Raw genomic sequence first — 57671 nt, 5'->3', positions numbered from 1 at the left:
CCTGTTTTTTATCCGGTAAACTTTTACGCAATTGCGCAAAAGCTGGTTGTCATTTTTGCCCCTGTTTTTTCTAAATTTTATTAAATGTGATTATTTGGTTTTAGCATCAAGTAACGAAGCCAGTTTTTCTTTTAAAGCCTCCCCCCTGAGTCCTTTGGCAACAATTTTTCCGTTTGGATCAATCAGGAAATTTGCCGGAATGGAACGGATACCATATTGTTTGGCTACGGCATTATCCCAGAATTTTAAATCAGAAACGTGTGTCCAGGCTAACTGATCGTCGGCAATGGCTTTTAACCAGGCTTCTTTTTTACCAGGCTGATCCAGAGAAACCCCTAAAACAGTAAAACCTTTGTCTTTATATTGGTTATAGGCAGCCACTACATTAGGGTTTTCCTGTCTGCACGGACCACACCACGATGCCCAGAAATCGACCAGAACATATTTACCTTTAAAATCAGATAATTTTACAGGTTTGTCATTCACATCATTTTGTGTAAAATCTATCGCCCGAAGGCCTATTTTGGTATTTTTTACGGCGTTGAAATAGGTTGAAATATCTCTGCCCGATTTGCTGTCTTTAAGGTCCTGGCTTAAAGCTGCGTAAGCCTTTTCTGCTTCAGGCTGGGCAGATTCGCTGGTTGCGATCTGGGAGATGGCTGATAAGCTGACGTAAGATTGCGGGTTTGAACGGGCAAAACCGATATAAATGGGCTCCAGTTCTTTACTGGCAGTCTCATAGCGTTTATAAATGGCTTCAGTTAAGGCTTTGTCTTTCCGTTGTTCGGCGGTTAATTTACCAAATTCGCTATTAATTGCAGCCAGTTTATCCTGAACCGGCTTGGTTAAAGCCTTAAGTTTTTCATTATCGGCATTTACTTTCGACCCGCTGATGGAAGCATTTTTTAATGAATCGGCCGATACCAGCTGAATATTGGCAGGTTCCAGGTAAATGGACAAGAAATCGCGTTTCCCATTCTTCTCTGCCGGCTTTTTATAAACCGAGGCCCTTAACGGATCACCTATTTCGCCTTTAAAAGCAAAAGTGCCGTTTTTTAATTCAGTGGAGTCTAAAAACGTTTTACCTTCTTTCGAATAGCTGAGGTAAATTTTCTCATTGCCTTTATCATTTTTTAGGGTTCCGTTTAACGAGAATGGCTTTTGTGCCAGTGCAGCCAGTGGCAGTACAGCAACTGCAGCGAGTAGTGTTTTTTTCATTTCAGATTGATTTTATTGATGTATGATTAGGAATTATTTTTAAGCATAACGCAGTTTCGGCTGTTCCCGGCGATTGCGGTAAAGGTTGTTCAATTGCGCAACCACTTCATCTATTTCTGCCCCGGTATTATACCGGCTGAAAGAGAACCTGATGGTTTCTTCATTTTTACCGTTTCTCAAAGCTTCAATCACGTGCGAGGAATGATTGGAAGAACAGGCACTTCCGCCAGAAACAAATATGCCGGCCCTGTCTAAAGTCTGCAGCAGATTGGTGCCATCGGGTAGCGTAGGTATGGAAACACTCAATACGGTGGGTAAACTTCTGTCAGGATGATCTGAATAGCCATTAAAGCTTACTCCTGCAAGGTTTGTAAGCCCGTTGAGCAGTCTTTTTTTGAGCGATTGGATATGTGTTTCGTAAAGTTTTTGGTTATTACAGGCATGCTGAAGTGCGGCTGCCATCCCCACAATACCCGCTACGTTTTCGGTACCTGCCCGCTTTCCCGATTCCTGAGCCCCTCCCTTAATAAAAGCATGCAAATTAGCCGGTTCTTTTGCGTATAAAAAGCCAACACCTTTCGGCCCGTGAAATTTATGTGCCGAGCCCACCAGAAAATCGGGTGCCAGCTGCCGCGTATTAATATCGATATGGCCAATGGTTTGCACCGTATCTGAATGGAAGATGGCTCCATGATGCTCAGCAAGATCGGCAATTTCCAAAATAGGATTTAAATTTCCGATTTCGTTGTTACCATGCATTAAGGATATGAGAGCTGGTTCTCCGTTTTCGAGCAAAGTATCCAGCTCGGTGAGCGATAATTTCCCCTTGCTATCGTTTTCCAGATAGACCAGCCTGATCAGCCCTCTTTCAGCTAAGGATTTGAGTGGATTCAAAACGGCATAATGCTCTAACCTTGACGTAATGACCAGGCGGATATTATGATGATAAATAGCCGAAAGTATGGCGGTATTATCACCTTCGGTTCCGCCGGAAGTAAAGAAAATATTTCCAGGTCCTGTATGTAAAGCATCTGCAATCACTTTTCTCGATCGCTCAACGGCTTCTCTGGCGTACCTGCCTAAAGCGTGTGCCGAAGACGGGTTAGCAAATGATTCAAAAATAAAGGGTTTCATGGCTGTAAAAACCTCATTGGCAAGCGGGGTGGTAGCTGCATTATCTAAATAAATATTCATCTTTCAATTTTAAATCACCACTGCTTATTCAGATTTCCGGAGAAAGTTATTCTTATCTTTCCCTTACGGGAAGGATTTAGCACCTTATTTGGCAACAGGTTGCTAAGACATCATAGGGCCTTTCCCTCCGTCTTTCTGGATAAGTCAAAAAATATTAATGGCACAAATGTATATAATTTCTATAGATTTTATAGTTTTTATTTAAAAATATTTTATTTCGCCTTATTAAGCGTATAGTTCAATAACATAAGCTGTGTATTTCAATGCAATGGATCAGCCCGTTTCGGGCCAAACCGGATGCAGATTTGATTGACAAATTGCACCGGAATACCTGTTCGTTAATGATTATTATAAACCAGTACCACCAGCAAAAGTTATTCTCCACTATGCTATCTCAATCAGTAAAAGCCATTTTTATTTGCGTTGAAAAATGTAAATTGCAAAAATGTCTTGCCAACGCTGTTGGTAGATTCAACATTTGCCCCTTTATTTTCGAAGAACAGGCGGGTCATTTTGGCGAACATTTTTTCTAAACTATACTGAAAAGCATTTTGGAAGATGACCATTTCAAACAAAAATGATTGGGCAAATTACGAAATCACGGAACTTCAGCCCGCAAAATACATTATCGCGTTTGACCGTTTATTTTAAATGAAAATAGAATTTTATACTCCGGAAAATGAAGTCTTAAAGAAGTATATAAAAGGTTATTATTTTATGACCCCGGGTAAATATTCAAAGCCATTGCGGTACTTTACTTTTCCTAATAATTTTTTTATTGTTTCAGTCAATCAAAACATCAAAATCCGGCAGGAACAGAATTCTATCATCGTAAGCCAATCAAAAAAAGAGAACATAAGTGCCAATTTTGTAGCCCGCTATACTGCTCCCATTGAAATTGTTTATGAAAATTCGGTGCTGGAAATTACCCTTTATTTCAAACCATTAGGAATCAATTTTTTTGTGGATGATGCACAGCCTTTTTTTCAGAAGAAAAGTGACGTAGACTTTAACCCGTTTCCGGATTTTATTTCTGCTATGAAAACCATAATGGAAACAGAAGACCGGTCGTTACAAATAGAACTTTTGGAAAGGTATTGGGTTTCTAAAATTAAGAACAGGAATTTAGAGTTGATGAACAGCATTCTATCCGATTTAGAGTCTGATATAAAAATAGCCGACCTTGCCTCAAAATATAATTTTTCCAGACAGCATCTCAATCAACTCTTTATTAAGAACCTCGGCAAGCCCGCAGCAGAGTACCGGAAAATCCTGCGTTTCCGCTCAGCAATTATGAAGCAGAACAAGGCAAAAAATCTGACACATTTAACCTACGACAGCCTTTTCTATGACCAGTCGCATATGATTAAAGATTTTAAAGACCTTACCAAAATAAGCCCCAATTCTTTTTTTAAAAATGTAGATACCGCTAAGGAAAACATCTGGCTTTTTGTATAGACTTTACATTTTTACAATTTTGCCGAAGGCGCTGTCGGTAGGTTTGTAAAAAACAGATGAAATGAGCCTTAAGAGTTCCACACAAGCAGAACAATCATTATTGGCGAATTCCATCTGAGTCTAAAAAACAATTTAAAAAAACAGATGAAACACCTTTTTTTCTTTCTTTCGGCTTTTTTTCCGCTTTCGCTTTTGGCACAGGATAATACTTGCAGCTGTAGCCAGGTAATGGAAAAATTAATAACTAAAATTGAAACCGAATACCCCGGCTTTGCACATAAAACCATCGATTACTCCAGCTATAAAACACTGAAAAACAACCTACTGAACCAATCACACGCTGCAAATAATGAGGCTTGCCGGCGAATTTTAAAACAATACACCGATTTTTTTAAAGACCCCCATCTTTGGGTAGGTACCAATGGTACTCCTTTTTCAGCACCTGGCAATACCGAAATCCAATCTTTAGAAATTGATTTGCCTGATTTCAAAAACAAGATCAATCAAACCAAAGATGAGTACGAAGGCATTTGGACGAATGAAAATTACGTTTTCGGCGTTAAAAAAACCGGAAGTATAGAACACACCGGTTTCATTATCGATTCCAAATACCCCCAATGGAAAAGCAAAAATATCAAGTTTAAGCTATTACCCAACGGCACTTTTGAATATGCCTTGCTGGATGGTACCATAAAAAGAGGCGATTACCGTTTACTGGATAAGAGTATTCTTTACCTGGAAGATGTAAGCGTTACGCTGGTAAAGCAAACACCAAAACCGGTTCTGAACAAATTACAGATCGAAGAAAAAATAAGAGCATTAAACGGATTTTATTTTAAATCTGTAACTCCTAAAACAGCTCTTCTAAAATTGCCGAGCATGGAGCAAAAATACCTTGCTACTATCGACAGCCTGATTGAAAATAATAAATCACTCCTCGAAAACAGCGAAAATCTGATTATCGACCTGAGAGGAAATCCGGGTGGAACTACCGATTCTTATCAAAAATTGCTTCCATATATTTCGGGAAAAATCATCCGCAATACAGGAGCAGAATTTTTGGCTACACAAACCTATATTGACCAACTGGAGAAATACAAAAAAACGCTTGATCAAAACACGGATACCAAAGGACTGGATGCCAAAATAAAAGTACTGAAAGAGCATCTCGGGAATTTTGTCAATTTCAATAAAGACGGCGATCTTCCTTACTATGACGAAAAAGTAGAGGTAGCATCAAAAAGTCCGAAGCATATTATCATTCTTGCCAATAAAATGACTGGCAGTTCGGCTGAATATTTTTTATTTATTGCAAAACAAAGTAAAAAAGTGAAAATTTTCGGTAAGCCCAGCTACGGTGCTTTAGATTACGGCAATGCCTTCCTTACTGATTTGGATTGCGGTTACCAGGTTTTCCTGCCCACTTACAGGGCATTGCGCCTGCCAGATTATCCTATTGACAACATCGGCATACAACCCGACATTTACCTGGAAAATACCGTGAAAGACTGGGTAACATTTGCAGTGGATTATTTGGAAAATTGATTTTAAGAAGAGCGCAATTCAAAAATCCGGTTACTCTTTTTGATTTAATTTAATACTTCAATAATTGCTGTAAACCAATTATTAAGGCATCACATTTTTTCAAATTTCATCCTGCAAAGACTATGGGAATCCGGGAAGAAAATCGGGCACAACATCCGGATGACCGAAACCTATTGACTATCAAATTTTACACAAAAAAACGGAACACTGCTTTTGCAATGTTCCGTTAAGTGGAGAATACCGGATTCGAAATTTCATCAATTGCATTACCCAAGCGCTGTTTTGGTACTTTAAGCCAGTTTTGGAATAATCTACACCCTACTTTCCTGGATCACTAGGGCTTGCACAGCGTAGTCTTTCGGTTACTTTAAATATATTTTTAGTTTCAGGAAGCTTCGAATAATCGTAACGGTAAAGTTTCTCAACAATGCAATTACATTTATCTTTTACCAATGAAACACTGATTATTTTTGATTCACCTGACCAATTTAAATATCTAATATTCTGAATTGTAAAACCTTTCGATTTTAGTTTTTCCACAATTTCAATTCCTTTTTTTTGATCTTCTTCATATGATACCAAACTATTATAGATATCTTCAAATGCCGTAGGTTCGTATCCGCAAAAATCCTTTCTATCAAAGTCAAAGGTTTTAATGCTTGTTTTTTTAAAATCATCTTCGTTAACAATACCAAATTCATAACTGTAGCTTTTGTCTTTACCTTGAAAAGGACTTGTGATTTTAAAAGTTTCTACATCTGCTCCATATAGAATTTGATTGTTATTAATGATGTGTTTTTTTGTCTTTCCCCAATTATCGTCAATAGGTACAAATTCATTTAAATCGTCAATTTTAATAGCGTCTGTCCCATGAATTAAAAAACTATCAGCCTTTGCCCAGGGATATTTAATCAATTTTATTTTGTCGGGATTAATACCTTTAATTACACAATCGTTTATGTCGTTATAAAAACCAAAAAAATAAGCGGAGTCTTTATCACGAAAAATATAATTTCCAATAAATTCAAAAGTGTTAGGATCGATATTTTGTATAAGTGTTCCGTCTATAAACAGGTGATTTTTATCCCTGCCAAACTCAAAATTACAATCGCAGTCAAAAGTTAATTCTTTAAAAGTATTTGCATCAGCTTGTTTAATTATTCGCTTATTCTTGCCGCTTCCCTCATTCCAAGATTCATAATAAACTTTGTCTCCTTCAATCTTATAGCCACGCTTGCAACTTGTTAAAATTGAAATTGTTAAAACTAAAATTATTACTCGTCTTATTGTCATTGAAGTATATCTATTATGATCGCCACCAACTTACTTCAACACTGTCGTAGTAGGTGAATGGGAGCCATATAATGGCTAATTTTGATTACGAATATATTATTTCCTACCCCATCAAACGAACTTTACCTTTTGAATATTTTGGCACTCACAGGAATTTTAATCCGGGGAAATTTATTTTATTATTATGACTACCATCTCTTCTTTTTGAGACTTAATCATTTTTTCAACTTCTTGAACAACCTACAATTTAAAGGCAAGCATTTAACTGTACTTAATGATCTTTTGTCCATTTTTTGACAATAAGCCATCTACAGTATCAACTTATTTTAATATCGGTCACAAAAAAAGCCTTTCAACTTTCGTTAAAAGGCTTTCGTTGTGGAGAATACCGGATTCGAACCGGTCACCTCTTGCCTGCCAGGCAAGCGCTCTAGCCAAATGAGCTAATCCCCCGAGTTTTGATTATTCCATAACCCGAACCGGTTATGAAAGCAAGATTTCCGGCTTGCGCTGCAAAAATAGCAAATACTTTGTCGATTGCAAATGATAATTGATCTTTTTGATCAATCTTTGGGTTTAAAGGCAAACATGCCCATAAAAAAGATTACCGTAACCGCCGATTGGAAAGGATAATTGATGAACAGGAACAGTATAAATGTAGCTATCAACAGCATCACCAAAAACATTATTGCTTTGTATACCGTATCCATATAACACATGGTTACCATGGCCAGCAGATAGAAAGGAATAATTACGGCAGCTATAAACATTACCGAAAATAAAATCCCTATGTTAACCTCGTATTAAGTTTTTTTTAGGTTTAATTTATTTGAGTGCCGGACTAAAGCTGGGATTTAAACTCTTTTTGCTTAATAAATCCTGATAGGTCTCTACAAACTCACCAACATGATAGCCATCCATTAGCGCATGGTTCACATGGATGGAAAGCGGCATTATTTTTCTTCCTTTCTCTTCGCGCACTTTACCAAAAGATATTTTCGGGCAGCTGTCATGATGAGCATAATTGCGGGCGTGCGACAAAGAAGTGAAATTTAACCAGGGCAATGCAGAATAATGGATTACATTTTCACCTGATGAGGATGGGATTAAACCGGTTGTAGCCTGTACTTTTTCAATTTCCTTACCGGCTTCGGTTTTGAAATCTTCAAAATCTTCGTAAAAATCCAGGTAACCAAACCCAAAAGTACCGTTTGGCCTGTTGATGGTAGCGGCTGCATTTACGGTATCATATTTCCAGACTTCTCCATTTATAATCCGGTAACTAAACGGTTCTACCCGGTTTACGGCGAGCAACGATTTGTGCAGGTAAAGCAAAAAGAACGAAAGGTTGTTTTCTTTTGCCTCCTGGTAGGTAGCGGTGCAATCTACCTCTACCGTAACACCAAAGAAGGGTTCTTCAAAAGTGCTAAAAAAATTAAAATGATCTTTTCTGATCCAGTTGTTGATATCTATTTTTTCTTTCATGCTATTAATTGCGGTAAAACCCCGGACAGACTTTCCACCTCATAAAAATTGGGGTGTTCGATGGTATGATCGATGCTTTCGTGTATCCAGGTGGTGTGATAAGGGATGTGTACGGCATGGCCACCGATGTTGAGTACCGGCAAAATATCCGATTTTAAGGAATTGCCCAACATCATAAACTCCTCTGGTTTACAATCCAGGTGCCTGATCAGTTTTTGATAGTCTTTTTCCTGTTTATCACTCATGATTTCAATATGATGAAAATAATGATCAAGCCCCGATTTGGTGAGTTTTCGCTGCTGATCGAGCAGATCGCCTTTGGTAGCCACCACCAACCTGTATTTTCCATGTAAAGCTTTCAGTACTTCCTCTACCCCATCCAACAATTCTATCGGTTTATTAAGCATCTCTTTCCCCAGTTCGAGAACTTTTTCAACAATGATGGGATCGATTTTCCCCATGGTAATCTGCATGGCTGTTTCGATCATGCTCAGCATAAAACCTTTAATGCCATAACCATAAAGGGATAAATTGGCCACTTCAGTTTTATATAACGCTGCCATAATGCTGTGGCGTGGCATAAAATCTTCTAAGAGATCGGCAAAGCGTTCTTCGGTTTCACGGAAATAAGGTTCGTTTACCCAAAGGGTATCATCGGCATCAAAAGCAATTATGGTAATCTTATTTTTCATGGTTATGTTTACTTTTGTGGCACAAAAATAACGCGGTGCATCCCTTTAAAAAAGGACATTTGTCCCGACCGATAGCATATGTTACGTACCAATCTTACTTTCTTATCCTTTATCGAACGTTTCTACGAGGAAAATACTGAAGCCAAAATTACCCTCAAAAGCTTTAGCGCCGGATACCGTTTTATTGAACAGGGCGAAAGAATCAGCAATATTTACGTGATTAAAGACGGGATAAGCAAATGTTTCATTTCTGAAGAGAACGGCAAGGATTTTATCATCGAATTTTTAAGCAAAGGGGAAGTTGTGGGCGAGCTTGAAGCCTTAAAAAAGATAGATTGCTTATGCAATGTGGCTGCCATTAGCGATGTTACGGCCTATGTAATCCCTGATCATCTTTTTCATTCGTTGATTGATAAAAGTAGTGAATTTACTACAATCTTACTCCAGGAACTGTCTACCCGGATTATACAAACCAGCACAAGGGCCGCCTTCCAGCAGCTGTATACGCTGGAGTATGCACTTTTAAAATTGTTAAAACTGCAGGCCGACGAGCACATCTCCATCTCCAAAGAAGACATGGCTGCCTACTTAGGCATATCTGTAAGAAGCTTTAACAGAAGCTTAAAGCTTTTAATAAACAAAGGTGGTTTCGATACCTCCGAATTCGAAAACATTTTACAGTTAGGCCACATGAAAAAACTGCTGCAACGGTTGAAATCGTAAAATAGTATTATGGTATAATTATTGCTTAAAAAATTTGCAGTTAACTGTAACGCTTTGGCACTTTCGCCCGTTTAGGTATAAAATTACTTTGCAACACCAAATAAGACACACACAAATACCACATATACAAATGAAAAACCACAACCATCAATTCCTATTAAGATCTCCAAGTTAATCGATGTGAAGAGCGCTATCTGGAAAACAGAGGGTTCTTCAACGCAATGATATCCTTAATTATCATTTAAACAGGGCGCATGGCCAAAAGCTTATCCGCCATTTACATTGACTTTAGTTAATCTTAACCTAACATGAGTGCTTATATTAACATCTACACCAATACTTTAACTGACGACCTTATTCCAACCATTTTAAAACGGTTGAATGAACATGAACATGTTCTTGACCTTAACTCTTCATTTTCATTCAGAAATGCAAACGGCAACCTGCCTATCGTTTTTAAATGGGATAAACCAAGCCTTGAAATTTTTAACGAAAACAACTTAAAACTTAATTTTAACGTATCGCTAAAATCTTTCGACCTTAAAGCGTACAAGAAAAAACTTTTTAAAGAGAAAATCATCAAACAGAGCTTTATCCAAAAATTATTGGGGCTTTTTAAAAAGAAAAAAAGAAAAGTTGCCAAACCGGTAAAACTTAGCGCTGAAGTAGAAGCACAACTTCAAAATTACAGTAAGGTTTTTTCTATAAAATACCATCCTGGTGATGTTTTTGAAAACCATTTTGCCACATTAATCGGTGCAATTATTACCGAACTGAGCAAAGGCCTTTGCCACTTTACAAAAGAAAATACCTGGTACGATTCAAAAAATGTATTAAGGGAATCGTTGGTTAACCTGTATACCCTTGAAGAACTTCCAAACCACATTAATAAAAATGCGGTGGCAGTAGCCAGCTAAAAAAAATCTACCCACTTCCGAAGGTTGGATCTGCCAGGCTTCGGAAGTATCTCTTCCCATTAAGTGAATAATTCTTATTGCCAGTTTTGAAGCCTGCCAATGGCTACTCCATCAATTCCGGCCCCTTATCTTCACTTAACCCTCTGCATGCCTGGGTAAAGATATTTATTGCCAACATCTTCTGTTTCGCTAAACATTTGCAGCCTTCATTTGTTATCAGAATCTGGAAATCTTTTATAGTTTTATGCCCGTATATACACTATGTTTTTCCGCTTAACAACAATATATTTTATCCAAGTTAATTATGAATGTAGAAGAAGTTTTTAAGAACAACGAAAAATGGATTGCTGAAAAACTATCCATCAATCCGGACTATTTTACCGATCTGGCTAAAGGCCAGAGCCCTGAATTTTTATATATCGGATGTTCGGATAGTCGTGTTACGGCAGAAGATTTAATGGGAATCCAGCCCGGCCAGGCATTTGTACACCGTAACATTGCCAACCTGGTAAATAACGTAGATTTAAGCGTAATGACGGTTTTAAATTACGCCGTACGACATTTAAAGGTAAATCACATTGTAGTTTGCGGCCACTATAATTGCGGGGGTGTAAAAGCAGCTATGCAGCCTGCGGATTTGGGTATTTTAAACCCCTGGTTAAGAAATATCCGCGATGTTTACCGTTTACACAAAGATGAATTGAATGTGATTGCCGATGAGGATGCACGATACAACCGCCTTGTTGAACTGAATGTACAGGAACAGTGTGTTAACCTGCTTAAAACGGCAGCAGTACAGGAAGCCATCGTTCACCGTGGCTTAACCGTTCAGGGCTGGGTTTTCGACATCAGAACCGGCCGGTTAATTGATCTGAAAATCGACTTCGAAAAAATATTGAAAGATATTACAGAGATTTATAAGCTGTACTAGCCGGTGATTCAGAAACCGGAGCGTAAGCATCAACACCCTCTCTATTTCGGAATGAGCAAAAAAGAAGTCAAGTTTAAAAAAACTTGACTTCTTTAACGTAACCTTCACAGGTTTTTAAAATCTGCAAGGTTTGAATAATGACTAAGACGTTCCCAGGACTAAAGACTACCGACTAAGAACTAGCCTACCGTCCCATCCAACCGCCATCAACGGTTAATATTGTTCCGTGAACATAATCACTTGCCGGCGAGGCAAGGAATAAAGTTGGCCCTTTAAAATCTTCTGGTGTGCCCCACCTTCCTGCCGGAATACGCGATAAAATTGACGTACTTCTTTCCTGGTCATCGCGTAAAGCAGTAGTATTATCAGTAGCAATATAGCCCGGCGCGATGGCATTTACATTTACGCCTTTGGCTGCCCACTCATTAGCAAATGCTTTGGTTAAGGAAGCAATTGCCCCTTTACTTGCTGCATAACCCGGTACGGTAATACCTCCCTGGAACGACAGTAATGACGCGGTAAAAATAATTTTTCCGCTACCTCTGGCCACCATATCGCGGCCTACCTCGCGGGTTAAGATAAACGGAGCAGTTTGGTTTACGGCAATTACCTCATCCCAATACTCATCAGGGTGTTCGGCGATGGGCTTTCGCAAAATGGTTCCGGCGTTGTTTACCAGGATATCAATTACCGGGTGATCGGCTTTTACCCGGGCCGCAAAGGCCAGGGTGTTTTCGCGTTTACCGAAATCGCACTGATAAGCAAAAAATTTACGGCCAAGGGCCAAAACTTCTTTTTCAATGGAGCTGCCTTGTAACTCAAGGCTGGCAGAAACACCGATAACATCGGCTCCTGCTTCGGCCAAAGCTAAAGCCATGGCTTTACCAATGCCCCTTTTACAACCGGTAACCAAGGCAGTTTTACCTGCTAAATTAAATTGGTTCGACATGATCTGTTATTAATTCTTTTTGATGATGGTAATTTATTTCAATTCGGTAATAGCGCAGTGGTCCATGTCGCCATAATCCAGGTTTTCGCCAGCCATGCCCCAGATAAAGGTATAGTTACTGGTACCAGCACCTGAATGAATTGACCAGTTTGGCGAAATTACCGCCTGATCGCCCTGCATCCAGATGTGGCGTGTTTCCTGTGGCTGCCCCATAAAGTGGCAAACGCTTTGCCCCTGAGGAACCTCAAAATAGAAATAAGCTTCCATCCGCCTGTCGTGTGTATGTGCCGGCATGGTATTCCAAACGCTGCCCGATTTTAACTCGGTCATGCCCATCTGCAGCTGGCAAGTTGGTAATACGCTATTCACCAATAGTTTATTAATAACCCTGTGGTTAGCCGTTTCGGGCGAGCCCAGCTCAACAATCTCCGCTTCTGCCTTGCTCACCTTTTTAGTAGGGTAAGTATGGTGTGCAGGTGCCGAATTAAGGTATAACTTGGTGGCTACACCTTTATCTGCCGATTCGAAGAACACTTCTTTAGTGCCTTTGCCAATATATAAAGCTTCCTTGTAATCCAATTCGTAGCTTTCGTCATCAGCCGTAACGATTGCTTTTCCGCCTACGTTGATAATGCCCAACTCTCTGCGTTCTAAAAAGTAAGCCGCTTTTAAATCATCGGGATTTGGCAGGGCTATTTTCTGGTCGGTTGGCATGGCGCCACCAACAATATACCTGTCAAAATGAGATAGGGTAAGGTTTACCTGGTTGGCTTCAAATACGTTTTCGATTAAGAAATTTTCCCGCAGCGCTGCGGTATCCATTTGTTTAACTTCTTTAGGGCTTTGAGCGTAACGGCTTTCGAATTTGTTCATTGATTAAAAATTGAGTTGTGAGGTAAGAACTGAACAGATCAGATCTTACACGCAAATATATTTATACGATACCTATTATTGATATTAATACTCAACTTTATAATCCTTTTTTATCGTTTCTCCATTCCAGGCTTTTAAACTGGTCCAGGGAGCAGGTGCATCGGTCCAGAATTTATGACCGGCAGGCAGGCCTAAGGTTAAAAAACCAAGGCTGGCTATGTACAAACTCCCGGTAGAGGTATAGGTATCGGCTACTTCGGGCTGATGGCCGTTAAAACCCAGCACCAGCCAGCCTTTATCGTCGAAATTCTGGTTTCCATCGTAAAGATTGTGCATCACCTTGGTTAACGCGCCACGTACCTGCGCAGGCTTTATGTATTCGGGTAGTTTTTCCATCAAAGCCGTTTGCGCCAATGCCTGAAAGGCCGCAGTGCGGTAGGTAATGGAGCGGCCATAAGCAGGATATGTACCTTCAGGCGAGATGATCCTTTCCAGATATTCCGAATAGCGTACCATCCGTTTTAAAGCCAGGTCGTAATCGGCCTGCTGTGCCCTCTTTTTGTCAACCAGCACTTTTAAAAGATCAACCAGCATGGGGTGGATCACATAAGAATTGTAATAATCCATGCTGAATTTTTCGCCATCACTGTACCAGCTGTCGCCAACATACCATTCTTTCATTTTATTGATTGAAAACTGCACACGGGCCGGATCGTACTGTTCGCCAATGCTTAATAAAAAGCCTTCGGTTAAGCCCGCAAACAATAACCAGTTATTGTAAGCACCTGTACGGGTTCTGAGCGATTTAAACTCTTCTACAAACCTTTTTTTAGTGGTTTCGTCAAGCGGTTCCCACAAAGCTTTTGGTGCACGCAAAAAAGCATGGGCAACATAAGCGGCATCAACAATTGGCTGACTTTCGGAACGGTAACTGATGTAATCAGGACTCTCCGGGTTAACAGAATTGGTTAGGGCCTTTAAAAGTTCAGTACGCATGTTTTTTCGCAATTTACCTTCAGCAGTTTCATCATCAGGCAAAGCCAGCCATGGCGCCACACCGGCAACCGTACGCCCTAATGCTTCGAGATAGGTAACTCTGGCCGCATTTAAGCCATAACCAGGAGCTTTTTCTACCGGCATATTCTTTTTCAGCGTTTCGTTGGCCAGGTTGTGGATTACGGGGTAGGCAATACGGTTTAACGTTTTTACCCAAAATGCACGGTCTTCGGCACCGGTTGCTGGTTTCTTTTGTGCATAAGTGAACTGCGTACAGATGAGCAGGAGAGAAAAAATAAGTTTGTGTTTCATTTCTTTAGTATGCGGTTTTACATTAAAATCAGGTTCTGTTAAAAGAGCTTGGAGAGCGGCTACGTGCAATTATCAAGGTTTCTTCGCGCTTTCCGTTTTACTCACCCGATGACATATCGGGCTCGTGTTCAATCAATCGGCCTAAGTGTCCCGGCTAGCATTACTATTAAAGGGTAAACCGGCCGGTAAACAGTAGCTTTTGGCAGTTTTGCACCGTCCCTTGTTCATAAACCCGGTAGCAGCGGCAGCTCCCGACTTCAGGCCGGGACTATAGCGGATAAGGGGACTGCTGTTGCCGAAGAAAAACGGAGCCTTCATTTCCTGATAAAAACAATCAGTTTTACTTAAATTTAAGTTAATCTGGCATATAGCATCCAAAACCCGGGTTCAATAAATTGTTATAGATACCATTTTTTATACCTCGCCAAAGCTTCCAGGTAATAGTAATCGGCATAAACCAGGGGTACGTCTATTTCACTGTTTAAAGGGTAAGCACCTGTACTGTGCATCAACAAAAAGCCTCCGTTTTCGCCCAGTTTGGCATGGTATGCATTGCTGGAAAGCGAATAGATCATGGTTTCGGCTGCAGATTTGAATTCTGCTTTCTCATGATCTGTAGTATATTGTGCAAGTTCCAATAAGGCTGAAGCCATCAGTGCACCTGCAGAGGCATCGCGTTTGGCAAACGGAATACCCTGTGCATCGAAATCCCAAAAAGGAATTTTATCTGCTGGTAAATTCGGATGATTTAAAATAAAGTGGGCAATTCCTTTGGCCTGTTTTAAATACGTTTCATCTTTGGTAAAACGGTACATCATGGTATAGCCATATAATGCCCAACCCTGCCCGCGCGACCATGCCGAACAGTTTGCGGCTCCCTGCCAGGTGGCTTTCCTGATTACATCGCCCGTCTGGGGATTATAATCCACCACGTGGTAAGAACTAAAATCAGGGCGGAAATGGTTTTTGATGGTGGTATTGGCGTGGGTAATGGCAATTTCTTTATACTTTGAATTGCCACCATTATCGCTTGCCCAGTTTAACATTTCCAGGTTCATCATATTATCGATAATTACAGGGCACTCCCATAATTTGCTCTTGTTCCATGACTGAATTGATTTTACAACCGGACGATAGCGGGTAGCTAATGATTCGGCAGACCGCTGGATGATCGCTTTATATTCGGGTTTGCCGGTTATGCGGTAAGCGTTACCAAAACTGCAGTACATCATAAAACCCAGATCATGGTTACCGGTATAGGTTTGGTTGGGTTCTATTGTTTTTAAGGCTGCTTCGGCTTCCTGTTTTATACCGGCATCTTTGGTCTGTTCATAGATGTACCACAAACTGCCCGAATAAAAACCACTGCACCACCATTTAATATCGTAATTAATAGATTTGCCTTTATCAAAACTCTGCGGTGTTTTACCTGCAGGGATATTTTTGGCCAATACCTGATATTGATTGGCAGCGAATTTAAATTCGTCGTTAATTAATTGAGCCATTGGCTTCTTTGGGCTTTGGGCATACGAAACACTCCCGATTAAAAGGAGCAATGTAGCGGCTAAGTTGATTTTTTTCATCATATCATTTTTGTGCTTCTGTAACAAGATTATCCGTTCTACCTGTACAACGGTAAGCCTGATGGTTTCATAGTTTAGCTGTGTTATTCTGTTATTTTAAAACTTGCCGTGGCGCCAGCAAAGGCACCGACAGGCAGATTACAGGTTATGTTTTTAGGCTTTGATGATCCGGCAGGCTTAAACTGTACCTGAACGGAAGCATTTTCCTGGGCCGGATCGGCAATATAAAGCACCGGAACGGCTGTATTTAAATTTTTGATGTATATGGTACAAGGCTTATCAACGGTAAGCATAGCGCCATCACAGGTCAATGTTCCAGCAGTGTAAAATACGGCCTGCAGCATATTTAAGCCCTTATGTTTTACCGCCTGCAGTTCGGCTGTATTCTTTAAAATCTGTACCATACTGCGATCGTATTTTTTTAGGCCCGCGGCAGTAATTCCCGGAACAACGATATATTGATAACTGGCATGACCGGGTTTTATGCCGTGGTTTATCCAGATTTTAAATACCGGGTGCTTCAGTTCGGTTTTGGACTGAAACTGATTGATGCGGTACCAGCTGCCATTTTGCAGGGCATTACTGATTTCGGGATGGCTGCCCTCCGGAAAAATATAAGCAATACTATCGTGCAATGCCCAAAATCCTTTTTCGCCCTTTGCAATTGGTGAGCGACCTATTTCGCCCCTTAACCAGGCCTGATTAATGGTGGTGGTAATGGGCTCGGGGCTATCGCTCTTAATTCCAGCCCCTAAACAAACCACTTCCTTATCGAAAAAGAACCAGGCCTTTTTGGCCTGAACACTGTCGTAATTTAAATCGTAGCACGATACACCGTAAATACCATCGGTTACTCCACCTGAAAACCTGGTGGTACCGGGTACTCCCCAATCTTTACGTATGGTTGCCCCCTCATCGTCGGGATAATCCCTGCTGGTGGTTCCGGGTATTTTATCCCATTCCCATACAGGCATTAAATTAGCATATTCCGATCCGCTGCGCTGAATATTGGTTGCACCATCTGGTAAAAATCTCCCCAGGATGTTTTCGTTATTCCCGCGTTCGGTGCGTAAAGTACGGTCAGATGCGGTTTGCACACTGAAGGTATAAGCGGGCCGCACATGCAGCGTGTAATTGCTTTTCCAAAATTGGGCATGGCCAGCTACAATACCATAATCGGCAGGCTTTTTATTGGATGTTCTCTGGGCCGAAGCCTCCCAGTAGCGGGCATTTTCGGGGTCAAATAACTTAATTTTCTCGATCATCCCTCCCATGCCGCTGCTTAACGAATCTTTGCGGCTAATGCCCCTGCCACGTACATTAAAATCATAGAACGAACCGCGTATGGTTCGCAGAAAAGTATTTTTAAGGTAGTTTACCAGGATAATCAGTTGAGCTTTAGGTAAGGCATAACCGGTTTCCCTTAAGTAAAATGCAGCATTTACAGAGTTACCGGCAAAAACACGCCCATAACTGGCAATGGCCTGTTGTTTGCCATGCTGGTAATAACTGCCATCTACCTGCACACCTTCTTTCCCATCGGCAATAGCAATCGGTTCGAATAAATACTTTGCGGCTGAATCTAAGGTGGCTTTATTCCTGGTTAAACAGGCCCGGTAAAGGCAATGTAAAGCTTCATCTGACGTGTTGGCACCATCGCCGGTCCTGAAACGGCGAATGACCATTCGCTGAATCAGTGCCTGCTCAAGATTGGCCGGCAGCTGTACCTTCGCATTCCGCATTAAAATGAGCGTTTGCCCGATGGCTTGCGGGTAGAAAATATCGTTATACCACCAATTCTTATTCTTTGGATTTTTATCGAACCAGTTTTGCAGGGCCTTTACAATTGAAGCATGGATTGTGGCATCATTGTACCATTTGTTACCCGGGCGGATATAAGCTGTGGCCATATCCTTAATTCTTTTCAGCGGGACATACTGCACATCGGCATAATTGATATCGGCCCAGCTTCCGTCGGGATTTAAATTTTTCAGGTTAGCCTCCACTTCCCTGGCCAGGTCTTGATCCTTCACAAAAGTCTGCAAATCGGCACTGATGCGTTGCAAAATGGTTTGATAAGGCTCCTGCTGTGCCCTGGCCGTGCTGAACAGCAGGCAGAGCAGCATCATTTTCAGCACTCCTGATCTGATGATTCCGGAAGCGGACAGGGGAAAAACCTTTATTGTATTGTTAGCGAACATCTGTTATTTTTTATTGAGCCCCCAAAACCAGTCCTGATATTTACTGTAAGGAAAACCAGGTGCCTGTTTTTTTTCAAAGCTGGCCGAAACAAATTGTATCGTTTCTCCGATGATGGTTTTTGCAACTTCGACGATGGTTTTTCCGGCAGTTTTTTGAATTCGAAAATCAACCTTTGTACGTTTGTTAGAGTGGATAGTAAACTCAGGCATATCGGTTACCAGGGTAAGACCGCCTCCTTTTAAGCTGGTTATTTGTATCTGTTGTGTACTGCCTTTCTGCCTGTCGGCACTCACTAAAAATGCCCCTTCAGCAAGGAGTTGTTTAAACGATGTGTTTTGCCAGCTTGTTGGAATTGCCGGGAAAACCCTGATTTTTCCGCCCCAGCTCTGCAACAGCATTTCCTGGATAGAAGTGGCCGCAGCCAAAGGCGTTTCGATAACCGGACCCGATTCGCGGTAAAGGGTATTTACCTGTATAAACCGATCCAGCAACTCGTTTAACCACTGGTAAGCCATATCGCCGTTCCCGGTGCCGGCATAAATGGAGGCTGCTCCCGTAAACGAAAAACCGGCCAACGCGTTTTTGTAGGATAGCCAGTTTTGTAACGATCGGCTGATCAGCGCCCTGTTTTCGGGCTGGTCCCAGTTAACCAGGTTATAAGGGTAAATCATCAACAGGTGCGAATAATGCCTGTGCGAACTATTCAGGGGCACATCTTTACCGATTAAAAATCCACTTTCGCCAACCGGAAAAGGCGTAAGATTTTTCAAAATCGTTTTCCATTTACCGGCATCTGCATCGTTTAACTGCTGTTCATCATTTACCTTGATCAGCGTTTGCAGGGCCCAGCTTAAACTGGCCAAAGTATAATTGGCATCCTCGGCATTTTTATATTCGGGCGAATGCGACATGGGGAAATGATAAATTCCCTGGTCGTCTGGCTTAAGCTGGTAAATCAAAAAATTTGCTGATCGCTTTAACAAAGGATATATTTTAGTTTTAAGCGTTTGCTCGTCGCGGCTGTAAGCATAATACTGGTAGTAATAATAAAGCAGCCAGGTAAGATTGGCGGGTTCAAAAGTACCTTTGCTGATTTCGGCCTCGCTGATGGGGCTTACCAGGCCATAAGCAGAACTTCTGCCTATCGCAGCAGCATCGTTACGCCATTGTTCGGGTACATTGTTAATCAGGTTTTGCCGGTTGCGGTTTAATGAGCTGAACAGTGATTCGCCCAGTTCGAGATGGTTGGCTGTAAAAATCGGCGAATAAGTAAGCTGCGCGTTCAAATTCCACCAGATGGCCGGCCATGGTGTGGCGGCGGTCCAGGGTCCCATTAAATCGGCAACAGGTTTATCGGCGCGGGTTACCGATGCCAGCTTATACAGCTGTATCCAATAGAAGTTTTCCATCCGCTTATCGGGCAAGGCAATGAAGCTTTTCTGGTAATACTGGTGCCACCAATTGCGGTGCGAAATCAAACTTTGCTTATCATTTTCAAACCTCCGCAGGTTATTCTCCGCTTCTTTATTTTCGTCGGCTGTCCCTTCCCCATCGTAGCCTACGCTCACTATTAATTGTTGTGCCCCGCTGTTGTTTAATATTTTATATGCGGTGGTGTAACCGCCGTTATTGAGCAATGGTTGATTGCAAAAAGTGTAACCCTTTGCCGTACTCCATTTTACCGGCGGGTTTTCAGGATAATTTACAGGTTTATCGGTAGGGTATCTTTGAAAATACCGCGGACTAATGCTCTTCCCCGGATTCCATTTCCAGCCTCTTGCCTGCTCTCTCGCCGTCGCTTTTAGGTCAATGCTGATCACATTTTGCGTTGCGGCAACAAAAGCAGTAAAACTGAGTGTACCCTGCGTGGTAAAAACCGTTCCGCTGGCTGTGGCATTGTAAATATCCAGTTCCATTTTGGCACCGGTTATTTTGCCAGCAGTTTTAAGGGTAAAATAACCAAGGGGTAAACGTGCCTGCGTATACAATTTGCCTGCATTGGGCAAAAGTTTTTCGCGGTGATCGACAACATCAGTACGCCCGATATCGAAACGGATTGAGCTATCGTTTTCCTGGTAAATATTGGTACCCAGCAAACCATTCCCCAGAATCATACCACTATAATAATCTTTTCCGGGCTGGTCCCATTTTAAATTTTGCCGGGCCATAAATACCGGCCAGTTTACTTCGCGGGCAGGCACCTGCGCCGCACCCCAAAAAGGTACTCCTAAAAACAGGAGCAACAGGCTGTAATTAACGATTATTCTGCAATGTTGTAACAAGGTGTGATGCTTCATGTGTTCAACTATTTAATTGGATGAGGATGCTGAAAAAAGCCACCAAGCCCGGGCAAGGTGGCCCAACCAACTCAAACTAACTAAATTTGACCGGACAAAGCCGATTTTTTTTATTTTTTTACCAACCTGCATTTTGTATCAAGGCTATATTTTTGGCAATTGTAAATTTCAAATCCGGACAGCGTGTAACACCTGGGAGATGTCGTCCATCTATATATCAACACTTTAAAACAACCTCTCCACTCTGTATAGAAATTTAAGTAAAAAGCCGCCACCTTTGTGACGGCGAAAAAATACTTTTTATAATTCTAATTTATCCAACCCGGATTTTGAGTCAGGTTAGGGTTTCTTTCAATCTCTACTGCCGGAACTGGCCAATTGTAAAGGTAATCACCTTTAAAAGAGTAGGCATATACCACTTTACCCCACACTTGCTTTACACCGTTACCGGCATAAAAAACTTTGTCTTTCCAGCTTTTCCACCTCATTTCATCAAAGAAATTTATACCCTCATTAGGGAATTCTACCCTTCTTTCGTTGCGGATCCTTTCTCTTAGATCTGTTTGTCCGGTTACGAATGTTGGCAAAGCAGCATTTGTATTTTGAAGTAGCGCAACTCCTGCACGGGTTCTTACTTCATTTACTTTAGCAATTGCTTCGGCAGTTAAACCTTGTTCATTTAGTGCTTCTGCCCACATTAAAAGTACATCCGCATATCTGATTAAAACCATATCTGTTGGACCATAATCTCTTGCTGGCGTTTCTGCAGTGCCTTCATAAACATATTTCCTATATAAGTAATAGAATAAACTTTGAGTATCTGTACGTAAATCTCCGTTGGTTGCTGCTTCCGCGCGATATGGCCACCTTGAGGTTACCACTGCGTTTGCACCGCCGAATACCCCAACGTAAGTAGAATACGGCGTAATTACATTCGCTGCTAATCTTGGATCGCGATTGGTATAAGCTTTAAGCAAACGGGCTTCATTACCGGTTGGCAAATACAAATTCATTTTTGCTCCCCTTGTTGTTGCTGCAGCAATTTCAGCTGCTGTTAAATTGTTCCTTAAAAAGTAAACCTCACGTTCAGCAACACTTAAAGCATTGTACCCTGGAATAGCAGCTTCCCAATCAAACTTAGAGCCATCTATGTTCTCATACAAATCAACTAAATTTGGAGATACGTGGTACGTATTCCAGCAAGAGCCGAAAGAAGAACGGGTACCGCAATAAAACTGGGTATCTGAACCAAAACCACTAACGCCTACATTTTGAATAGAAAAGATCATTTCAGTCGATTGCTCGTTTGCCGTTTTAAATAAGGTTGAATAATTGGAAAATAAGGCATAACCAGCATCTTTAACTTTTTGAAAATCTACGGCAGCTAAATCCCATTTTTGCGTGTACATATAAGCTTTTCCACGCAAAGCATAAGCGGCGCCTTTAGTAATATGCCCGTAATTCGCATTACCACTTGCATATCTATCAGGCAGGTTTGGCTCTGCAATTGCGGCGGTTAAATCACTGATCACCTGAGCCCAAACCTCTGTTTCTGTAGAACGGGCTTTTGTGGCATCAGCAGCAGTAAACGGTTCTAAATAAATAGGCACCCCTTTATAAAGCTGATTTAACCTTAAATAAAAATATGCCCGTAAGAATTTACATTCTGCAATATACCTTGCTTTTTTTTCAGGAGAGGATGGAGATTTCAAAGCAATATTTTTTATGGCATCATTAGCTCTTTGAATCCCTTCGTAAAGGTTTTGCCAGTGCGAACTGAAGTATCCGTTTGATGGTGTAATTGTTCCTGAGAGTAATGATTCGGCTCCAGATGTTTGTCCGGTAAAACCTAAAGCATCCATTTGATAAAGTTCCAGTCCTGATGCTCCCCCTGATTGAATGCCATATCGAAGTAAAGCATAAACACCCGTTACCCCCTGATCAGTTAAGTTATCGGTACTCCACATGGTTTCAGATGCAACCTGAGAGTAAGGGGCTGTTTCTAATAAATCTTTTTTACAACCTGTAAGTACAGCAATTGTAAGTATTATGGTTAAAATCTTTTTCATTTTCTTCTTTCTAAATCGTTAAAAAGTAACATTTAATCCTACAGAGTACTGACGCATCGTTGGATAACCAATACCAGCACCTATTTCTGGATCTAAACCTGGGTAATTGGTTATCGTCCAAAGGTTTTCTCCCGATACATAAATTCTCGCCCTGCTGATTAAAGCTTTTTTAGAAATTTTTTCAGGAATGGTATAACCAATCTGTAAATTCTTCAGCTTCAGATAAGATGCATTGTACAAATAAAAGTCACTGGCTACAGCTGCATTCTGTGCATCCGTAGTATTTTTTAAACGGGGGTAATGAGCCGAAATATTATTTGCCGGATCAGACGGATTGGCATCGTTATAATAATAATGGTCGCCTGCAATTAAGGTACTTACTGCATTACCCAAAGATACAATGGAGTTATTGTAACCGGTTGAATTCCAATAATACCACATGCCTGCACTACCCGACCATAGCATAGACATATCTATATTTTTATAAGAAAAGTTTACATTGAAACCATAGTTATATCTTGGTGTTGATGATTTGTTAAGAAACTGTGCGTCAAAAGAGTTGCCGTATAAACCGTCACCATTATTATCCGCATAAATTAAGTCGCCGTAATAAATTTTAGTTTTACTCACCCCACCTGCTGGCTGGAAAGTATAACCAGCTGCAATCATCGCATTCAACCAGTTCATATCATCGGTTGTACGAATCATACCATCTTTTGGTCCACCGTTTATATTAACCTTACCATCGGTAAAATAATCGCCTGTTCCTTTATAAACTGTTTGAAGATAATATTCATTAATCTCATGCTTTTCTAAAATTCTGTTTGTACTGCCGCTCGAAACATTTCCTAAGTTTGAAGTATACACTCTATTGCCCAATGCATCGGTCGTATAACCAGCGTTAAACAAACCTTTATATTTAGAAACCCTGTTAAAATTATAGGCAAAATTTCCTGATACACCATATTTGAAATCGCCAACTTTTCCATTATAACCAAGTGTCAGCTCCACCCCTTTGTTAGAAACTTCGGCAATGTTTTGAGTAGCCGCGGTTGCAGTACCAGTTGTTAATGGAATAGTTGGGGTAAACAGAATTCCATCGGTGTATTTTTTATACAAGTCAATTTCGAAAGTTAATGCTCCCTTAAATAAGTTACCATCTAAACCAATGTTAGTTGTTGTGGTGGTTTCCCATTTTAAATCATTGTTAGCAAACTTAGTTGAAACAAGACCTGTTGACTGTAACCCATTGAAAGAATAATTGGTGGCACCATATACTGCCTGATAATCGTAATTGCCAGAAGCATTGTTACCTGTTTTACCCCAAGATGCTCTTAATTTAAGGTTACCAACATATTTATTCAAACCTTTCATAAAAGGTTCTTCAGAAATACGCCATCCGGCAGATACTGCAGGAAAGAATCCCCATCTGTTATCGGCCGAAAATCTTGACGAACCATCATATCTGAAAACACCTTCTACCAGATACCTGTTTTTGAATGCATAGTTTAAACGGCCAAAATAAGAACGTAATGCGTAATCGTACTCATCACCTGATGCGGAAGTCAAAGTCGTTGCAGAACCAAGGGTAGTAATAGTTTCATCGATCAAACCTTTCTTGCTTGCACCAAAATTATAATAGTTGTAATAATACTGATTATAACCTGCCAACACCCCAATATCATGCACTTTAGCAATAGTGGTTTTATAGTTTAAAATATTATCAATTGTATACGAATAGTTTTTATTAAACCCATAGTTTGTACTCAACTGATCAGGAGTTGTCGCCGCAGTTTTCAAAGTGTTTGTTGCAAAGTTCCAACGTTCATTTGTTATAGAATGCGTATTAAATTCTTCCTGACGAGCCTGATAATTAAATCTGGTTTCAAAGTTTAAGCCTTTTAATATATCGAACCTGGCAAAAACTGTTGTGTTAATGCGAGTTTCATTATCATTTCCTCCGGTGCTGTATAAATACGAAGAAATGTTATTTGCAGTTGATGATTCTTCGGCAGCTGCCGGGAAACCATATTTACCATTGTAAACAGGATAAACCCCCGGTGTAGTTTGACGCAAAAAATTAAATGCATTATCAGTGCTTGCCAAACCAAAAGTTTGGTTTGATGCAAAGGTTTGAGTTCCTACTGTTAAGAAACTGGCAACTTTCGATTGCAGATTGATCCTCAGATTATACTTATCAGATCCCGTATTCGCCATCGTACCCGGGTTGTTAATATAAAATGCAGACAATAGGTACTGTGTGTTTTCACTTCCACCATTTAATGAAATATTATGTTGTTGGGCAAAATTATTTTCAAAAATTGTTTTACCCCAGTCTGTATTTGGATAAGCTACATAATTTGGAATTCCCTGTGAGGTTAAACCATCTGGATTAGCATTTGCAGCTGTCCACAAGGCTATGGTAGCATCGGTATAAATTGGTGTTTGCCCCAAATTTTTATAGCCTTCGTTAACCAATTGCATGTGCGTAACATAATCAGTTACGAAAGTTGGTAGGTTAGCAGGTTTAGCCACTGAGCCAAGTCCGCTGTAAGTTACCGTAGTTTTTCCTTGTTTACCTTTTTTTGTGGTGATTAAAATTACCCCATTGGCCGCTAGCGAGCCATAAATAGATGCGGCGGCAGCATCTTTTAAAATCGAAACTGTTTCCACATCATTCGGGTTTACAGCATCCATACTACCTACAATACCATCAACAATAATTAAAGCATTGTTACTATTCAAGGTTCCTGTTCCACGGATCCGAATAGTTGCTCCATCTGCACCCGGTTTACCTGATGATTGTCTGACCGAAACACCTGAACTTAAGCCACCTAAAGAAGATGAAAGGTTGGTAACAGGACGGTTTTCAATGGCTTTCGCATCAATTGTCGCTACCGAGCCTATAACATTTACTTTCTTTTGCACACCGTAACCAACAACTACTACATCATTTAAACTATTATTCTGGTCCTCTAGCGTTACCTGTAAATTGGTCGAATTACCTACAACTACCTCTTTAGCATCATAACCGATATAGGAAAAAATCAGTACACTCTGCGTTGATGGGATGGTTAAAGAAAACTTACCGTCGCTGGCTGTTAAGGTAACTGTAGATGTTCCTTTTATTTTTACACTTACTCCGGGTAATACCCCGCCTTGCGTATCTTTTACCGTTCCTGTAATTTTTACGGTTTGAGCAAAGGCAGATAATGCCATAACACTCAAAATCATAATCAGTGAGCATAATTTTGCCCACCAGTTAAAATTGCCTGGTTTTGGCCCTGCAATTTTGGGATGTTTGTAAAGTTTTTCCATTGTTTGTTTAGTTGACTAACATTTTTTCTAATCGCAAAAAATTATGGGCATAACCTGTAACTGCAAACAGCCGGAACGTGAGCTCCCGCTATCAGAAAAAAGATATCGGCTTAAAGGGTTTGGTTTTGCTCTAATATTTGGTTATCCAAAATTGTTGCTTTTGGAGAGAAAGAGAGGGGTAAAATCCTAAACAAATGGGCCTAAAATTCTAAAAAACATGGAAATTTGGCATGATAATAAGGCTTTAAGCAGATAATGTGTTAAAATTGCCAACAGTAGTCTGATTTGATTTTAATAATAAAAATAGAGTTGTACATTTAATACCATTAAGCTAACCACCCTGTATTTTGTGAACATGAAAGCCCTGCTCCTCTTTATATTTACACTCTTCGCTATAGCAGGCAAAGCGCAGGACCAATACACTTTTAAACACCTGAATGTAGAGAACGGACTTTCACAAAGTTCGGTACTGTCAATTGCCCAGGATGCCAGGGGATTTCTCTGGTTCGGAACCCGTTTTGGACTCAACAAATACGATTCCCAAACTTTTAAAATCTACAATAACGAAAAAGGCAATAAAAAAAGCATAAGCACATCTGCCTATCTCTCTTCCATCGTATCGCTTAAAAACGGGGCTTTATTAATTGGCACTCAAAACGGGTTGAATAAATACAATGAAAAAGATGATAATTTTGACCGTTATCAGCACCATGACAGCCTTCCCAACAGCCTGAGCAACTCCGCCGTCAACTGCATTTACCAGGATAAAAAAAACAGGCTTTGGGTAGGCACATCAAATGGACTTAATTTACTAACCGACACCATTCACTATCATTTTAAACGTTTTTTATACCAGAAAAAACAGGGTTTACAAATTTATGCCATTACTGAAGACCACAATGGCACTTTGTGGCTAAGTACCAGCAATGGTTTAATGAATATGCGCTTCAGTGGGAACAGGGTTATCTATAAACATTTTAAGGCCTATAGCGATGAGCTGGCTAAAGCCATTGATAACCACATCACCACCATGGTAGAAGATCGGGAAAAAAACCTTTGGCTTGGCACTAAACAAACCGGCGTAAGTAAACTCAACTTAAGTACCGAAAGCATTACCAACTATAAATACTCGAGCCTTAACCCCCGGGGTATCAGTAGTAATAATGTACGTAAAATCATGCTCGACCAGGAAGGCAAGCTGTGGATCGGTACCCTGCATGGCATTAGCATCTATAACCCGGTCGCCAAAAATTTCAGCACGCTGCAAAATGAGCCCGGAAACCCCACCAGTTTAAGCCAAAATTCGGTTTACGATATTTTTCAGGACCGTCAGGGCATTATCTGGGTGGGTACTTATTATGGCGCCATCAACATGGTTTATCCCAATTACACGCCTTTTAAGGTTTATCGCAGTACGGCTACCCCAAATGGCCTGAGCAGCAATGTAGTGAGTTCAATAATGGAAGATCAGTACCGGAACCTATGGATTGCCACCGAAGGTGAAGGTATTAATTATTACGACAGGAAAAACAATACGTTCACCCGCTACAAAAATAACCCTAATAACCCTTCAAGCCTAAGCGCTAATCTGGTAAAATCGGTTATCCGCGATAAAAACAATAAAGTATGGATTGGTACGCATTATGGCGGACTAAACCTTTTTAACCCCGATACTAAAAGTTTTGTTAGGTATACCAGCCGAAAAAACGATACTTCTTCACTAAGCAACGATGAACTTACGGTTGTTTTTGAAGACAGTTTCGGCAGGTTTTGGGTAGGTACCAATGGGGGCTTAAACAGCTTTAATACACAAACGGGTAAATTTAGCCGAAACCGGATAAATGGCCTTACCGATGCGGTCCTTTACATTTTTGAAGACAGCAAACGAACCTTGTGGGTGGCTACCAACTCGGGGCTTTACCAATTAAAAAACGGGGCAACCAAATTTGTAAACCGGGTGGCTGTCAATCCTGAAATTTTAAAGTACAACGAAATCAGTTGCATTACCGAAGATAAGGCCGGTTACCTGTTAATTGGCACCATCAGAAACGGATTGTTTAAACTCCATCCCGAAAAACACCGGGTTACACGGCTAACCTCTCTTGACGGCCTGCCTAGCAACTCCATTATGGGTATTTTGGAGGATGATTTTCAAAACCTGTGGATCACGACCGACAAAGGGCTATGTAAATACAATCCGGCTTCGCGTATCTTTAAGGTATATAACATTAAAGATGGCCTGCCCGGCAACGAGTTCAATTACAGATCGTTTTTAAAAGACAGTCAGGGCCAATTTTTCTTCGGTAGCCTGAGCGGTATGATCAGTTTCTATCCCAACCAGATCAGGGAAAACAAAAACACTTCGCCGGTAATTTTTACCGGCCTTAAGCTCTTTAACAAACCTGTGGTAATAAACGGCGAAGATGGTTTACTGAAACAGAACATCAGTACCTTAAAGGCCATTACTTTTGAATCTGATCAGAATGTTTTTTCAGTTGATTTTACCGTCCTCAATTTCATTAAATCGAACAAAAGCCATTATGCGTATAAGCTCAGTGGTTTCGAAAAAAACTGGAACTATGTAGATAACCCTTCTGCCACCTATACCAACCTTTCGCCCGGCCATTATACCCTCATGGTAAAAGGTACCAATAACGATGGTTTGTGGACCCCAAAAATAAGTACCCTTAACATTACTGTTTTGCCGCCTTTTTACCGTACCTGGTGGGCGTATCTGTTTTATTTGGTTGCCTTTATTGCCATATCGTTTGTGTTTATCCGCTATTTGCTGATTAAAGCCGTACTTAAAAAGGAAAAAGAAATTAATGAGCATAAGCTCGAGTTTTTCACTAACATTTCCCACGAAATCCGCACACCTTTAACACTGATTGTAGGCCCGCTCGATAAACTGATTGAAAATGCTAAAGACAATCCCGCTTTAAACCGCGAACTGCAACCCATTAAAAACAATGCTTACCGCCTGATGAACCTGGTAACCGAATTACTCGATTTCAGAAAAGCAGAAAGTGGGAAAATGACCCTGCACATCAGCCCCGGAGACATTGTAAAATTCTGCCGTGAAATATTTCTGGCTTTCCAGAATATTGCTATTGCCAAAAACATCGATTACAGCTTCGAAACCGAGCACCCGGCTATTGAGCTTTATTTTGATAAAGTGCAACTGGAGAAAGTGCTGTTTAACCTCCTCTCCAATGCATTTAAATTTACCGCCCCACAGGGTAAAATCAGTTTAAAAATCAGCCAGGGAAGTCACCGTGTACAGGTGAAGGTAAGCGATAATGGAAAAGGAATTTCGCCAGCCGATCAGGCCGGCCTGTTCACCAATTTTTACCAGGCTAACCCAACAACCAGCATTGGTACAGGCTTAGGTTTATCGTTATCTAAAAGCATAGTAGAACTGCATCATGGCGAAATTACCTTTCAAAGTACGCCACAAACTGAAAAATCATTTGGTTCAACCTCTTTTACGGTTAGTTTAAAAACAGGAAAATCACATTTTAAGCCAGCCGATTTTTTAAAGGATTACGTATATTATGATGACGCTTCCAACTACGAACAGCCGGTTAATCGTGCCGAACTTCAGGCTAAGAGAGAGGAAGGTCTTGTGTCTCCTGGCACTAAAAAATATAGTATTTTACTGGTAGAAGATAATGAAGATGTCAGGGCATTTATTAAAAATGCACTGAATGCCATTTACACCATTTACGAAAGCGAAAATGGGGCTTTGGGTTTGGAAATGGCCCTGGAAATTATTCCCGATCTCATTATCAGCGATGTGATGATGCCGGTTATGGACGGGCTCGAATTATGCCGCAAGCTTAAAACCGACGAAAGAACCAGTCATATCCCGGTGGTACTCCTCACCGCCCGCTCAGCCTATATACACCAGGTAAATGGTTTCGAAAATGGTGCCGATGCCTACATTATGAAACCATTTAACCTGAAAATAGTAGCGTTGAATATTCAGAACCTCTTAAATGCACGCGAAACCATTAAACAGAAATTCGCACAGGTGGTTAGGCTGGAGCCTAAAAACCTGGTGATTAACACCACCGAACAAAACTTTTTAAATAAAATTATTCAGATTATCGAAGACCGGATTGCCGATACAGCTTTTGATGTACCCACCCTGGCTGCTGAAATTGGCATGAGCCAGCCGGTGCTATACAAAAAAATAAGAGCACTGACCGATCTTTCGGTTAACGATTTTATTAAATCGATACGCATAAAACGTGCTGCGCAGCTATTGAAACAAGGTGCCGGTAATATTTCAGAAATTGCCTACTCGGTCGGTTTTAACGATCGTAAATACTTTAGTTCAGAGTTTAAGAAACATTTTGGTAAAACACCGAGCGAGTTTATGAGCAATGATTAGCGCACATCTATTCCGCCCACCTGTTGATCGAAATGCCTGTTCATCACCCCCTGGTAAACCTGTTCTGCAAACACATACAATAAATCTGCCTTCTCAAACAGGCGTACGACCTCTGGTTCAGTAATCTTGTAATTATTTTCGTAGCGGACGGCCAGGTAAGCCTCATCCAGCAAATGCAACAGGCCAGCTTCTTCTTCACTGCAATTAAACAGCCCGGAAAGCGGCTTTACATAAGGTTTAATATACAATTGATGGATTTTAATGCGGTGTGTTCTTTTATCCTTTCCCATAACCAGCATTTCAATGGCCCGGTACATCAGATCGAAAACCTGATGCAGCATAAAAGCACAATATTCGAAATTCTGCCGTTTAAAATAGAAGGTTGCGCCCGACAAAAACTTATTGGCCTTATCAATGCCATTCTGGTACATAGCGCTAACCTGGCCTGCAATAAGCTTAGGTGCGCCGCTGTTTAAAAAAATTCCTGATTTACTGAACAGGCAATTTTGGGCGGCAGTGGCATAGTAAAAAAACAAACTCCCCTCCAGCAAGGCCTGCTCCACCTCGTGTACATGGAAAACACGGTAGCCCAATTCCATTTGCCCGCTAAATATAATATTTAATATCGGCGTAAGTTCGTTTAAAATACGCACATGTTTAAACGAAACTAAAATCAGTATTTCCCGTGCTGCCTTACCGGCCAAAAAGTTGTAATGGAGATAAATATACTGAACGGGTACTGCAGCTGTAATGCCCTTTAACAAACGCATCATCCGCTCTTCTTTTAGCGCTTCGTGGCCCAGATTTAAAGATTTACTCCGCATAATAATCACTTTCATCACTTTCACTTAATGTAGGATCACTGATCATCACGAAAAAAGCTTCCATCATCATCATCATGGCTTCGTACTGCTCAAACAGGAACTCCTTATCCATCAGTTTAATGCTGCTCCTGGTACTGAACGCAGCATATAACCACTCTAAAAGCCCTAAACGCAGCTGTTTAATTTTTTCGGGGATAAACAAAGACGCTACAAACAGGTAAGGATTTGCGATATGTTCTGCCGCCAGTGTATTCACTTCGCAGCGTTCTTTGGAGGAGGTACCGCCATTTATGGAATGAGCTGCAGCAGGAGGTAAACCTTCGGGAGGAGCGCCCTGGTAAATCAGTTTTTTAGCCGTGATCAAATACCCCGCATTAAGCAGTTTTGTAAACTGGTTATAGAGAAAAAAATAATCGGCGACATTACTTAAACACTGCTCTTCTGCCAGGGCAGCTTTATACCAGTTTTTCAGATAAGCTTTATGCCCGGTAAGATTATCCAAACTGAAGAAAAACTCAATTGCCTTAAACGGATCCTGAAGTAATTCCGGCTCAAAAGCTAAAGGCGATGTACTTTCGAATATGGCCATATGATAGTAATGGTCGATACTTTTAAAACTATTTTTGGTAATTATCCTTTCGTGGATGAGCCAGCAGGCCTCCAGCATTTTTTTTGTATTTTCGTAAAACATAAAAATATACTCGTCCCAATCCAGATCGAGGTTATTTTCCAATGCCGCCAATAACCATTCTTTATACATCACTTTATAGGTATCTGATTGAAGAAATAAGAAAATATCAAAAAAGGTAAGATTTGGATTTTGCATCTCTCCAATGCTCAGCAACTTCGGACAATAATCAAGCAATACCGTTTCGCGTTCTACCCCACATTCATCAGCGCCAATAGCTTTCACAAATGCAGTATCGGATTCAATGCGGTTAAAAATTAAATCCGAATAATCGAAAAGCGGCACCAGTTTTTCGTAAAAAACCAACAGCTTTGCCGGATGCTTTTGTGGCGAAAAATCGAATTCGTTCTGCGGTGGGTTTAACCAGTTCTTTAAAAAATTCAGGTGGTAGCTTACACCATTTAATGAAAAAAAGCTTTTAATCGCATCAATAAATGCCATCGTTTCTTTTTTAAAATTCGGGTTCCCATTCATAGCGTATATTTTTTAAATGATTATATTAGCTAACGAATTTAGCAAACATAAATAAGTTTAACTATAATTTTTAAGTATAACTTATCAACATCATCACCATGAATGAAAATCTACGCTTAAAAAAATTAATGGATTTGTTGGATTTCCGAACCCAAAAGGATTTTGCTGCTGCATTGAATATCAAACAGGGCTCTTTATCAGATATTTTAAGAGAAAGGATCAATGTATCTAACGCCATTAAAGATAAGCTGGAGATGAAATTCGATGTCAATTTAACATGGCTTGAAAACGGAACGGGTGAGCCGTTTTTTAAAAAGAAGCCCGCAGTTGGCGAAAGCAAAGAGGGCGTTCCTTACTTTGACATGAGCCTCTCGGATGCAAAAGATTTTATTGTAGAAGAACAGCGGGCAGAATACCTGGTAAACTACCTTCCTTTTAACGATTGCACGGCCTATTTACCGGTTTATGGCGATAGCATGTATCCTAAATATGCCGCAGGCGAAATTATAGCCATAAAAGAAATTACCAATTACGAAGTTCTCCAGTGGGGAGAGGCTTATGTGGTCATGACAGATGAAGACAGTAACAGTTTACGCACCATCAAATTAATTTTCCAGCACGCCGATGATAACAAATTAATCCTCCGCTCTTCAAATCCAAATTTTAAAGGCGATACGGTAATCAGTAAAAAGAATATCCTGTCACTTTATATCATTAAAGGGAAAATTACGAGGAATGTGATTTAGGCAAAGCAGCTCACGGTCTTGAGTTCGAGTTGGGATTAAAAAATTGACATCCTAATGGTTCAGTTTTTCAGAAAAACATTGTGGGGAAGAGGAAAGGCAGCGAGATATCGTCATTCCTAACTTGATTGGGAACCACGGGGTGCTCATGAATACCGTTGAATAAACGAAAACTTATGAATAACCGTAATGCCTTAGCAGTTTTTTTATGTTGCATTAAGATTCCCGCATGCGCAGGAAAGATGCTGAAATAAATTCAGCATGACGATCGACCTAGGTAACTACGCTAAAAACAAATGTAAATTAACAGAGATATACCCACACGATAAGCATGCGAGGGTATGACGCCCCTTCTTGAGAATCTGTCATGGTCGCTTCTCGAGAAAACCGGGAAAAATTTAATCAAATCGCACAGCTTATTGAATAGACTTAAAGATAAAACACACGCTCAAAACTCCAAAAAAAAAAAGCGGTCCGATCGATGATCAGCCCGCTTTCCTCATACATTACAACCATTTAATAACCAGGGTTTTGATACATTTTAACCGGATCTAATTTTACCTCATCAAAAGGAATAGGATAATACCTGTCTTTTGTGGTTACATTGGCCAGTTTGGCTATACCGAAAGCAGATTGTGGTTTAGCTTTTAAATAGGTAACCAGTTCGGCAGCGGTAAAATTCCTGATCAGATCGAACCATCTTTGGTGCTCAAAAGCAAATTCTACCCTGCGTTCATGCAGAATAGCCAATTTTAAATTCGGGAATTTAGCTGCATAGGCCGGATCGTTTTTGGCTATGGCGTAAAGCTGCATTCCGGCCCTTGCCCTAACCATATCCAGGTATTGAATGGCCAGGGCATCGTTACCCTGCAGCATATTTACTTCGGCCAACATTAAGATCACATCAGCGTAACGCATTAAAATCCAGTCGTTACCACCATAACCATTATTGGTGGCCAAGGCACTGGCATCACGGAATTTAGTAATAAACCAATCCTTTACCGTTGCATCGTTAGCATATTTCACTGAGAAATCTTTTCTTGGGTCGGCAGTTTCGTACTCGTTGATCAGATCCAGCGTTACATTCCCCCCAACACCTGTAGAAACTTTTAAGGAGTTGATTGTTTCGCCTTTTGCCTGGTTGTTTGCAGCAATGCTCGAGCTGTAATTAATATCGCCCTGTTTATAAGGGATCTGAAAAATAAGTTCCTTACAGGTAGTTTTCTTGGTTACATCGAAAACATCGGTATAAGGTATTTCAGATAAGTTGCCGAAGGCCCTCATATTATAAGCCGCCGTTAGGTAAGTATTGGCATTGGTGAGGTTTTCGGCCTTATTGTTTGGCAGTGTTGAAGCCATGGTGAGGTAAACCTTACCCAAATAAGCATTAATCGCTGCTTTGGATGTTCTGCCGATATTGACAGTCGACTGAAAGTTGGGCAATGTACTGTTTAAGCCATCCTTTAAATCGGCAACAATCTGGTTGTACACATCAGCTTCAGGTACACGGAAGGTTGCTGCAGTAACCTCATCAGTATTTTGCAATTGTTTGGTAACCAAAGGCACAGGGCCCCATTTTCTTACCAGTTCGAAATACATAATTGCCCTGATAAACTTGGCCTCGGCAACATAATTAATCTTGTTCGCCGGTGTTGTAAATGTTACCCTGTCAACGTTTGATAAAATGACATTGCTTCGGGTAATTGCGTTGAAAAGTGCCAGCCAGTGGGCTTTTAAATAAGAGTTACTTGGCAATAGGGAGAAATCGTTAAACTGAAAGGGTTCACCCGCATTACTTTGATTGTCATTTCTTCCCGTATCGTCCGAGCGTTCATCCGTAAACAGTCCGCTGTTCTCGCCCATGGTGTTGCTACTCCTTAACGATTGGTAAGCACCGTTAACGGCCAGCAGTACATCGTTTTCAGTTTTAAAATAGTTTTCAACAGTAACAGCGTTGGGGTTGTTTTGCGCCAAAAAATCTTTTTTGCATGCCCCCAGGGTTAAAACCACGCCAAGGGCCAAAATTGTATAAATATTGTTCTTCATTTCGTAATTCTAAAAAGTAAGTTTAACACCCAAATTATAGGTTCTTGCCAATGGGTAGTTTCCATAATCAACACCCGGTGTTAAGTTAGAGCCTCCGCTATAATCCACCTCCGGGTTATAACCTTTGTAATCGGTAATGGTAAAAGCATTATCAACACTGGCATAAACGCGAATGTTGCTCACTTTTATGGCATTTGCGAGCATTTTAGGGAAGCTATAGCCTAAAGTAATATTGGTACACCTGAAATAAGATCCATCCTGAATGTAGAAAGACGATAAACGGGTACTGTTACTTTGTGTACCTGCCCTCGATGCACGGTAGTTTAAACCATTACCAGGGTTAGCTTCGTTTCTATACCGATTGGCAACCTCTGCATATTGATTTCCGGAACCCTCAAAGTTATACAGGTAATAATCTTGTCCATCTAAAACCTGGTTTCCGTACGATCCGTTAAATGATGCCCTTAAATCGAACGTTTTGTAAGTGGTATTTAAGGCAAAACCATAGGTAAATTTTGGATATGGCGTACCAATAACAGTTTTATCTGCATCGTTTACAATGCCATTTCCATCGGTATCCTGAAAATATAGATCACCTATTTTTGCCGGATTGGTTGAGGAAGCTGATGGGGCAACCTTCCCTAAATTATCAGCAGTGATCCGGCCCAGCACTTTAAAACCGTAAAACATACCTACCGGCTGACCTTCCTGCGTAATATGTGTTAAATAGGAACGTTCTGCACCATTGGTTAGAATAGTACTCGCACCACCCATATTTAGTACTTTATTACGGTTTACAGCAATATTTCCGCTAAGGCCCAGGGTAAAATCCTGGTTTTGAATCATTCTTCCGTCTAACTGTAAATCGAAGCCTTTATTCCTGATTTTGCTATCAGCCAGATTGGTTAAGATAGAAGAAGTTCCCGATACGGCAGAAATAGGTTGGTTGAACAACAGATTGTACGAGTAACTCAGGTAATAATTGGCAATAATATTTAAACGGTTTTTGAAGAGGCTGATATCGGTACCAAAATTGTACTGAGAAGTAGATTCCCATCCCAGTTTCGGGTCCTGAATGGCGTTCGGCCAGATGGCCGTTGAAATCGCATTGCCAAACACCACACCACTCGGTGCACTCATTTCCTGTGCAGTTCTGTAGTTTGGAATATTATTGTTACCGCTCAATCCCCAGCTAGCTCTCAGCTTCACTGTAGATTGCTCACCAAGAAAATCCTTATAAAAACTTTCATCCGATAGGTTCCAGCCTGCAGCAACAGAAGGGAAGTTACCGTACTTATTTAACGGACCAAACCGGGATGAACCATCGCGACGGAATGAACCTGTCAGAAAATATCTTCCTGCATAATTATAACTAAAACGGCCAAAATAAGAAAGTAAGGTATTGGTGGATTTTGCTGCATTATCCAAAGTGAAGAAACTGGCATCGGCACCTTTATCGGTAATTTCTCCAATATTATCATTCTGAAAACCTTTAGCAGAGACGCGCAGTAAATCACTGGTGGTTTTTTGCGCAGAATACCCGCCAAGCACGTCAATTTTGTGCTTGCCAAAAGTTTTATTGTAATTTAGCGTAAACTCCCCTAGCTGATCTACCTGGTTAAGGGTTTGTGCAATGGCATTCGCCGCTGTTATTGCCGCAGTAGAATAAGGTGGGTTATTACCATTACTTAAGCTGGTGGGCAAATAAAAATCGTATTTTTCGTTATAAGTCTGTGTACCTAAATTGGCTTTAAAATCCAATCCACTCAGTATGTTGTAAGTGGCATTGGCATTATAGGTACTCCTGGCGCCTTTTCTGGTAATTTTCACCTGTTCAACTGTAGCCAAAGGATTTTCAGGGTTTTGGATACCGTATTGCGAGGCTAAAGCACCCATGCCAAACTGGATCGGATTTCCATTGGCATCCCTGGCAGGCAGATAAGGCAGGTATATCAAAGCCGACATCATCGGACTCAGATCGTAGCGCCCTTCCCTTACCTCACGGTTATCATTCTGCGTATATGAAATGTTTGCGCCCACACGTAAACGCTCGTTAACCTTGCCATCTATATTGCCTCTAAAGTTGGTTACCTTTTGGTTGGTATTGGTTACAATACCATTGTTATTCTGGTAGCCACCGCTTAAAAAGTATTTTATATCCTTGGTACCACCAGAAAAGGAAAGGTTATGGCGCTGAAAAGCAGCATTACGATAGAGTTCGTCCTGCCAATCGGTATTGTAGGTAGCAGGAATGGCCTGTTGCGTACTAAAGTTATAAAGATCTGCCGGAATACTCACACTGCTTCCGTTACCTACATTGGCAATACGCGCAGCATTGTTATCACTGAACATGGCATCGTTCCAGGTTTTTCCAGCATTTACCCACAAATCTTTATAGGCATTGTTACGTCCGTCAATTAAAAGCTGTATAAACTGGTTGGCATCCAGCAGTTTCACCTTTTTGGCCAATTGAGAAATACCGCCCTGAACATCATACTCAAATTTCCCTTTTCCATCTGTACCTCTTTTGGTGGTAATTAACACTACCCCACCCGATGCCCTTGAACCATAAATGGCTGCAGATGCAGCATCCTTCAGGATATCAATGGTTTCGATATCCTCAGGATTGATTGATACGTTATTTCCTGCCGGATAACCATCAATTACATACAGAGGATCCGAACTGGCGTTAATGGAACCGATACCCCGTACCCTTATTTTAGTACCGGAATATGGCGCACCACTGGTTTGCGATACCTGCACACCTGCAACTTTACCAACTAATGCCTGGCCAACGGTAGGAGAAGTTAAATTCATTTCACTTGCTTTAACACTGCTGATGGCTCCGGTAACATCCGATTTTCTGATCTTTTGGTAACCAATTGCCACCACTTCATTGAGTGTGTTGCTGCTTTCTTTTAAAATGATATTGATATTCTGACGGCCGTTAACCACAACTTCCTGGTTATCGTAACCGATATAAGAAAAAACCAGCACGGCGCCTTCATCAACGGTAATCGAGTATTTACCATTGCTATCGGTAACGGTTGTTTTTTTTGTCTTTCTCTCAAATACACTTACACCTGGCAAAGGTTGGTTATTCTGATCGGTAACCGTTCCACTTACCGAGGCAAATGCATGGTGCTGCAATCCCGTTATGGGAGTTACACGGTTTATTGCAATTGCATTAGTATTACAGATGGCCAGTAATCCTAATGGAAAAAGCAATTTCCTGCAGGTATTTTTTATACCTGCGGTTAAAAAAAATGATGTCATCTTTTTGTTCTTAGTAATGGTTTTGAAATGTATTGGGCTTTATGTTTTTGGTGGTAGAGATCGTAGATTTCACATTTACATAGGCTTATCCTTAGAGGTTAATAACTTATTTCCTGAGCGTTCTACGGCGACAAAAGTAGAGCTATACTTTTAACACTATATATCCGATATGTTAACTCTATGCAAAGATCCTTGGGTTATTTTAAGTTCACATTAAATCTATATTAAATACTACTAAATCGATTTAATTACCCATAAGAATAACATCAGCTTAATACTGATTTAATAGCCGGGCTGTTACTTAGCGTCTAAAATATTTAATGAAAGTCGTCTATCCCTTTTTAATTTCCTTCCTGTTAGGCCAGGGTATACAGGCACAGCATAAACCCGAACAAGCCTATCAGTTAATAAAAAGCTATAATGCAGTACAATACAAAAACTACTATTTGCTAACGCTATTTCAACAATTACCCGAGCTTAATAAAATGCTGAAAGCAAACGGTACGCTAAAAAAATTTGCCGATGCTAAAAGAGCCCTGGTAAATGAGGCATTAAAAAACTGCAAAGCCGATATCGGTTGTTACGCCAATGCATTAAAGTTTAGTGCCAAAGAAATTACGGAAATTGGTCAGGAGTTAGGCAACAGCTATGGCGAAAACAATGCACTTGGAAAACTGGTAAGCCATCACCTGGTTCCTTCGGGCTGTTATACTTTATATGCGAACGAAACCCCAAAAAACCTGCTGTTAAAGGCCTGGGAGCAGGATGCCAATGCCTTGAATTACACCATTGGTGTATATGTAGAAGGTAATAAACCCAATTACCCTAAAATAGATTCGATCAGCCTGAACATAAAAGATAAAGAATATGCAGAGCTTACTGCCGCCAATGCTTCGATGGCTGTGCAAGCCCAAAACGAGCTGTTTTTCGAACCTGCATTACATTTTGCGCTGGTCGGTTTAGAGCTGAATGAAAGAAATGATGCTGCCGATTATGAGCCAATGGTTAGCGGGGCAAACCAACCAGCAATTAACCAGATCAAAAAAACCGATTGGAAGAAATATCCTTATAGCGTGATCCTGGTACCTGGCGCTGGTCCTGAGGATAAAGAAACGGCTTTAAGTGCCGGGGGGATGATCCGTTGCAGGCTGGCCGCCATACAATACCAGAAAGGGCAAGCACCCTTTATCGTGGTATCTGGCGGACGCGTACATCCCTATAAAACTAAATTCAGTGAAGCATTCGAAATGAAAAAATTTCTGATCGAAACCTTACAAATCCCCGAAAGTGCCATCATTATCGAACCTCATGCCCGCCATACTACCACCAACATGCGTAACTGCGTAAGGCTGATGTTCAGGTACGGTATACCTGTTGATCAACCCGCCATGGTGAGTACGGTTAAATCGCAAAGCTATTACATTACCACAGTGTTGCTCGAACGTTGTAAAAAAGAGCTTGGGTATTACCCTTACCGGAACGGGAAACGTTTAAGCGATACCGAATCAGAATTCTATCCCGATACAACCTCATTACAGATTGATTTTGACGAACCTTTAGACCCATAGCCATGAAAACTTTGAACCCCATATTAATATTGCTGGTCATGTTTTTGGTAGCCAAAAACAGTAAAATGGATGGAAAAATTACCAAAAACATAACGATCGATTCGTTGGGGGCCTGCCAGGGCATTACCTGCCAAAACGGGCGGTATTTCCTCTATGGCGACCGCGAAGTTGGGGTAATGCGCGAATATAAACTGGAGAAGGATTCCTTAAGCTATCAGCACAAAGAATACCGTTTTACCGTAAAAGGCCAAAATATCATTAAACATCCTACAGGAATAGCCTGTCATGAAGGCTTACCTACTTTTATCGGGAATTCGGTAAGGCAAAACGAAGCAGGAACGCTGTGGAAAGCTGTTATTAACTGTATTAATTGGGATGGTTTTTTAAAAACCGGAACATTAGATGGTAATTTATTGCGAACCATTGATGATGATGCCTGCATACAGGGTGTAAGACCAGAGTATGTAAAGTATAAAGGAAAATGGTACGTGGCCACGGCCGATTATGGCAACAAAGTCAATGAAGTTCGCTTAATGGATCCGCAAGCTTTGGCAAAAGCAACTAAAACCAGCCAAAAAGGGGTAGTGGTTCAAAAATTTACCTGCTCACCCTGGGTGCAAAATCTCCACTTCATTGCCAATAAGGGTATCCTTGTATTGATTCAAAACCAGGTTGAAGGTCGGAAATGGCGCTTAACTTTCCTCGATCTGCAGCAATCGATCACTACCGGCCATGAGGCGGTTTTGAGTGTAATCGACACGGATAAACCAGATGAACTGGAAGGTTTTACCTTTACCGGGCAAGCCAGTAAAGGCATTGCGGTAAGTTCTTCACGCAAGAACAATGTAAGCTTTATGGATTTTAAGTTTGGCGGGTAGCGCTTGGTACTAAGCTCAACAATAAATAGCATATCGTCTATCGGTTGGTGTCTCACCGACCGAAAACGGAATTGTTTGTATATTGAAATTAGGAAATGGAAGGCTTGTGGTTCTTGGCGACTTGTAACCCCGCTTTCCATTTCGAGTCCGCAATCGTACCTCGCTTACGGGCTTTGCATTGCAATTGGGTTTATAAGCTACGGATTGTGCACCCGGCAACCTAACAAATGAAAAAAACACCTTAACCTATTAGCCCCGGTTGAAGCGTTACCCTGCAGCAACGAGGTACCCCGAACTTTCGGGAAAGCGGAAGACGGGAAGAAATTTAGTGTGTTTGCAGAAGCCTTGCGCTCCAAAATAAGCTCACAGTCGCCCCATTTTGTCAGTCTTAGCGAAGTCGAAGAACCCTAGATCCGTTTAACCATAGAAGGAATATAAGATCATGTAAGTTTAGTATGTTACCTGCTGGCAAAGATACCAATAACGCCCTTCTTTACTTTCCTTTTACACATCTTCACCGTATCTTTATTCACTAGAAAAAGGAGATACATATGAATACTGAAAAAGCCATTCTTGCTGGCGGTTGTTTTTGGGGAGTAGAAGAATTGATTCGCCATCAGCCGGGTGTAATTTCGACTGTAGTTGGATATACCGGTGGAGATGTGCCAAATGCTACTTACCGGAACCATGGAACGCACGCTGAAGGCATTGAAATTACTTTTGACCCCACCATTTTATCATACCGTAATTTATTGGCGTATTTTTTCCAGATCCACGATCCCACAACACGTAACAGACAAGGAAACGATATTGGTACTTCTTACCGCTCGGCTATTTTTTACAATAGTGAAGAACAGAAAGAAACTGCCCAGGCATTAATTGCCGAAATGGATGCCTCAGGCAAATGGCCCGGCAAAATTGTAACAGAAGTTGTACCCGAAACAGCTTTCTGGAATGCTGAAGAAGAACATCAGGACTATTTACAGAAAAACCCTTATGGTTATACCTGCCACTTTGAAAGGCCAGACTGGAAACTATAAATCAGTTTAGAGTTTGGGTATGGAGTTTATTAACCCTTTATTAATAAGATTACTTCGTTTTCCCGCTAGGGCAGACCAATAAATAAGTCGACATCCCCGCCGGAGCAACGCAAAGTGGAGAGATCTATTTAATTAGATTTCTCGACTTTGCTGCACTCCGCTCGAAATGACGGTACTTTTCTAATCGTCGTCTTTTTTCTTCTTTTCAAGAATCACAAAGGCACTCCGCTTGGGGGCCGGCATTACCGATTGTTCACCTTTGACCGATTTCCACACCACTTCATTTAAATCTAAATCAGGAGCCGAATCTTCTTTTGCAAAATTAAAGAATTCTGAACGCCTGCTGCTTTCGTTAACAGCCACATTCCGGGTATCTAAATCAATAAGGGGTTGCAATACAGTGTAAGGCGTAAAGTCTGCCTTAGCCGTAAAACATTCGTACAACGGCATTGCCCCTGCATCGTACTGGCTCATGGGTGGTAAGCCTAAAATCAGCTCCATGGTACGCAAAAATCCCGAAGTAGAGTACATGGTATGCACTACAGCATTTCTTTTTACATATGGCCCGATTACGTAAGCCGGAGAACGGTGGGCATCCACATGGTCTGGCCCGTTTTGTGCATCATCTTCTAAAATAAATACCACCGATTCGTTCCAAACCTTACTGTGCGAAAGGTGCTCAATAATACGGCCTACGGCCAGATCGTTATCGGCAACAGCGGCCTGTGGCGAGTATTTGCCTTTCTTCTGACCGCTGGTATGGTCGTTAGAAATTCTTAATGTATTAAATTGAGGTACTGCACCAGCTACCAGTAACGAATCGAAATCGTGCTGCCAGGCATCTACACGCACCTGGTCTTTAATATCCATATTAAAACCCGGAGAAGCCGGACACATATGCCCCTGTAAAGATTTTATATTGGCCTTACCATAATCGCCAAACTCGCCATAACTGCGGTAGCTTATGCCTGCCCGCTGGCAATAATCCCAGATAAAGCCTCCTTTAGGATAAGTTACAGGCCTGCCACCTTCAAAGGTGGTACTGCCGCCACGGGCACCGTAACTGGTTGGCCATGTTTTTTCTACCACATCGGTTGCATAAGCTGCCATGCTCCAGTTATGCCCATCGGCACTTACTTCGGCATCTACATAAAAATTATCAAGTAACACAAAGTTCTCTGCCAAAGCATGTTGGTTAGGTGTTACGCGGCGTCCGAAAAGCGTTAGTGTAGAATCTCCGTTTCCTTTTTTAATATCGCCCAATACCTGATCGTAAGTGCGGTTTTCTTTAATAATATAGAAAACATGTTTGATAGGCGATTTTTCGCCCTGTTTTCTGGGAATCGGATTTCCGGCTTCACCATCGGCAGTTATTGCCCTTTTATCGCTGAAAGGCGTATTGGCATAAACCTGTCTGGTATACACTTTTAATTGTTCGGGTTTTGGTGCATCGATAACAGATAAAGTACCTTTAAACAAACCGGCAATATATTGCAGCCTGCTATTAGCCGTGCTCCCCATGTGGTAATCGCTGTTATCCACTTTCGAAACCGGTTGCGGCCCTTTCGGGTTCGCCATAGAAGTATTACCCTTACCATTGGTAACCAACACCTTCGAACCTAAAACCTTAACACTGGTTGGGTACCAGCCTACCGGAATAAAACCCTCACTCTGGCTCACCCCTGGTTTGCTCACATCGAAAACAGCCAGGCAATTGTTATCGGCGTTGGCAATGTACAATGTTTTCTCATTGGCACTTAAGGCCAGGCCATTAGTGGTCGAACCGGTTAGCTGAGTGGCATAAAGTGTAGTTGCAATGGTTTCGATAACTTTATTGTTAACCGTATTAATTACAGAAACCGTATTATCGTTGGCATTGGCTACAAAAAGAATATTACCCTTTTTATTGAGCAAAAGTTCATTCGGATGATCGCCAACAGGAATCTGCTGAACAATATTTTCAGATTGCAAATCGACAACAGCTACCGCTTTTCCACCCCAAAGTGAAACATATAATTTGCGCTCATCAGCAGCCAGTGCACAGCTGTAGGCAATAGCCGGAAGCTGAACGCGTTTTAAAATCTTTTTCGCTGCCGGGTCAATGATATACAGGGCACTGTCTTCTTTGGTAACGGTAAATAATTTACTGTTGCTTTTGTTAACCACAATGCCGGCAGGACATATTTTACCTTTCGGCCATACCGGCCCCAGTTTAATCGTATCGCTTTTATCCAATTTATTATTGCGGATATTAAAATCCAGGATCCAGTTGTCGTTACCACCCGAGGCGTACAGGTGTTTTTCATCTTTACTAAAAGCGATTCCGTACCACGATTTTGCCAGCACCTTTTCGTCGATTAGCTGTTCGGTTTTAGGATCGATAAGCTGCAACGACTGTGTGCTCTGACCGTTATTGGTAACGGCCAGGTATTTGCCCGATGCACTGAGTTGCATGTTTAAGGGCAGATCGCCCAGTTGCACCGAATGCCCCGCCGGACTTAATTTCCAGCCGTTGGGCAACAAAATCTGTTGTGTAGTTTCGTTTTTACCTGGCCATTGTGCAAAGCCCCGCTGTACCAGCAAAAAAGTAAAAAGAATAAGGATATATGACTTTTTCATTGTTTTGATTGTTGAAATATTACCGGTGAAGATTAAAGTTTACCAGGGCCCTGATGGTATAGCCATTGCCCGAAGCTAAGTTGCCAATCTCACGTATCGCCGCAGGAGAAGTAACCTGGCTGCGTGTAGCATAAAACACCGGTCCTCCTGAAATGGAGAATGAAAGTTTACTGTGATTAGGTTCCAGGTTAACAGATGGCCCAATTAATAATTTTGCACCACCTTCTGCTTCGTCTTTTTCCCAAAAGCCTTCCAAATCCTGGCCAAGCGCTTCAAAACCCAGGTATAAAGTGTTTGAAATGCGGTGCTGAAAACCCATACTGGTAATAAAATCGAGCTTATCGCGTGTACGGCTAAAAGCTTTTTCGAAGCGTAAATTACCTGCCATACGCCAGTTGGTACGATCGAATGAAGCTGTAATACGGCTAATGGCCGATCCGGTATTAGACCAGTCGCGACTTAAACCCAGGCCCGCGCCTAATCTAAAGCCCGGAATTCCTTTACCACCTATCAAATCCCTGATGACTTCGGCCTGCTCTGCAGAGGCTACACCGCCACCATTAGCAAAACCCAGGGCGGCTGTAGCATAAAGTGTTAACCGACTTCCTAAATAACCCTTAACACCAAATTGCTGCCCTAAGCCATCATAGCCGAATTGCCCGGTGGTGCGTTCGCCATAACTTCCGGAATAATGGATATTCCATCGCGGATTTTCCGCAGTAAGGGTGTTTAAGGTAAATAAAAAGGGTTGGGCAGCATCGCTACCTGTTTTTAATCCAGGGTTAACAGTTGCCAGGTTCTGGGCTGAACCATGGAGTGTAATTGCGGCAAAAAGAGCTGCAAAAAATATCTTTTTCATTTATAATGCTTAAAAGCTGTTAAAATTTGGTTTCATTTAACAAAGGCGATTGACTTGCATTTACCTGATAGGTTTTAATCTTATCATTTTCGTCAACCTCTACTATCCGGTAGCCTTTATAAGCCGTGCCCCAGTTTCCGCCGATATGCGCATCAAAAAAATGAGGGAGTTTATTGGTATAAAAAACGGCATCCAGACTGTGGTCGTGCCCGTGAAATACAGCTTTTACATTGGCATAACTGTGCAAAAGTTTAATGGTATCGGGGCAATCTACAAAGGGGCTCTCCGGCACCCAGAAATGTGGCGGGATATGCAATACCACAAACACGGTTTTTAAATCTTTAAACTGATCCAGTTCCTGCTTTAAAAAATCATTGTTGGGGCATAAATAAGTTCCTTTGGTATCGGAAGTATTGGCCAGTACAAAACCAACCCCGTTTTTTTCGAAAGAAAAGTTATCCTCATAGCCAAATACCGATTTCCAGAGTGGGGTATCTGCATGATCGTGGTTGCCGGGTACGGCATAAAAAGGAACTTTTAAACGATCGTAATAATCCTTTTTTACTTCCTTCAGTAATTCTGGCCTGTCATGCACCAGATCGCCGTTGATAATCACAAAACTCAGTGGGTTTTGCTCATGTGCCTGGTTAAGCCATTTTACAATATTCTCGTGATGAAGCTTATACTCCGTTCCTGGTTGCCCATAATGTCCGTCGGATGCGATGGCGAAACGCAGTTTTGGCCCTTTTCCCGGTGTGGCCGGAATGCCGTTTTCTTCAGCAAATGATGGGAGCACTGGTGATAAACTGGCCACTACCGCAGCAGCCAGGCCACTTTTCAGAAAAAACCGTCTGTCAGACATCATATTAAATATGTTTTGTTTCAACTGGCAAAATTCGGCCAGTCAGGCTTCTTAAACATAAATTTAATGTTATGATTAGGTTAAACGAACCTTATCTGTGTATCAATTTTATAACAGAGAGATGGCCGATGGAGTTTCCCGCTGATCCAGCTGATGATTTTTTAACGGTGCCGACACCCAGATAATTATAAAGAAATGATCTGTGCCTCCATGGCACTAAAACTATTTAAATCGGAATGAAAGGCAATCGGCGTTTCTCTTTTTAAATCTGCGGGGAAAAACAAAAAAGGCTCCCGCTGACCCCACAAATTCCGCTGATCAATTTTTAAAGGTGCCACCACGAAATGATCCATGCTGACACAGGCCTTCACTTATTTAAAAAATAACAATTGCCTGTTTCACCATTAAATATCCTGCCAGGGCAAATAGAAATATGGCGATCGATTTATTGATGATCAGGCTGCTCAGGGCAAATTTTTCCTGAATGTAAGTAGCAAAGTGTGCGTATAAATACAAGGCCAACGCTGAACCTACCCCAGAGCCCAGGCTAAAGATTACCAATGAGAGGTAATCCGTTTCGATCCATTGGTGTAAAATTACATAGTTTCCAAAAAACAACCAGAATGGAATCTGAACAGGGTTTAATACACCTAAAATCAATCCGTAAAGTACACTGCCGCTACGTTTATCTTCTTTGGCATTACTGGTTTTAGGCACTTTTTTCCGGTTTTTCCAGGTAATGGTTCCCATCACGAGGAACATCACGATCATAAAACAATCTACCAGGGTACTCAGGCGCACTTCGCTAATGGCCTCATTCGGGTTGATATCACTCATTGCCCAACGGGCAAAGCGCATCATACCGAAAGTAAAAAATACTTCTACACAAGAGAACGACAAAATGAAATACCAAACCTGCCGCATGCCCTTGTTAATGGCGAGCTGCGCAACCGTGAGATTAATGTTGCCCGGAGGAATATACCCCATAGCATTGAGAACGATGCCAATGAAAAACGTCAGAAAAAGCATTGCCGAAATTATGGATTTAAATTTAAATGCGCAGCCAAATATTTTCCGGTATACGAATTTTCTACTTTAACCAGGTCTTCAGGCACTCCTTCAAATACTACATGACCGCCCTCATCGCCACCTTCAGGACCGATATCAATCACCCAATCGGCACATTTAATCATATCCATATTGTGTTCGATAACCAGGATGGTATTGCCTTGTTCAATCAGTGTATTTAATGCTTTTAAGAGCTTTTTAATATCGTGAAAATGCAGCCCTGTGGTGGGTTCGTCAAAAATAAATACCGTTTTGTTGGCATTATTACCCTTAATAAGGAACGAAGCCAGCTTAATCCGTTGCGCCTCACCGCCCGATAATGTATTAGACGATTGCCCCAAATGCACATAGCCCAAGCCAACATCCACCAATGGGTTTAACTTATTCAGGATTTTTTGTTCATCCTTAAAAAAATCAACCGCTTCATCAATGGTCATGTCTAAAATCTCAGAAACATTTTTCTCTTTATAGGTTACATCTAATACCTGTTGTTTAAACCGCTTACCATTACAGGCCTCGCAAGGAAGATAAATATCGGCCATAAACTGCATTTCGATCTTTACCTCGCCCTCACCCTGGCAAACATCACACCGGCCGCCCTCTACGTTAAATGAGAACGCAGCAGGTTTCAGTCCGGCAGCTTTTGCAGAAGCAAGTCCCGAAAATAAGGCGCGTATATCATCCCAGGCTTTTACATAGGTAACCGGATTGGAACGGCTCGAACGCCCGATAGGGTTCTGATCAACCAGTTCTACCGCACTTACCAAGTCGTAATTTCCAAAAATACCATCGTAAGCACCTGTTTGTTCGCCGGCATAATTTCCAATTGCCTTTTGCAGTGCAGGATATAAAATCTTTTTAACTAAACTGGTTTTTCCCGAACCAGAAACCCCACTTACTGCGGTAAATACGCCCAATGGAAATTTAACATCGATGTTTTTCAGGTTGTTTTCCCTTGCACCTTTAATCAGGATATGGTCTTTCCACTTCCGGCGTTTCTCCGGAATAGCGATTTTTTCCTGCCCGGATAAATAACGGCCGGTTAAGCTATTATTATCTTTTAAAATCTCTTCGTAATGACCACTGAAAACCAGGTTCCCTCCGTGCGTACCGGCCTCCGGACCAATATCGATAATATAATCGGCAGCACGCATCATTTCTTCTTCGTGTTCTACCACCAGCACCGTATTGCCTACATTGCGTAGCGAAACCAGTACCTCTATCAGTTTATTCGTATCGCGCGGGTGCAAACCGATACTCGGTTCATCCAGTACATAAACAGACCCCACCAAACTACTCCCCAAAGAGGTAGCCAGGTTAATCCTTTGTGATTCTCCTCCCGACAAAGTATTCGATAAACGGTTAAGCGTAAGGTAACCCAGGCCTACATTATTTAAGTAAAGAAAACGGTTATTGATTTCGGCCAGTAAACGTTTGGCAATTTTGGCATCGTTAGCATTTAAGGTAAGTTCATTAAAAAAAGCCAAAGCTTTTGATAGAGGCATTAAAACCACATCGATAATGGATTTTTCAGCTATTTTGACATAAGATGCATCTTTACGCAAACGCGACCCCTTACAATCAGGGCAGGTGGTTTTGCCGCGGTAACGCGACAACATTACACGGTACTGTATTTTATAGGTCTGTTCTTCGAGTTCCTTAAAAAAAGCATCCAGGCCGGCAAAATATTGGTTCCCGGTCCAGAGTAACCGCTGTTCGGCTTCGGTTAATGCACTATAAGGCCGGTGTATCGGAAAATCGAATTTCGGTGCAGCTTTAATAAAGTTTTGCAGCCAAATGTTCATTTTTTCGCCGCGCCATGGGGCAATGGCATTATCGTAAATACTTTTGCTCTTATCCGGAATAACCAGGTCTTCATCAATACCGATCACGTTGCCATAGCCTTCGCAGCGTTTACAGGCACCATAAGGATTGTTGAAAGAGAAAAAGTTGGGTGTAGGCTCCTCGAATTTTATTCCATCCAGTTCAAAACGGTCGCTAAAATGTTTCGTTGTACCCTGGGCCTCTACGTAACAATCGCCCTTACCTTCAAAAAAAGCGGTCTGTACCGAATCGGCCAGCCTGCTTAATGTTTCTTCCTCCTGGTTGGTTACAATCCGATCGATCAGGATCTGAACGGTTTTATCATCCTTAAGTTCCTCATCTTTAAAGTCAGCATCATCTAAAACGGCTTCTATCTTTTCTATTTTATGATTGATCAGTACCCGTAAAAATCCTTTCTGTAATAAAATAGCCAGTTCTTCTTTAATCGTACGGTTGTTATGCGGATATAAAGGGCAAAAAATGGTTACCGTTGTATCTTCAGGCAGGCCATTTACGTAATCTACCACCGTACTTACCGAATCCTTTCTTACTTCTTTTCCCGAAACCGGCGAAATGGTTTTCCCGATACGCGAAAAAAGCAGCTTCAGGTAATCGTAAATTTCGGTCGAGGTTCCTACTGTAGAACGGGGGTTTGAAGTAATGACTTTCTGCTCAATCGCAATGGCAGGTGCTATGCCCTTAATATAATCGACATCAGGCTTATTCATCCGGCCCATAAACTGGCGTGCGTAGGACGATAAACTTTCTACATAACGGCGTTGTCCCTCCGCGTATAAAGTATCGAAGGCGAGCGAAGATTTGCCCGATCCCGACATGCCTGTTACCACCACCAGTTTATTTTTGGGAATGGCAACATCGATGTTCTTTAGGTTGTGCACCCGGGCACCTTTTATGATAATATTTTTATGCGGATCTTTTTCGGCCTCTTTTTTGCTCATGTATTGTAAAGGATATAAAGGTATAAACCCAATAAAGTAATTTGGGTTTTTAAGAAGATACAAAAATAGGGTACTGAGGTGGTTAATTTATTTTTTAACATTTTATTTTTTGTTTTTTGATAAAAAAATAACTTTCTTTGGATATTAACAACCTCAAAACCAAACTAACAATTCAAAAAACATAGGAGAGCAGCTATAGGAATTAAACATCTACAAATTAATTTTTGGCAAATAGTAAGGGATTTAGTGTAGGTAAACCTATGAATTTACAATCATATAATGATCAGGACCTGGTAAAGGTATATATTACCGGGAACGAGGATGGATTGCAGGAACTTTTAAGAAGACATAAAAGTAAAATTTATACCTCTATCTATTTATTGGTTAAAGACCAATATCTGGCGGAGGATATCTTTCAGGATGCTTTTATTAAAGTAATCAACACCCTGCGGTCAGGAAGGTACAACGAGGAAGGCAAGTTTTTGCCATGGGTAATGCGTATTGCGCACAACCTGGTGATCGATTATTTCAGAAAAGAAAAAAGAACCCCCATCATAACCAGTTCGGATGGAATGGATGTCTTCAATATGCTACACTTTTATGACGAAAGTGCAGAAGACAGAATGCTCCGCGATCAAACACATAAAGATTTAAAGGCCATGATCCACTTATTGCCCGACGAGCAAAAAGAAGTGCTTTTAATGCGCCATTATGCTGATTTGAGCTTCAAAGAAATCGCCGATTTAACCGATGTAAGCATCAACACCGCTTTGGGCCGTATGCGTTATGCATTGAGTAATCTGCGCAAAATGCTCAAAACAAAAGAGATGACCTACAAGGGGTAACAAAAATGTTGCATAAAATATTTTAGGGCTTGAAATAAAGCATCTGAACAATCGTTAAGTTTATAAAACTTATCACATTCAGTTGCTTATGACAAAAACCTCTACATCAAAAAACAATGTAAATTTACCTACACCTAACATGTTTCAGCCTAAAACTGATATGGAATCTGACGCAGAAATCGACTTATTTTATGATCAAATAAAAGGTAAGTTAGATCGGCTGGCTAAAAATCCCCAAGATGAAACCATCAACAAGATTTTAGCTTACAGCAGAACAAAGTAGGAAATTATACGGGTCAAAAAAGCTTGTTTCACAGGGTGAGGCAAGCTTTTTTTTTGGGGGATAGTTCATGAGTTCACTGGCCATTGGTTCATTAGTGACTTCAAAGTGCCAGTTAAAAATTGCGTTAATGAGCAATCCAACAATAACCATTTGCCTATCAACTATGAACCATCTGAACATAAATCATCAGCAATCCAACCATAAAGCAATCCAACAATAAACCATTTGCCTATCACCCATGAACATCTGAACATAAATCATCAGCAATCCAACAATAAAGCAATTTAACAATAACCCATTTGCCTATCACCCATGAACATCTGAACATAAATCATCAGCAATCCAACAATAAAGCAATCTAACAATAAACCACTAACCCCATCAACCGCTTAACTATACCTTACCCCCTCTTCCTTCCCACATCTTCCATCCCTCATAAATGGCCTAATTTTTACAATCCCCTACCATAAAAAGCCTTACCTTTGCATAGTGTAATTTTAACACTAAGGGTATTATGAACAAGAATCTACTTCCACTCACTTTAGGCGGTTTAGGCATCGGGATCACTGAATTTGTCATGATGGGACTATTACCCGATATCTCAAAAGATTTAGCTGTAACCATCCCGCAGGCCGGACATTTAATTTCTGCCTATGCTTTAGGGGTGGTAATTGGTGCGCCCCTATTGATTATGATTGCCGGTAAATATCCACCAAAAATGATATTGATTGCTTTGATGATCATGTTTACCGTTTTCAATGCTTTATCTGCATTTGCACCCACTTTTGATATTCTGTTTGTTGCCCGGTTACTTTCTGGCTTACCTCATGGGGCATTTTTCGGAGTAGGATCGGTAGTGGCCAGCAGGATAGCCGAAAAAGGAAAAGCCGCACAAGCAGTATCACTTATGTTTATGGGCTTAACCATTGCCAATATTGTAGGTGTACCTTTGGGCACCTTTATTGGTCATAATTTCTCCTGGCGTATATCTTTTGCTGTTGTGGTACTTGTTGGCCTGGTTACTTTGTTAAGTTTAAAATTATGGCTACCAGCGCTGGAAGCTACAAAAAATCGCGATTTAAAAGCAGAATTAAGTTTCTTCAAAAAAAGGGAAGCGTGGATCATCATTTTCATGATCTCTATCGGAACAGGTGGATTATTTACCTGGTACAGTTATATCGCCCCGTTAATGACTGATGTTGCCGGTTTTTCGCCAAATGCGGTAACCTATATCTTAATGCTGGCCGGTTTAGGTATGATGTTCGGCAATTACATCGGTGGACGTTTGGCCGATAAATTCTCGCCAGCAAAAGCATCTGCAGCTTTATTGCTCACCATGGTCGTTACCTTAACCATTGTACACTTTGTTTCAGCAAGCCAGCCATTGGCCCTGATCATGACATTTATTACCGGTGCAGTCGCTTTTTCATTAGCTGCCCCTATCCAGATGTTGATGATCCAAAGCGCCAAAGGCTCCGAAATGCTGGCCGCCTCCGCAAGCCAGGCGAGTTTTAACATTGGTAATGCCTTAGGGGCCTTCTTTGGAGGGCTTCCGCTGGTTTATGGTTTCGATTATACTTCGCCGGCTTATGTTGGTGCAGCAATGGCACTGATCGGTGCTTTCTTTGCATTTTGGTTGATTAAAAGCAACCAGGGAGCCACCGAACAGGTTAAAGTAGCCGCTACTTCTTTTCATTAAAAATAGTCGTTGTAACAAACGAAGCATCATTTTGCAATGGCTTGGGCAAGCTATAAGGTTGTTTTTTTGAAAATGGATGTCAGTACAAATGAAAAATAGCCGACCCTGCTGTACACTATAGCCTCGCAGAAATAGCTCGGGCTGCCGTTCCCATCAGGTTTATGATTAAAGGTCTGTGCCGTTAACAAAACCCACCTTACTCAAAACCCACAAATTAAAAAGCATGACCGGATAAACCTACCCGGTCATTCAGATTGTCATTAATTTATTTTGAGCCGAACACAACACCCAAACCTGCAGTGGCAAAAGTTTTTTGATTATTGGCATTACCATTTACAGATATGGAGATTGAGACATCATCCACAAAACGAAAAAGATACCTGGCTTCTGCAACAAGTCCGGCCGCATTTTTCTGTATAATCTTATCGCGCATTGTATCACTATTCGATTGATCATATTTTTTTAAATCGCTTGTCACTGCTGCACCGGCACCAAATTCAAAACGGCTGTTCGGATTAATTTTTACTTTTTTACCCAGCATTAACGCCAATTCCGAAAAACCCGGCACAGTAGTTTCCTCACCATTTACATTTACTTCGTAGGTATCCTGTAACACGGATGAAAACTTAAGCTTGATATAAGATCCAGGTTTATTGTAGCCGATAAAACCTGAAACAAGGGGCTCACGGAAGGTAGCCGCACCAAATTCTAAACCACCATTCAACATCTTCAGGAAATCACCGGAACCGGTCTGTGCTTTAGCCATATTGCCTAGCAGGGCTAAAAACAAGAATACAAAAAGCCTTTTCATATTACTCAGCACTTATCCTTTTAAAATGATAGGCCAGGCTTGAGGACCGACCAGCTGCCATTATGATTAAAATCGCTCCGGAATTATCATAAGCATGATTTAAAATAAGGCCATTGTCGTTCGCCAGGCCAATACGGGTTTTAGCACTTTCAGTCCCCCCAAAGAGGTAAGGAACACCTCGGTATTTTACATACTTATTCCCCAGCAACAATAATCCACGCGATTGCAACTTTGCTGATAAAGTCACTGAATCAACAATTGTACTGTCTTTCCTAAAAACAAAACTGATTCGGTTATTTCCAAAAACCTTAACAGTTACCGTATTATTGGCTGAAGGATCGAATTCCATTTTGTTCTTACCAACATATTGATGGAAACGTTCTGTTTTACCTGTGTATCGAAGCATTTCGGCACCACCATTTTTTGTATAGGCCAGGTCTGGAAAGAGCTGATAGGTACCAGCCAACAGGCTGAGATTTTCTTCCCGCAGCTTTACTTTTTGCTGCCTAATCATTTTATCAGAAAAAGAAGCACAGCCTGAAAAGAAAAAGCAGGATACTGCAGCTAAAACAGCTACCGTTGTTTTTGGATTAAAGCCAGCGATACGTATACCGGACTTAAAGGATTTTGAGATTTGCATGTTCATTTTGATGTGGTTTAAATTCTTGATCAAATTTAAAACACTCCACCATGCACCATTAATTCTAAAGATTACATATTGTACAAAAATTAACCTTAAAGTAAATTTACACTTCCAATACGCAACTATAAATTATATTTACTAAATTAACACGCAACAATAATCAATCTGATTATTAAAAACAGCAAGACTTCATTTATAAATTAATCTTTTATGAATAATCCACAGATAGCATTTTTTCAGTCGATTAAAGCTGTATTACCCGAATACCAGAACCTGGCGCTGAGTATCGCCGAAGAATTAGGGATCAGCACCAATGAGGCGTATAAGAAAATCAGGGGCGACAGCAACCTCACTTTTCAACAGATCATTAAACTTTCTGATTGTTTCGACGTCCCTTTTCTGTACAGCCCGAAACAATCGTTATCAGTTACTTTTAGCTACTTAAGCGTAAACGAGGACTTAGATATGATTGGCTATCTCCAAAATTTATTGGATAACATTAAGGCCATCAAGAACAGCAATCATAAACACATCACCATCACTACTGACGATATTCCTTTATTTCATTTTTTCAAGTACCCGGAGCTTACCCGTTTTAAACTGTTCTTTTGGGCAAACAGCACCAGTAACCTCGAAATACCCTTTAGTGCTTCCTTCCTCTCCGATGAAATTATTAAAATTTCGCAGGAATTGCACGCCACCTATCTGGAAATACCAAGCACCGAAATATGGTCGAAAGATACCATCAGCGGTACTTTAGAGCAGATCAGGTATGCTTTTGAAGCTGGTCATCTTAGCGACACCGAACTGGCTGTAAAAATTGTAGAGCAGGTAAGGTATTGCCTTACCGATATGAACATGTATGCCATTAGCAGCAAAAAAACCATCGATCCCAACCATACCTTTAATTGGTACAATTGTGATGTACTGGGAAGCATTGCTTACCTGGTTGATTTTAAAGACCGCATGACCTGCTACAACAGGTTTAACACCTTTAATTACTTACGAACCGAAGACCAGGCTTATTGCAGTCAAACCAAAAAATGGATGCAGGGCCTGATCATGAAATCGGTTTCATTTAGCGGCCAGGGAGAAAAACACCGCAATAAGTACCTGTACCATGCTTTTGCAGAATGCGACAAGTTGCTGAACGAGATTACGAATGGTTAACTCAATAATTAAGCGTTAAGCCTGCACCAAAGCCCATATCGCTATCATAGTGTGCAGAAATGCCCATGTATTTAGTGGCAATAAATTTAAGTCCGCCCATAAATTCCTTATCACTGTTTACCATAAAGCTTGCCCTCAATCGCTTAGAAACCGGGATATCTTCGCGCATGAATTGTAAACGTACATTACCATCGTGATAAACTTCTGCCTGTGCTATAACCAACATGGGTAAGGTATAGGCAAGCCCTAAACTAAACAGGCTTCTTTTATCTTTTGTACTTTTTTGGCCAAAAATATTGCTTTCCGCTTTACCCACTTCCATTTTACGGTAACGCCAATCGAAGCCCACAAAAGGCATTAACCACTGCATTCTATCTACATACCGGCCAATATGGGTTTCGGTTTCAAAGCCATGCATTTTAGTATAACCCAGGCGCCATTCGGTTCCGATGCTCCAGCGCGTATTGGCCAACATGGCCATGCCATCGTTTCCGTTACTGGCAAAATCGTTTTCGGCCATAAAATGAAACATCCTGTCATCGGCATAAAGTTTTCGAAGTGCCCGTTTAGGATTTGGAATTTCGGGGTTTGGTGCTGAGTTTTCATAGCTGAAAATTTTACCCATCCCACTCATCATGTGGTATAAAATGTGGCAGTGAAAAAACCAATCGCCGCTTTCTGAAGCACTAAACTCAATGGTATCACGCTCCATGGGCATGATATCCAATACATTTTTTAAAGGAGCGTAATCGCCCTGCCCATTAATTACCCTGAAATCGTGTCCGTGCAAATGCATAGGATGCCGCATCATACTGTTATTGTATAAAATGATGCGCAGATTTTCGCCTTTTTTGATCAGGATCTTATCTTCTTCCGAGATGGTTTTATTATCCAAAGTCCACACATAACGGTTCATGTTGCCCGTTAACTGGAACTCCATTTCGCGGGTAGGTGCCTGAGGTAAGACCGTTTTTACAGGCGAACGCAACCTATCATAATTCAATGTGGTAATGGGTCCTTTGTTGTGGCTATCCATGCCATGTGTTTTATGCGCATCGGCAGTACCTGTCATGGCATCATCCAACTCTGTATACATTACCGCATTCATATCCATCACCTGGTTCTGCATTTTCATCCCCTCCATCTCTACCATATTCCCATTCATATCCATCATTTCGTTCATCATTTTCATGCCTTCGAAATATTTCAATTTGGGTAATTTTTGAGCCGGCACCTTTTCCCCTTTGCCAAGCCAGAGGGAGGCCGATCGGGTACGGTCTTCGGGTGTTACCAAAAATTCGTAACTTTTATTTTCAGGCACGGTCACCACTACATCGTAGGTTTCTGAAACGGCAATAATAAGCCTGTCTACTTCTACGGGTACTACATCGTTACCATCGTTGGCCACTACCGTTATTTTCCCACCTGCATAATTGAGCCAGAAATAGGTAGAAGCCCCGCCGTTAGCAATGCGTAACCGTACTTTATCGCCTGCTTTGAGGCTATTTGGTACCTGGTATTGGTCTTTTCCGTTTACCAAAAATGCTTCGTAATACACATCACTCACATCCATAGCGTTCATCCGCTTCAGTTCGTTGGTGAGCTTGGTTTTAAAATGTCCGCTTTTTATGGCTTCAGCATAACTTTGCGTGGTACCCTTTTTTATCGCGAACCAATCATTGGCATTGTGCAATCGCCTGTCAACTTCATGGGGCATCATATTGGTCCACTCACTTAAAACTACCGGAACCGTAGGGATGGCAGGCTCTTTTCTTTTATTTAAGATCATGGCACCGTACATCCCAATCTGCTCCTGCAGGCCTGAATGGCTGTGGTACCAATGGGTACCGCTCTGTATAATGGGAAAACGGTAAACATGGGTTGTATTGGGCTCGATAGGCATCTGGGTTAAATAGGGAACTCCATCATACCGGTTAGGCAAAAATAGTCCGTGCCAATGCAATGAGGTCGACTCTTTTAGCTTATTGTGTACATGTATTTCTGCAGTATCGCCCTCCGTAAAGGTCAACGTTGGCATAGG

The 57671-nt window shown here is 41.2% G+C and carries 40 protein-coding genes, 1 tRNA gene and 1 riboswitch (1 of these 42 only partly in view); of the genes, 14 read left to right on the top strand and 27 right to left on the bottom strand.

The window, feature by feature from the left end:
• Positions 1–90 precede the first annotated feature (90 nt).
• Together GGQ60_RS07295 and GGQ60_RS07290 are read right to left on the bottom strand one after the other, a co-directional pair.
• Complete coding sequence (locus tag GGQ60_RS07295) at positions 91–1218, bottom strand: TlpA disulfide reductase family protein (protein WP_183761693.1); 1128 nt, start codon at positions 1216–1218, stop codon at positions 91–93.
• A gap of 39 nt (positions 1219–1257) precedes the next feature.
• Complete coding sequence (locus tag GGQ60_RS07290; protein ID WP_183761690.1) at positions 1258–2412, bottom strand: cysteine desulfurase family protein; 1155 nt, start codon at positions 2410–2412, stop codon at positions 1258–1260.
• Between the two features lie 49 nt (positions 2413–2461).
• Positions 2462–2558: riboswitch (SAM riboswitch) on the bottom strand.
• A 505-nt stretch (positions 2559–3063) separates the two neighbouring features.
• On the opposite strand from GGQ60_RS07290, the gene GGQ60_RS07285 reads away from it, so the two are divergent.
• Complete coding sequence (locus GGQ60_RS07285) at positions 3064–3870, top strand: helix-turn-helix domain-containing protein (RefSeq protein WP_183761686.1); 807 nt, start codon at positions 3064–3066, stop codon at positions 3868–3870.
• A gap of 144 nt (positions 3871–4014) precedes the next feature.
• Positions 4015–5415 carry a S41 family peptidase gene (locus tag GGQ60_RS07280; protein ID WP_183761683.1) on the top strand — a complete coding sequence of 467 codons (1401 nt, stop codon included), beginning with the start codon at positions 4015–4017 and terminating at the stop codon, positions 5413–5415.
• Positions 5416–5733: 318 nt separating this feature from the next.
• Here GGQ60_RS07280 and GGQ60_RS07275 read toward each other — a convergent pair whose 3' ends face one another.
• From GGQ60_RS07275 to GGQ60_RS07255, 5 genes are all read right to left on the bottom strand, one after another.
• Positions 5734–6708, bottom strand: a complete 975-nt coding sequence (locus tag GGQ60_RS07275; protein ID WP_183761680.1) for a DKNYY domain-containing protein — start codon at positions 6706–6708, stop codon at positions 5734–5736.
• A gap of 379 nt (positions 6709–7087) precedes the next feature.
• Positions 7088–7161: transfer RNA gene (locus GGQ60_RS07270), tRNA-Ala, on the bottom strand.
• Between the two features lie 110 nt (positions 7162–7271).
• A complete protein-coding gene (locus GGQ60_RS07265; RefSeq protein ID WP_183761677.1) occupies positions 7272–7478 on the bottom strand; it encodes a hypothetical protein in 207 nt (68 codons plus the stop codon).
• 55 nt (positions 7479–7533) lie between these two features.
• Complete coding sequence (locus tag GGQ60_RS07260; RefSeq protein WP_183761674.1) at positions 7534–8193, bottom strand: chloramphenicol acetyltransferase; 660 nt, start codon at positions 8191–8193, stop codon at positions 7534–7536.
• Entirely contained in the window at positions 8190–8885 is a 696-nt protein-coding gene (locus GGQ60_RS07255; RefSeq protein WP_183761671.1) for an HAD family hydrolase, read from the bottom strand. Before GGQ60_RS07255 ends, GGQ60_RS07260 begins: the two co-directional genes overlap by 4 nt.
• Before the next feature lie 78 nt (positions 8886–8963).
• On the opposite strand from GGQ60_RS07255, the gene GGQ60_RS07250 reads away from it, so the two are divergent.
• The 3 genes from GGQ60_RS07250 to GGQ60_RS07240 all read left to right on the top strand — a co-directional run bounded on the left by GGQ60_RS07250 (position 8964) and on the right by GGQ60_RS07240 (position 11456).
• Positions 8964–9608 (top strand): Crp/Fnr family transcriptional regulator, encoded by a 645-nt coding sequence (locus tag GGQ60_RS07250; protein WP_183761667.1) that lies wholly within the window; start codon positions 8964–8966, stop codon positions 9606–9608.
• 308 nt (positions 9609–9916) lie between these two features.
• Positions 9917–10525, top strand: coding sequence for a hypothetical protein (locus GGQ60_RS07245; protein WP_183761664.1), 609 nt, complete (start codon positions 9917–9919; stop codon positions 10523–10525).
• A gap of 304 nt (positions 10526–10829) precedes the next feature.
• Entirely contained in the window at positions 10830–11456 is a 627-nt protein-coding gene (locus GGQ60_RS07240) for a carbonic anhydrase (RefSeq protein WP_183761660.1), read from the top strand.
• A gap of 184 nt (positions 11457–11640) precedes the next feature.
• Here GGQ60_RS07240 and GGQ60_RS07235 read toward each other — a convergent pair whose 3' ends face one another.
• The 8 genes from GGQ60_RS07235 to GGQ60_RS07200 all read right to left on the bottom strand — a co-directional run bounded on the left by GGQ60_RS07235 (position 11641) and on the right by GGQ60_RS07200 (position 26055).
• Complete coding sequence (locus GGQ60_RS07235; RefSeq protein WP_183761657.1) at positions 11641–12405, bottom strand: SDR family NAD(P)-dependent oxidoreductase; 765 nt, start codon at positions 12403–12405, stop codon at positions 11641–11643.
• 33 nt (positions 12406–12438) lie between these two features.
• Positions 12439–13278, bottom strand: a complete 840-nt coding sequence (kduI, locus tag GGQ60_RS07230; protein ID WP_183761654.1) for a 5-dehydro-4-deoxy-D-glucuronate isomerase — start codon at positions 13276–13278, stop codon at positions 12439–12441.
• An 84-nt stretch (positions 13279–13362) separates the two neighbouring features.
• Positions 13363–14586: a DUF2264 domain-containing protein gene (locus GGQ60_RS07225; RefSeq protein WP_183761652.1), complete on the bottom strand. Its 1224-nt coding sequence runs from the start codon at positions 14584–14586 to the stop codon at positions 13363–13365.
• A gap of 398 nt (positions 14587–14984) precedes the next feature.
• On the bottom strand, positions 14985–16172 hold the full coding sequence (locus tag GGQ60_RS07220; protein ID WP_221235912.1) for a glycoside hydrolase family 88 protein: 1188 nt from the start codon (positions 16170–16172) through the stop codon (positions 14985–14987).
• An 80-nt stretch (positions 16173–16252) separates the two neighbouring features.
• Positions 16253–18370, bottom strand: coding sequence for a polysaccharide lyase family 8 super-sandwich domain-containing protein (locus tag GGQ60_RS07215; RefSeq protein ID WP_183761649.1), 2118 nt, complete (start codon positions 18368–18370; stop codon positions 16253–16255).
• A gap of 3 nt (positions 18371–18373) precedes the next feature.
• Positions 18374–20668 (bottom strand): glycosyl hydrolase family 95 catalytic domain-containing protein, encoded by a 2295-nt coding sequence (locus tag GGQ60_RS07210; protein ID WP_183761646.1) that lies wholly within the window; start codon positions 20666–20668, stop codon positions 18374–18376.
• 308 nt (positions 20669–20976) lie between these two features.
• Entirely contained in the window at positions 20977–22737 is a 1761-nt protein-coding gene (locus GGQ60_RS07205; protein WP_183761643.1) for a RagB/SusD family nutrient uptake outer membrane protein, read from the bottom strand.
• An 18-nt stretch (positions 22738–22755) separates the two neighbouring features.
• On the bottom strand, positions 22756–26055 hold the full coding sequence (locus GGQ60_RS07200; RefSeq protein WP_183761640.1) for a SusC/RagA family TonB-linked outer membrane protein: 3300 nt from the start codon (positions 26053–26055) through the stop codon (positions 22756–22758).
• Between the two features lie 355 nt (positions 26056–26410).
• Here GGQ60_RS07200 and GGQ60_RS07195 point away from each other — a divergent pair, with 355 nt between their 5' ends.
• Positions 26411–30451: a hybrid sensor histidine kinase/response regulator gene (locus GGQ60_RS07195; protein ID WP_188834839.1), complete on the top strand. Its 4041-nt coding sequence runs from the start codon at positions 26411–26413 to the stop codon at positions 30449–30451.
• On the opposite strand, the gene GGQ60_RS07190 is transcribed toward GGQ60_RS07195, so the two are convergent.
• Together GGQ60_RS07190 and GGQ60_RS07185 are read right to left on the bottom strand one after the other, a co-directional pair.
• Positions 30448–31290 carry a HEPN domain-containing protein gene (locus GGQ60_RS07190; RefSeq protein WP_183761634.1) on the bottom strand — a complete coding sequence of 281 codons (843 nt, stop codon included), beginning with the start codon at positions 31288–31290 and terminating at the stop codon, positions 30448–30450. The two genes, GGQ60_RS07195 and GGQ60_RS07190, sit on opposite strands and share 4 nt — an antisense overlap.
• On the bottom strand, positions 31265–32437 hold the full coding sequence (locus tag GGQ60_RS07185; protein ID WP_183761631.1) for a hypothetical protein: 1173 nt from the start codon (positions 32435–32437) through the stop codon (positions 31265–31267). The genes GGQ60_RS07190 and GGQ60_RS07185 overlap by 26 nt, the downstream gene beginning before the upstream one ends.
• A gap of 98 nt (positions 32438–32535) precedes the next feature.
• Here GGQ60_RS07185 and GGQ60_RS07180 point away from each other — a divergent pair, with 98 nt between their 5' ends.
• Positions 32536–33183 carry a LexA family transcriptional regulator gene (locus tag GGQ60_RS07180; protein ID WP_183761628.1) on the top strand — a complete coding sequence of 216 codons (648 nt, stop codon included), beginning with the start codon at positions 32536–32538 and terminating at the stop codon, positions 33181–33183.
• A gap of 513 nt (positions 33184–33696) precedes the next feature.
• Here the strand turns inward: GGQ60_RS07180 and GGQ60_RS07175 are convergent.
• Both GGQ60_RS07175 and GGQ60_RS07170 read right to left on the bottom strand, forming a co-directional pair.
• Complete coding sequence (locus GGQ60_RS07175; RefSeq protein WP_183761625.1) at positions 33697–35226, bottom strand: RagB/SusD family nutrient uptake outer membrane protein; 1530 nt, start codon at positions 35224–35226, stop codon at positions 33697–33699.
• A gap of 9 nt (positions 35227–35235) precedes the next feature.
• On the bottom strand, positions 35236–38502 hold the full coding sequence (locus GGQ60_RS07170; protein WP_183761623.1) for a SusC/RagA family TonB-linked outer membrane protein: 3267 nt from the start codon (positions 38500–38502) through the stop codon (positions 35236–35238).
• Positions 38503–38822: 320 nt separating this feature from the next.
• On the opposite strand from GGQ60_RS07170, the gene GGQ60_RS07165 reads away from it, so the two are divergent.
• From GGQ60_RS07165 to msrA, 3 genes are all read left to right on the top strand, one after another.
• Complete coding sequence (locus GGQ60_RS07165) at positions 38823–40070, top strand: YdcF family protein (RefSeq protein ID WP_183761621.1); 1248 nt, start codon at positions 38823–38825, stop codon at positions 40068–40070.
• Positions 40071–40072: 2 nt separating this feature from the next.
• Positions 40073–40948: a hypothetical protein gene (locus GGQ60_RS07160; protein WP_183761619.1), complete on the top strand. Its 876-nt coding sequence runs from the start codon at positions 40073–40075 to the stop codon at positions 40946–40948.
• Positions 40949–41499: 551 nt separating this feature from the next.
• Positions 41500–41988, top strand: a complete 489-nt coding sequence (gene msrA / locus GGQ60_RS07155) for a peptide-methionine (S)-S-oxide reductase MsrA (protein WP_221235911.1) — start codon at positions 41500–41502, stop codon at positions 41986–41988.
• A 180-nt stretch (positions 41989–42168) separates the two neighbouring features.
• On the opposite strand, the gene GGQ60_RS07150 is transcribed toward msrA, so the two are convergent.
• From GGQ60_RS07150 to uvrA, 5 genes are all read right to left on the bottom strand, one after another.
• Positions 42169–44607, bottom strand: coding sequence for an alkaline phosphatase family protein (locus tag GGQ60_RS07150; RefSeq protein WP_183761617.1), 2439 nt, complete (start codon positions 44605–44607; stop codon positions 42169–42171).
• Between the two features lie 19 nt (positions 44608–44626).
• Positions 44627–45466 (bottom strand): hypothetical protein, encoded by an 840-nt coding sequence (locus GGQ60_RS07145; RefSeq protein ID WP_183761615.1) that lies wholly within the window; start codon positions 45464–45466, stop codon positions 44627–44629.
• Between the two features lie 19 nt (positions 45467–45485).
• Complete coding sequence (locus tag GGQ60_RS07140) at positions 45486–46331, bottom strand: metallophosphoesterase family protein (RefSeq protein ID WP_229685042.1); 846 nt, start codon at positions 46329–46331, stop codon at positions 45486–45488.
• A 372-nt stretch (positions 46332–46703) separates the two neighbouring features.
• The gene (locus GGQ60_RS07135; RefSeq protein WP_183761613.1) at positions 46704–47357 is read right to left on the bottom strand and encodes a LysE family transporter; all 654 of its coding nucleotides are present in this window, start codon (positions 47355–47357) and stop codon (positions 46704–46706) included.
• An 8-nt stretch (positions 47358–47365) separates the two neighbouring features.
• Positions 47366–50179 (bottom strand): excinuclease ABC subunit UvrA, encoded by a 2814-nt coding sequence (uvrA, locus tag GGQ60_RS07130; protein WP_183761611.1) that lies wholly within the window; start codon positions 50177–50179, stop codon positions 47366–47368.
• Between the two features lie 260 nt (positions 50180–50439).
• On the opposite strand from uvrA, the gene GGQ60_RS07125 reads away from it, so the two are divergent.
• From GGQ60_RS07125 to GGQ60_RS07115, 3 genes are all read left to right on the top strand, one after another.
• The gene (locus tag GGQ60_RS07125) at positions 50440–51024 is read left to right on the top strand and encodes an RNA polymerase sigma factor (protein WP_183761608.1); all 585 of its coding nucleotides are present in this window, start codon (positions 50440–50442) and stop codon (positions 51022–51024) included.
• Positions 51025–51112: 88 nt separating this feature from the next.
• A complete protein-coding gene (locus tag GGQ60_RS07120; RefSeq protein ID WP_183761607.1) occupies positions 51113–51307 on the top strand; it encodes a hypothetical protein in 195 nt (64 codons plus the stop codon).
• Between the two features lie 514 nt (positions 51308–51821).
• Complete coding sequence (locus GGQ60_RS07115; protein WP_183761604.1) at positions 51822–53006, top strand: MFS transporter; 1185 nt, start codon at positions 51822–51824, stop codon at positions 53004–53006.
• 265 nt (positions 53007–53271) lie between these two features.
• Here the strand turns inward: GGQ60_RS07115 and GGQ60_RS07110 are convergent, their stop codons facing one another.
• Together GGQ60_RS07110 and GGQ60_RS07105 are read right to left on the bottom strand one after the other, a co-directional pair.
• Complete coding sequence (locus GGQ60_RS07110; protein ID WP_183761602.1) at positions 53272–53817, bottom strand: hypothetical protein; 546 nt, start codon at positions 53815–53817, stop codon at positions 53272–53274.
• 1 nt (position 53818) lies between these two features.
• Positions 53819–54463 (bottom strand): hypothetical protein, encoded by a 645-nt coding sequence (locus GGQ60_RS07105; protein WP_183761600.1) that lies wholly within the window; start codon positions 54461–54463, stop codon positions 53819–53821.
• Positions 54464–54670: 207 nt separating this feature from the next.
• On the opposite strand from GGQ60_RS07105, the gene GGQ60_RS07100 reads away from it, so the two are divergent.
• A complete protein-coding gene (locus GGQ60_RS07100) occupies positions 54671–55630 on the top strand; it encodes a hypothetical protein (RefSeq protein ID WP_183761598.1) in 960 nt (319 codons plus the stop codon).
• Between the two features lies 1 nt (position 55631).
• Here the strand turns inward: GGQ60_RS07100 and GGQ60_RS07095 are convergent, their stop codons facing one another.
• Positions 55632–57671, bottom strand: partial view of a multicopper oxidase domain-containing protein gene (locus GGQ60_RS07095; RefSeq protein WP_183761597.1) — the 3' portion only. The gene runs 240 nt beyond the window's last position; only the last 2040 of its 2280 coding nucleotides appear in the window; its start codon lies beyond the right edge, outside the window — the gene reads right to left on this strand; its stop codon occupies positions 55632–55634.

Origin of the sequence: Pedobacter zeae (genome assembly GCF_014196715.1) — a bacterium.
In the GTDB taxonomy this organism is placed as follows: domain Bacteria; phylum Bacteroidota; class Bacteroidia; order Sphingobacteriales; family Sphingobacteriaceae; genus Pedobacter; species Pedobacter zeae.
Note: the sequence above shows the minus strand (reverse complement) of the source record. Positions and strands in the feature narration are given on the sequence as shown.

Coding starts and splice junctions, on each gene's coding strand:
- GGQ60_RS07120 (WP_183761607.1), top strand. CDS start 51,113: ATGACAAAAACCTCTACATCAAAAAACAATGTAAATTTACCTACACCT.
- GGQ60_RS07225 (WP_183761652.1), bottom strand. CDS start 14,586: ATGAAACACAAACTTATTTTTTCTCTCCTGCTCATCTGTACGCAGTTC.
- GGQ60_RS07205 (WP_183761643.1), bottom strand. CDS start 22,737: ATGAAAAAGATTTTAACCATAATACTTACAATTGCTGTACTTACAGGT.
- uvrA (WP_183761611.1), bottom strand. CDS start 50,179: ATGAGCAAAAAAGAGGCCGAAAAAGATCCGCATAAAAATATTATCATA.
- GGQ60_RS07255 (WP_183761671.1), bottom strand. CDS start 8,885: ATGAAAAATAAGATTACCATAATTGCTTTTGATGCCGATGATACCCTT.
- GGQ60_RS07235 (WP_183761657.1), bottom strand. CDS start 12,405: ATGTCGAACCAATTTAATTTAGCAGGTAAAACTGCCTTGGTTACCGGT.
- GGQ60_RS07250 (WP_183761667.1), top strand. CDS start 8,964: ATGTTACGTACCAATCTTACTTTCTTATCCTTTATCGAACGTTTCTAC.
- GGQ60_RS07150 (WP_183761617.1), bottom strand. CDS start 44,607: ATGAAAAAGTCATATATCCTTATTCTTTTTACTTTTTTGCTGGTACAG.
- GGQ60_RS07135 (WP_183761613.1), bottom strand. CDS start 47,357: ATGCTTTTTCTGACGTTTTTCATTGGCATCGTTCTCAATGCTATGGGG.
- GGQ60_RS07285 (WP_183761686.1), top strand. CDS start 3,064: ATGAAAATAGAATTTTATACTCCGGAAAATGAAGTCTTAAAGAAGTAT.
- GGQ60_RS07195 (WP_188834839.1), top strand. CDS start 26,411: ATGAAAGCCCTGCTCCTCTTTATATTTACACTCTTCGCTATAGCAGGC.
- GGQ60_RS07180 (WP_183761628.1), top strand. CDS start 32,536: ATGAATGAAAATCTACGCTTAAAAAAATTAATGGATTTGTTGGATTTC.
- GGQ60_RS07240 (WP_183761660.1), top strand. CDS start 10,830: ATGAATGTAGAAGAAGTTTTTAAGAACAACGAAAAATGGATTGCTGAA.
- GGQ60_RS07100 (WP_183761598.1), top strand. CDS start 54,671: ATGAATAATCCACAGATAGCATTTTTTCAGTCGATTAAAGCTGTATTA.
- GGQ60_RS07275 (WP_183761680.1), bottom strand. CDS start 6,708: ATGACAATAAGACGAGTAATAATTTTAGTTTTAACAATTTCAATTTTA.
- GGQ60_RS07175 (WP_183761625.1), bottom strand. CDS start 35,226: ATGAAGAACAATATTTATACAATTTTGGCCCTTGGCGTGGTTTTAACC.
- GGQ60_RS07160 (WP_183761619.1), top strand. CDS start 40,073: ATGAAAACTTTGAACCCCATATTAATATTGCTGGTCATGTTTTTGGTA.
- GGQ60_RS07110 (WP_183761602.1), bottom strand. CDS start 53,817: ATGAAAAGGCTTTTTGTATTCTTGTTTTTAGCCCTGCTAGGCAATATG.
- GGQ60_RS07170 (WP_183761623.1), bottom strand. CDS start 38,502: ATGACATCATTTTTTTTAACCGCAGGTATAAAAAATACCTGCAGGAAA.
- GGQ60_RS07125 (WP_183761608.1), top strand. CDS start 50,440: ATGAATTTACAATCATATAATGATCAGGACCTGGTAAAGGTATATATT.
- GGQ60_RS07140 (WP_229685042.1), bottom strand. CDS start 46,331: ATGATGTCTGACAGACGGTTTTTTCTGAAAAGTGGCCTGGCTGCTGCG.
- GGQ60_RS07165 (WP_183761621.1), top strand. CDS start 38,823: ATGAAAGTCGTCTATCCCTTTTTAATTTCCTTCCTGTTAGGCCAGGGT.
- GGQ60_RS07105 (WP_183761600.1), bottom strand. CDS start 54,463: ATGAACATGCAAATCTCAAAATCCTTTAAGTCCGGTATACGTATCGCT.
- kduI (WP_183761654.1), bottom strand. CDS start 13,278: ATGAACAAATTCGAAAGCCGTTACGCTCAAAGCCCTAAAGAAGTTAAA.
- GGQ60_RS07190 (WP_183761634.1), bottom strand. CDS start 31,290: ATGAAAGTGATTATTATGCGGAGTAAATCTTTAAATCTGGGCCACGAA.
- GGQ60_RS07280 (WP_183761683.1), top strand. CDS start 4,015: ATGAAACACCTTTTTTTCTTTCTTTCGGCTTTTTTTCCGCTTTCGCTT.
- GGQ60_RS07215 (WP_183761649.1), bottom strand. CDS start 18,370: ATGTTCGCTAACAATACAATAAAGGTTTTTCCCCTGTCCGCTTCCGGA.
- GGQ60_RS07210 (WP_183761646.1), bottom strand. CDS start 20,668: ATGAAGCATCACACCTTGTTACAACATTGCAGAATAATCGTTAATTAC.
- msrA (WP_221235911.1), top strand. CDS start 41,500: ATGAATACTGAAAAAGCCATTCTTGCTGGCGGTTGTTTTTGGGGAGTA.
- GGQ60_RS07245 (WP_183761664.1), top strand. CDS start 9,917: ATGAGTGCTTATATTAACATCTACACCAATACTTTAACTGACGACCTT.
- GGQ60_RS07200 (WP_183761640.1), bottom strand. CDS start 26,055: ATGGAAAAACTTTACAAACATCCCAAAATTGCAGGGCCAAAACCAGGC.
- GGQ60_RS07220 (WP_221235912.1), bottom strand. CDS start 16,172: ATGATGAAAAAAATCAACTTAGCCGCTACATTGCTCCTTTTAATCGGG.
- GGQ60_RS07145 (WP_183761615.1), bottom strand. CDS start 45,466: ATGAAAAAGATATTTTTTGCAGCTCTTTTTGCCGCAATTACACTCCAT.
- GGQ60_RS07260 (WP_183761674.1), bottom strand. CDS start 8,193: ATGAAAGAAAAAATAGATATCAACAACTGGATCAGAAAAGATCATTTT.
- GGQ60_RS07115 (WP_183761604.1), top strand. CDS start 51,822: ATGAACAAGAATCTACTTCCACTCACTTTAGGCGGTTTAGGCATCGGG.
- GGQ60_RS07290 (WP_183761690.1), bottom strand. CDS start 2,412: ATGAATATTTATTTAGATAATGCAGCTACCACCCCGCTTGCCAATGAG.
- GGQ60_RS07295 (WP_183761693.1), bottom strand. CDS start 1,218: ATGAAAAAAACACTACTCGCTGCAGTTGCTGTACTGCCACTGGCTGCA.
- GGQ60_RS07185 (WP_183761631.1), bottom strand. CDS start 32,437: ATGAATGGGAACCCGAATTTTAAAAAAGAAACGATGGCATTTATTGAT.
- GGQ60_RS07265 (WP_183761677.1), bottom strand. CDS start 7,478: ATGTTTATAGCTGCCGTAATTATTCCTTTCTATCTGCTGGCCATGGTA.